The 42,228-nt window shown below is 37.2% G+C and carries 38 protein-coding genes and 1 pseudogene; 34 read left to right on the top strand and 5 right to left on the bottom strand.

Annotated elements, in window-relative coordinates; all coding sequences use genetic code 11:
• Positions 1 to 193 precede the first annotated feature (193 nt).
• The 16 genes from fabF (at position 194) to V6255_RS13920 (ending at position 17,872) form a co-directional block, all read left to right on the top strand.
• Complete coding sequence (gene fabF / locus V6255_RS13995; RefSeq protein WP_341628712.1) at positions 194 to 1,435, top strand: beta-ketoacyl-ACP synthase II; 1,242 nt, start codon at positions 194 to 196, stop codon at positions 1,433 to 1,435.
• Between the two features lie 150 nt (positions 1,436 to 1,585).
• Positions 1,586 to 2,404: an aminodeoxychorismate lyase gene (pabC, locus tag V6255_RS13990; RefSeq protein ID WP_341628711.1), complete on the top strand. Its 819-nt coding sequence runs from the start codon at positions 1,586 to 1,588 to the stop codon at positions 2,402 to 2,404.
• Positions 2,404 to 3,399, top strand: a complete 996-nt coding sequence (gene mltG, locus V6255_RS13985) for an endolytic transglycosylase MltG (RefSeq protein ID WP_341628710.1) — start codon at positions 2,404 to 2,406, stop codon at positions 3,397 to 3,399. The genes pabC and mltG overlap by 1 nt, the downstream gene beginning before the upstream one ends.
• A 1-nt stretch (position 3,400) precedes the next feature.
• Positions 3,401 to 4,054, top strand: a complete 654-nt coding sequence (gene tmk / locus V6255_RS13980; protein ID WP_341628709.1) for a dTMP kinase — start codon at positions 3,401 to 3,403, stop codon at positions 4,052 to 4,054.
• Complete coding sequence (holB, locus tag V6255_RS13975) at positions 4,055 to 5,113, top strand: DNA polymerase III subunit delta' (RefSeq protein WP_341628708.1); 1,059 nt, start codon at positions 4,055 to 4,057, stop codon at positions 5,111 to 5,113.
• The gene (locus V6255_RS13970) at positions 5,107 to 5,889 is read left to right on the top strand and encodes a YchF/TatD family DNA exonuclease (protein ID WP_341628707.1); all 783 of its coding nucleotides are present in this window, start codon (positions 5,107 to 5,109) and stop codon (positions 5,887 to 5,889) included. Before holB ends, V6255_RS13970 begins: the two co-directional genes overlap by 7 nt.
• A 131-nt stretch (positions 5,890 to 6,020) precedes the next feature.
• Positions 6,021 to 6,632: a fumarylacetoacetate hydrolase family protein gene (locus tag V6255_RS13965; protein ID WP_341628706.1), complete on the top strand. Its 612-nt coding sequence runs from the start codon at positions 6,021 to 6,023 to the stop codon at positions 6,630 to 6,632.
• A 166-nt stretch (positions 6,633 to 6,798) separates the two neighbouring features.
• Positions 6,799 to 7,779, top strand: a complete 981-nt coding sequence (pheS, locus tag V6255_RS13960) for a phenylalanine--tRNA ligase subunit alpha (RefSeq protein ID WP_025562467.1) — start codon at positions 6,799 to 6,801, stop codon at positions 7,777 to 7,779.
• A 12-nt stretch (positions 7,780 to 7,791) separates the two neighbouring features.
• On the top strand, positions 7,792 to 10,179 hold the full coding sequence (gene pheT / locus V6255_RS13955) for a phenylalanine--tRNA ligase subunit beta (RefSeq protein ID WP_341628705.1): 2,388 nt from the start codon (positions 7,792 to 7,794) through the stop codon (positions 10,177 to 10,179).
• A 3-nt stretch (positions 10,180 to 10,182) separates the two neighbouring features.
• Positions 10,183 to 10,488, top strand: a complete 306-nt coding sequence (locus tag V6255_RS13950) for an integration host factor subunit alpha (protein WP_025562469.1) — start codon at positions 10,183 to 10,185, stop codon at positions 10,486 to 10,488.
• A gap of 644 nt (positions 10,489 to 11,132) precedes the next feature.
• The gene (cobB, locus tag V6255_RS13945) at positions 11,133 to 11,855 is read left to right on the top strand and encodes a Sir2 family NAD+-dependent deacetylase (RefSeq protein ID WP_341628704.1); all 723 of its coding nucleotides are present in this window, start codon (positions 11,133 to 11,135) and stop codon (positions 11,853 to 11,855) included.
• A 171-nt stretch (positions 11,856 to 12,026) separates the two neighbouring features.
• Positions 12,027 to 12,863, top strand: coding sequence for a hypothetical protein (locus V6255_RS13940; RefSeq protein ID WP_341628703.1), 837 nt, complete (start codon positions 12,027 to 12,029; stop codon positions 12,861 to 12,863).
• 58 nt (positions 12,864 to 12,921) lie between these two features.
• On the top strand, positions 12,922 to 13,587 hold the full coding sequence (locus V6255_RS13935; protein ID WP_341628702.1) for a DUF2987 domain-containing protein: 666 nt from the start codon (positions 12,922 to 12,924) through the stop codon (positions 13,585 to 13,587).
• A 107-nt stretch (positions 13,588 to 13,694) separates the two neighbouring features.
• Positions 13,695 to 14,399: a phosphoglycolate phosphatase gene (locus V6255_RS13930; protein WP_341628701.1), complete on the top strand. Its 705-nt coding sequence runs from the start codon at positions 13,695 to 13,697 to the stop codon at positions 14,397 to 14,399.
• A gap of 36 nt (positions 14,400 to 14,435) precedes the next feature.
• Complete coding sequence (locus V6255_RS13925; RefSeq protein ID WP_341628700.1) at positions 14,436 to 15,881, top strand: FAD-dependent oxidoreductase; 1,446 nt, start codon at positions 14,436 to 14,438, stop codon at positions 15,879 to 15,881.
• Between the two features lie 263 nt (positions 15,882 to 16,144).
• Positions 16,145 to 17,872 carry an ABC transporter transmembrane domain-containing protein gene (locus V6255_RS13920; protein WP_425355932.1) on the top strand — a complete coding sequence of 576 codons (1,728 nt, stop codon included), beginning with the start codon at positions 16,145 to 16,147 and terminating at the stop codon, positions 17,870 to 17,872.
• A gap of 155 nt (positions 17,873 to 18,027) precedes the next feature.
• Here V6255_RS13920 and V6255_RS13915 read toward each other — a convergent pair whose 3' ends face one another.
• Positions 18,028 to 18,189 carry a hypothetical protein gene (locus V6255_RS13915; protein ID WP_341628698.1) on the bottom strand — a complete coding sequence of 54 codons (162 nt, stop codon included), beginning with the start codon at positions 18,187 to 18,189 and terminating at the stop codon, positions 18,028 to 18,030.
• Between the two features lie 398 nt (positions 18,190 to 18,587).
• On the opposite strand from V6255_RS13915, the gene V6255_RS13910 reads away from it, so the two are divergent.
• Positions 18,588 to 19,367, top strand: coding sequence for a DUF2971 domain-containing protein (locus V6255_RS13910; protein ID WP_341628697.1), 780 nt, complete (start codon positions 18,588 to 18,590; stop codon positions 19,365 to 19,367).
• A gap of 411 nt (positions 19,368 to 19,778) precedes the next feature.
• Here V6255_RS13910 and V6255_RS13905 read toward each other — a convergent pair whose 3' ends face one another.
• Complete coding sequence (locus V6255_RS13905) at positions 19,779 to 20,609, bottom strand: transglutaminase family protein (protein ID WP_341628696.1); 831 nt, start codon at positions 20,607 to 20,609, stop codon at positions 19,779 to 19,781.
• Between the two features lie 673 nt (positions 20,610 to 21,282).
• Here V6255_RS13905 and V6255_RS13900 point away from each other — a divergent pair.
• The 5 genes from V6255_RS13900 to V6255_RS13880 all read left to right on the top strand — a co-directional run bounded on the left by V6255_RS13900 (position 21,283) and on the right by V6255_RS13880 (position 26,785).
• On the top strand, positions 21,283 to 22,425 hold the full coding sequence (locus V6255_RS13900; RefSeq protein WP_341628695.1) for a cytochrome P450: 1,143 nt from the start codon (positions 21,283 to 21,285) through the stop codon (positions 22,423 to 22,425).
• 229 nt (positions 22,426 to 22,654) lie between these two features.
• On the top strand, positions 22,655 to 22,975 hold the full coding sequence (locus V6255_RS13895; protein WP_341628694.1) for a hypothetical protein: 321 nt from the start codon (positions 22,655 to 22,657) through the stop codon (positions 22,973 to 22,975).
• Positions 22,976 to 23,131: 156 nt separating this feature from the next.
• Entirely contained in the window at positions 23,132 to 23,509 is a 378-nt protein-coding gene (locus tag V6255_RS13890; RefSeq protein WP_025562485.1) for a DUF2237 family protein, read from the top strand.
• Positions 23,510 to 24,023: 514 nt separating this feature from the next.
• Entirely contained in the window at positions 24,024 to 25,394 is a 1,371-nt protein-coding gene (gene guaD, locus V6255_RS13885) for a guanine deaminase (RefSeq protein WP_341628693.1), read from the top strand.
• Between the two features lie 35 nt (positions 25,395 to 25,429).
• A complete protein-coding gene (locus V6255_RS13880; protein ID WP_341628692.1) occupies positions 25,430 to 26,785 on the top strand; it encodes a uracil-xanthine permease family protein in 1,356 nt (451 codons plus the stop codon).
• Positions 26,786 to 26,890: 105 nt separating this feature from the next.
• Here the strand turns inward: V6255_RS13880 and V6255_RS13875 are convergent, their stop codons facing one another.
• Together V6255_RS13875 and V6255_RS13870 are read right to left on the bottom strand one after the other, a co-directional pair.
• On the bottom strand, positions 26,891 to 27,520 hold the full coding sequence (locus V6255_RS13875) for an SGNH/GDSL hydrolase family protein (protein ID WP_341628691.1): 630 nt from the start codon (positions 27,518 to 27,520) through the stop codon (positions 26,891 to 26,893).
• 573 nt (positions 27,521 to 28,093) lie between these two features.
• Complete coding sequence (locus V6255_RS13870; RefSeq protein WP_341628690.1) at positions 28,094 to 30,028, bottom strand: sigma 54-interacting transcriptional regulator; 1,935 nt, start codon at positions 30,026 to 30,028, stop codon at positions 28,094 to 28,096.
• 460 nt (positions 30,029 to 30,488) lie between these two features.
• On the opposite strand from V6255_RS13870, the gene V6255_RS13865 reads away from it, so the two are divergent.
• From V6255_RS13865 to V6255_RS13820, 10 genes are all read left to right on the top strand, one after another.
• Positions 30,489 to 30,971, top strand: coding sequence for an MSMEG_0572/Sll0783 family nitrogen starvation response protein (locus V6255_RS13865; RefSeq protein ID WP_341628689.1), 483 nt, complete (start codon positions 30,489 to 30,491; stop codon positions 30,969 to 30,971).
• Positions 30,972 to 31,035: 64 nt separating this feature from the next.
• Positions 31,036 to 32,037 carry a Nit6803 family nitrilase gene (locus V6255_RS13860; protein WP_341628688.1) on the top strand — a complete coding sequence of 334 codons (1,002 nt, stop codon included), beginning with the start codon at positions 31,036 to 31,038 and terminating at the stop codon, positions 32,035 to 32,037.
• 2 nt (positions 32,038 to 32,039) lie between these two features.
• Positions 32,040 to 33,128 (top strand): MSMEG_0568 family radical SAM protein, encoded by a 1,089-nt coding sequence (locus tag V6255_RS13855; protein WP_341628687.1) that lies wholly within the window; start codon positions 32,040 to 32,042, stop codon positions 33,126 to 33,128.
• A gap of 10 nt (positions 33,129 to 33,138) precedes the next feature.
• Positions 33,139 to 33,678, top strand: a complete 540-nt coding sequence (locus V6255_RS13850; RefSeq protein ID WP_025565772.1) for an MSMEG_0567/Sll0786 family nitrogen starvation N-acetyltransferase — start codon at positions 33,139 to 33,141, stop codon at positions 33,676 to 33,678.
• Entirely contained in the window at positions 33,675 to 34,706 is a 1,032-nt protein-coding gene (locus tag V6255_RS13845) for a sll0787 family AIR synthase-like protein (protein ID WP_341628686.1), read from the top strand. The genes V6255_RS13850 and V6255_RS13845 overlap by 4 nt, the downstream gene beginning before the upstream one ends.
• Before the next feature lie 10 nt (positions 34,707 to 34,716).
• On the top strand, positions 34,717 to 35,004 hold the full coding sequence (locus V6255_RS13840) for an MSMEG_0570 family nitrogen starvation response protein (protein ID WP_341628685.1): 288 nt from the start codon (positions 34,717 to 34,719) through the stop codon (positions 35,002 to 35,004).
• Between the two features lie 14 nt (positions 35,005 to 35,018).
• A complete protein-coding gene (locus V6255_RS13835; RefSeq protein WP_341628684.1) occupies positions 35,019 to 36,284 on the top strand; it encodes an MSMEG_0569 family flavin-dependent oxidoreductase in 1,266 nt (421 codons plus the stop codon).
• 256 nt (positions 36,285 to 36,540) lie between these two features.
• Positions 36,541 to 37,023, top strand: a complete 483-nt coding sequence (locus V6255_RS13830) for a nuclear transport factor 2 family protein (RefSeq protein WP_341628683.1) — start codon at positions 36,541 to 36,543, stop codon at positions 37,021 to 37,023.
• Between the two features lie 647 nt (positions 37,024 to 37,670).
• Entirely contained in the window at positions 37,671 to 37,997 is a 327-nt protein-coding gene (locus V6255_RS13825) for a hypothetical protein (RefSeq protein WP_025565766.1), read from the top strand.
• Between the two features lie 602 nt (positions 37,998 to 38,599).
• Positions 38,600 to 38,953 carry a hypothetical protein gene (locus V6255_RS13820; RefSeq protein ID WP_341628682.1) on the top strand — a complete coding sequence of 118 codons (354 nt, stop codon included), beginning with the start codon at positions 38,600 to 38,602 and terminating at the stop codon, positions 38,951 to 38,953.
• 314 nt (positions 38,954 to 39,267) lie between these two features.
• Here the strand turns inward: V6255_RS13820 and V6255_RS13815 are convergent.
• Positions 39,268 to 40,260: pseudogene (locus V6255_RS13815) on the bottom strand (integron integrase).
• A 681-nt stretch (positions 40,261 to 40,941) separates the two neighbouring features.
• Between V6255_RS13815 and V6255_RS13805 the strand changes: the two are divergent.
• Together V6255_RS13805 and V6255_RS13800 are read left to right on the top strand one after the other, a co-directional pair.
• The gene (locus V6255_RS13805; protein ID WP_341628680.1) at positions 40,942 to 41,580 is read left to right on the top strand and encodes a hypothetical protein; all 639 of its coding nucleotides are present in this window, start codon (positions 40,942 to 40,944) and stop codon (positions 41,578 to 41,580) included.
• A 102-nt stretch (positions 41,581 to 41,682) separates the two neighbouring features.
• Positions 41,683 to 41,982 (top strand): hypothetical protein, encoded by a 300-nt coding sequence (locus V6255_RS13800; protein ID WP_341628679.1) that lies wholly within the window; start codon positions 41,683 to 41,685, stop codon positions 41,980 to 41,982.
• Positions 41,983 to 42,228 lie beyond the last annotated feature (246 nt).

The raw sequence follows: 42,228 nt of genomic DNA, 5'->3' as shown, positions 1-42,228 counted from the left end.
TTTCTAAAGATAAATTTTTCTAAAGATAAATTTTTCTAAAGATAAATTTTTCTAAAGATAAATTTTTCTAACAATAAAAGTGTTCTAAAAATAAATATTTTTCTAACCAACAATAATTAATTTGAAATAATATCTAAGTATTTTATAGAAAGTGTTTAGTTATTGTTTTTAAAGCTTCATTTAGGAGAGTCTAGTGTCAAAGCGTCGAGTTGTAGTAACCGGTTTAGGTATGATATCGCCAGTTGGCAATACGGTAGAGCAATCATGGCAGGCAGTACAAGCAGGCAAAAGTGGGATTTCAAATATCGAACATTTTGATACTGAAAAATTCTCTACTAAGTTTGCTGGCCTAATCAAAGACTTTAATGTCGAAGAATACATGCCAAAGAAAGAAGCGCGTAAAATGGATTTATTTATCCAATACGGCGTTGTAGCAGCTGAACAAGCATTTCAAGATTCAGGTCTAGAAGTGACTGATGAAAATGCAGAGCGTATCGGTGTTGCTATTGGTTCTGGTATTGGTGGTTTAGGCATTATCGAAGCGAACAAAGATAACTTTGCAAAAAGTGGTCCTCGCAAAATTAGCCCATTCTTTGTACCAGCAACAATTATTAATATGATTTCTGGTCATGTTTCTATCAATAAAGGCCTAAAAGGTCCTAATATTGCAGTAACAACAGCCTGTACAACAGGTACACATAGTATCGGTTTAGGTGCTCGTATGATCCAATACGGTGATGCTGATGTGATGTTGGTTGGTGGTGCTGAAAAAGCATCAACAGAAATGGGCATGGGTGGTTTTGGTGCTGCACGTGCTTTATCTACACGTAATGATTCTCCAGAAACAGCGAGTCGTCCATGGGACGAGTCACGTGATGGTTTTGTGTTAGGTGATGGCGCAGGCGTATTAGTGATTGAAGAATACGAACATGCAAAAGCACGTGGCGCAAAAATCTATGCTGAATTTGTTGGTTTTGGTATGAGCGGCGACGCTTACCATATGACGTCACCACCAGAAAGTGGTGCTGGTGCAGCATTATCAATGAAAAATGCGATTAGAGATGCAGGTATCGAAGCAACTGATATTCAATATATCAATGCGCACGGTACTTCTACTCCTGCGGGTGATATTGCTGAAACTCAAGCCGTTAAAGGTATTTGGGGTGATGCGGCACAGTCAGTGATGATGAGTTCAACTAAATCAATGACAGGTCACTTATTGGGTGCTGCTGGTGCAATTGAAGCAATCTTCAGTGTATTAGCGATTAAAGATCAAGTGGCTCCGCCAACGATTAACCTTAAAAACCCAAGTGAAGGTTGTGATTTAGATTATGTTACCGATGGTAAGGCGCGTCCTTCACACATTGAATATGCATTATCAAACTCATTTGGTTTTGGTGGAACAAACGGTACGTTAATCTTTAAACGTATCTAGTTTTTCTAATACTGTAGAAAATTAAAAACCTGATTTAATCCATCAGGTTTTTTTATATCTAAATTTTATAAACGTTAGCCATGTTATAAATAAAATAGGATCGGTATACTCAACTTCATCAATGAAATTATAAAAGTTAGTGATAAGTCGATGTTAATTAACGGACTAGAAAATAATAAAATTAATGCAGCCGATCGAGGGCTTGCTTATGGTGATGGTTTATTCTCCACCATCAAAATTGAGTGTGGTGACGTCATTGATTGGCCACTTCATCTCGATCGTCTACAACAGGGAGCTGTTCGCCTATTTTTTCCTGATATTGATTGGCAGCAACTTCAACAAGAAGTGTTTACAGCGGCTAGCTCTGTGCTAGAGCAACCTCATTATGTATTAAAATTAATGCTAACCAGAGGAAGTGGTGGGCGAGGTTACAGTGCAGAGGGCTGTAATGATGTTCAACGTATTATCAGCCTGTCTGCTTTTCCTGATGTCTATTTACAATGGCAACAGCAAGGAATCAACATTGTACAATGCGCCAGTCAACTCGGGCGTAATAAACAGCTTGCGGGTTTAAAATCATTAGCAAGATTAGAACAAGTGTTCATTAAACAAGAATTAGCGACCTTAAATGCGGTTGAAGGATTAGTGTGTGATGAGTTTGGAAATGTTATTGAAGCCTGTAGTGCTAATGTGTTTATTTACCTTAATGATCAATGGATAACACCTAAATTAGACTTTTGTGGTGTGGCGGGTGTGATGCGAGCACGTATCATGAAACATAGTGCCATTAACGTTGTCGAAAAAGAAATATCTTTAGAAGATGTAAATCAAGCCTCTTGTCTTTTTCTATCTAATGCTTTGATGGGCATTGTGCCTGTGAAACAATACCAAGAAAAAAGTTATAGCCAACAACAGTTACAACGAATAACTGAATTACAAGTAATACTTAAGCAAGGAAGTCAGCAATAATGATGAAGAAAATTGGGTTCGTTTTATTATTTCTCTGTGTAGTGGTCGCCGTAGCATTACTGTGGTCAAAACAACAAATAGACGCTTACTTAGGTTCCCCAAGAGCACAAGAAACACAATTATTTACCTTAGCTGACGGTAGTTATTTCTCTCATTTAGCACCACAGTTAATTGATCAAGATTTATTAGATAGCCAACGTTGGTGGAAGGTCGTCTCGAAATTAAGACCAGAGTTAACAAAAATAAAATCTGGTACTTATGAGCTCCCCAAAGGGGCTTCACTAGAACAAATTTTAGTGATCTTAACGAGTGGACATGAGTATCAGTTTAAACTGACGTTTGTCGAAGGCAGTACTTATAAAGATTGGCAAACTATCTTTACTAATGCCGAACATATTCAACCGTTACAACAAACAGAACAAGAATTATTAACTGCCCTAAAGAGCTCATCTACTAAATTAGAAGGGTTATTGTTCCCTGAAACTTATCATTACACTGCTGATATGAGTGCATTTAGCATTGTTAAAAAAGCTTATCTTCATCAACAACGCGTATTAGAAAAATTATGGGCGGAAAGAGACAAAAACTTACCTTATAAAAACCCTTATGAAGCGTTGATCATGGCCTCAATTATTGAAAAAGAAAGTGGTTTAGCCAATGACCGCGATAAGATTTCATCGGTATTTGTCAATCGTTTAAAAATAGGGATGCGTTTACAAACTGATCCAACAGTTATTTACGGCATGGGCGATCGTTATAACGGGCGTATTCGTAAAAAAGATTTGCAAGAAAAAACCGCTTATAACACTTATACCATTAATGGTTTACCGCCAACGCCGATTGCAATGCCAAGCGAAGAGGCGCTTTATGCCGCATTACATCCAGCAACAACTAAGTATTTGTACTTTGTGAGTAAAGGAGATGGCACTTCTTACTTCTCTAAAAATTTAAGAGAACATAACAATGCCGTTAATAAATATATCCGAGGAATGTAATATGCCTGTACAACAAAAACTAGCGGGTAAATTTATTGTTATTGAAGGGTTAGAAGGCGCAGGTAAAAGTACTGCGATTCAATATATTCAAGACTGGTTAATCAGTAAAGGTCTCTCTGAACAGAAAATTGAATTGACGCGTGAACCTGGCGGCACCGTATTAGCTGAAAAAATGCGTGATATCGTTAAAATGGATGTCGATGACGAGCAACTAGATGATAAAGCTGAGTTATTAATTATGTATGCGGCACGCGTTCAGTTAGTAGAGCATAAAATCAAACCTGCTTTAGCTGACAATAAAGTGGTTATTGGTGACCGTCATAACTGGTCTTCTTTAGCCTATCAAGGTGGTGGTCGCGGGATTGATTTAAATCTTATTCGCGATATTAAACAGGTCGCATTAGGTGATTTCAAAGCGGACTTTACGTTGTTTTTAGATATAGAACCTGAGCTAGGGTTAAGCAGAGCACGTGGTCGCGGAGAGTTAGATCGTATTGAACGTTTAGCCATTGATTTCTTTAATCGCTCTCGTGCCGTATTTCAGCAATTAGTTGCAGATGAACCGAGCGCAGTTTGTATTGATGCAAGCCAATCATTTACTGACGTTGAAACCGCCATTAAGCAACAACTTGATACTTGGTTAGCGAGTTTATAAATGCCTACAAACAATGAAATACCAGATACAGATAATGCTGAGGTGATTTTTGAGAATGTTACCACACCTTGGTTAACGCCTTTTTATGAGAAGTTACAAAACACTTATCATGAAGGACGTTTTGCCCATGGTTTATTGTTCACTGGTAGTGCGGGAATTGGAAAATATAAACTAGCAAAACAATTGGCTCAATTTTTATTATGCACCGATAAAAGAGATAATGATGCTTGTTTTGAGTGTCATTCTTGTCGTTTAATCAGTGCAAATAATCATCTTGATTTTCACTTGTTAGAAGCTGAAAAGAATAAATCAATTGGTATTGACCAAGTACGTTTATTAACTGAAAAGCTGAATGAACGTCCGCAGTTAGGTAACAATAAAGTCGTTTTGATTAAAGGAGTTGATCAGTTAACAGAAGCCGCGGCTAATGCGCTGTTAAAAACACTTGAAGAACCGCAAGGGGACAGTTATCTTATTTTATTGGCGCGTACTCATCACCAATTAATGCCAACCTTGTTAAGTCGTTTACAGCAAACACATATTCATAGCCCAGACGATCAAACATTAATTGATTGGTTATATGCATTAGGGTACCAAGTGAGTGATTATGGCGTATTACGCTGGTTTCAAAATAGTCCATTAGCGTTACTTAATCACTTAAAAGCACTTGAACAAGATGCGTCTCTGGATACACGTCGCCAGTGTGTTGAAGGTTTATTTAATTTATTATATCAACCTATTCATCTATTCTCGTTTTCGCAATTACTGATTAAAGATGTAGAACAAAATTTATTACTGGTATTTCATCTATTACACGATATCCATAAATTAAAATTAAATAATAATCAGCTTAATGAAGATGCTATTTATTATTTTGCATTGCCACAATTACAACTTTGGCAAACGCAGCTCTCTTGCAAAAGTTTGCGTGTATTAAGTACTGAAATATTAAAGACCCGTAGTTTATTAACCAGTCATTCATCGCTAAAAAAAGAACTGTTGATTAACGCATTATTGATAAAAATTAAAAACGAATTTAAGGAAAATAAAGCATGTTAGTAGATTCTCATTGTCACCTTGACCGCTTAGACTATAAAGAAAAACATAAGAATATCGCAGACGTTATCGACAAAGCCCAAGTACAAGGCATTACACACTTATTAAGTGTTTGCGTGACGTTAGATGATTATCCAGCGATGGCTGAAATGATTGCACCTTATAAACAAGTGTCTAGTACTTGCGGTGTCCATCCTTTATACAAGGATGCAGTAATGGACGAAGCTTTATTACTTGAATATGCAAGTTCAGATAAAGTGGTTGCGATAGGTGAAACGGGGTTAGATTTCTTTTATTCACCTGAAACAAAAGAATGGCAAATGGATGCATTCCGTAAACAAATCAGAGTGGCTAAACAGCTTAATAAACCGCTTATTATCCATACTCGTGGCGCGCGTCAAGATACCTTAGATATTCTTCGTGAAGAAGGCGCAGAACAAGTGGGTGGTGTATTACATTGTTTTACTGAATCCATTGAAATGGCCGAAGAAGCGATGAAAATGGGCTTTTATATTTCAGTGTCAGGCATTGTAACCTTTAAAAATGCCAAAGAACTGCAAGAAGTAATCAAAGCCGTACCGTTGGATCGTTTATTAGTTGAAACCGATTCACCTTACCTAGCACCTGTACCACATCGCGGCCAAGAAAATGAGCCAGCTTATACGCATGACGTTGCTAAATTTGTAGCAGATTTAAAAGGTGTTTCCTTTGAAGAGTTAGCTGAAGTGACGACTAATAACTATTTCACGCTGTTCAAAGGGGCGATTACCGTTAGCTAATATTATCGTAATGGCCATTTACACCTTGAATTGAACTGTTTTTCCAGCGCAAAATTTAGATAACATAGTTAATGTAATCGGTATAAAGCTATAAAAAAGTCTGATATAAAATATGAGAAAAGGAAACTAATATGCAAACCGTATTATTAAATGGACAACAAATTACACCTTCAAAAGTGGTGTGTATTGGTCGTAACTATGTTGAACATATTGCCGAATTGAATAACGAAGTCCCGACTGAACCTGTTATTTTTGTAAAGCCAAACTCCGCTATTTCAACAGAGATCAAAACACATGCCGTTGATGCAATTCATTATGAAGCTGAGTTGTCTTTTATCATAGAAAATAATCAATTTATTGGCGCAGGAATTGGCTTAGACCTAACCAAACGAGAAGTGCAAAGTGTATTAAAAAGCAAAAGCTTACCTTGGGAAAGGGCGAAGGCTTTTGACGCTTCAGCGGTATTCTCTGAGTTTGTCGCGATTGACAATAAAGTGGAATCATTAAGTTTAGTCTTATTAATTAATGATGACATTATTCAACAAGCGAATTATGAATTAATGATTTATAAACCGGCACAAATAGTCGCTGCGGTTAATGAGTTTATGTCTTTTGAAACACACGATATATTAATGACGGGCACTCCGAAAGGCGTTGGTAAAGTGAATAAAGGCGATCGATTTACAGGTCAACTTTATAATCAAGACACGCTATTAGTGACTCAAACGTGGACCGTATTATAACGCTATATTTCACCTGTCTTTAGTAAGCGCTGGCTTGAACATGAAATAATTGTTCAATTCCAGCGTTTTATCGCCTGCAAACCGTCCTCAGCACTAGCCATATCATTCTGAACTGCGTAAAATTACATCCATATTTTTTATCACTTGTCTAAAGTAGAGTAATCAAATGCAGCATCTAGATGAAATCGTTGCTAATGCGCAACAACAGATCGAAAACGCCGCGGATACCAATGAATTAGAAGAAATTCGTTTACAGTATCTTGGCAAAAAAGGTTTAATGACTGAACAAATGAAAGGCTTAGGCAAATTACCGCCTGCTGAAAAACCAGCTGCTGGACAAATGATCAATCAAGCTAAACAAGCAATTCAAGCTGTTTTAGTTGAACGTAAAAAAGGCATGGAAGAAGCAATTTTAAATGAAAAATTAGCGTCTGAAACTATTGATGTCACTTTACCAGGTCGCGGTTCAAAGCAAGGTAATATTCACCCAGTAACACGTACAACAGAGCGTATCGTTGAGTTCTTTAGTGAATTAGGTTTTGAAGTTAAAGACGGTCCTGAAGTTGAAGATGGTTACCATAACTTTGATGCGTTAAACATTCCGCCTCATCATCCAGCACGTGCTGATCACGATACTTTCTATTTTAATCCTGATTTAGTATTACGTACACAAACATCAGGTGTACAGATTCGTACCATGGAAAATCAAGAGCCACCGGTACGTATTATTTCCCCTGGCCGTGTTTACCGTAACGATTACGATCAAACACACACACCAATGTTCCATCAGGTTGAAGGCTTGATGATTGCTGAAAACGTTAGTTTTGCGCAACTTAAAGGTATTTTGAACGATTTCTTACATAACTTCTTTGAAGAAGATTTAGAAATCCGTTTCCGTCCATCTTACTTCCCATTCACGGAGCCTTCAGCTGAAGTTGATGTGAAAGGTAAGAACGGTTGGTTAGAAGTATTAGGTTGTGGAATGGTACACCCAAGCGTTTTAAAATCGATGGGTGTTGATCCAGAGAAATACTCAGGTTTTGCTTTTGGTATGGGTATCGAGCGTTTAACAATGCTGCGTTATGGCGTAAATGATTTACGTTCTTTCTTTGAAAACGATCTTCGTTTCCTCAAGCAATTCAAATAAGGGTTATTAATAATGAAATTCAGTGAAGCTTGGTTACGCGAATGGGTTAACCCAGAAATTAGTTCTGAAGCACTACAGCACCAAATTACAATGGCCGGTCTTGAAGTTGATGACGTAGAGCCTGTTGCTGGCGAGTTCAGTAAAGTACTTATTGGTGAAGTAGTCGAATGTGGTCCGCATCCTGATGCAGATAAATTACAAGTCACTAAAATCAATATCGGTGAAGATGAATTAATCGACATCGTTTGTGGCGCTAAAAATTGTCGTTTAGGGTTAAAAGTAGCTGTTGCCGTTGTCGGTGCTGTTTTACCAGGCGATTTTAAAATTAAAAAAGCAAAACTACGCGGTCAACCATCATTTGGTATGTTGTGTAGTGAATCAGAGTTAGGCATGGCTGACAGTGCAGAAGGGATTATCGAATTACCTTTAGATGCGCCAATCGGTCAATGTGTTCGTGAATACCTACAACTTAATGACGTGATCATTGATGTTGATTTAACAGCAAACCGTGCTGATTGTTTAGGTATTGCAGGTCTTGCTCGTGAAGTAGCCGTATTAAATGGCATTGAAGCATCACAAGTAACTTGGAACAATGTTGATGTAACGATTGATGATCAAGTCGCTATTAATTTACAAGCGCCTGAAGCATGTCCACGTTATCTTGGTCGTGTCATTAAAGGCATTAATCAAAATGCAACAACACCACTTTGGATGGTTGAAAAACTACGTCGTTGTGGTGTGCGCAGTGTTGATGCTGTTGTCGATATTACACAATACGTATTACTTGAGTTTGGTCATCCAATGCATGCATTTGATTTAACTAAACTAGAGGGTGGCATTGAAGTTCGCCTTGCAGAGCAAGATGAAAAATTAACGCTATTAGACGGTAAAGAAGTTAAATTAAACGCTGATACATTAGTGATTGCAGACCAATCTAAAGCATTGGCAATGGCAGGTATCTTTGGTGGTCAAGATTCTGGTGTACAAGAAGGTTCAACAGATATCTTCTTAGAGAGTGCTTTCTTTGCACCTCTTGCTATTGCTGGTCGTGCACGTAGTTACGGTTTACATACTGACGCTTCACATCGTTATGAACGTGGTGTAGATCCAGTATTACAAGCAACTGCAATGGAACGTGCTACGCAGCTGTTAGTTGAAATCTGTGGTGGTCAAGTTGGTCCAATTACAGAAGCTGTCAATGAAGCGACTCTACCAAAACAAGCGACTATCGAGTTACGCCGTAGCAAGTTAGATCGTTTAATCGGTATTTCAATTGATTCTGATCGTGTTCAGAAAATATTAACGCAACTAGGTTGTGTTGTTTCTGAAACAGCAGAAGGGTGGTCAGCAGTTGCGCCGACTTACCGTTTTGACATGGAAATTGAAGAAGACTTAGTTGAAGAAGTAGCACGTGTATTTGGTTATAACAATATTCCAAATATTGCTCCTCAAGCCGCATTAACAATGCCTGCTCATAACGAGTCTCGTTTAAAATTATCTAAAATTCGCGATGTATTAGTCAATCGTGAATATCAAGAAGCAATCACCTATAGCTTCGTTGACCCAGATAAACAACTTAAGTTACACCCTGAAGCAGATGCACTTATTTTGCCGCACCCGATTTCGAAAGATATGTCAGCAATGCGTGTTAGTTTGTGGTCTGGTTTATTGGAAAGTGTGTCTAAAAACCAAAAGCGCCAGCAAAATCGTGTTCGTTTATTTGAAACGGGTTTACGTTTCATTAAAGATGAGCAAGCTGAAAATGGTATTCGTCAACAAGCAATGTTATCGGGTGTTATTATTGGTAACGTGAATGACGAGCATTGGTCTATTGAAACACGTGCTGCTGACTTCTTTGACTTAAAAGCAGATCTAGAAGCGGTGTTAGATTTAACCGTTGATGATGCAAGTTTTGAATTCAGAGCTGAAAAGCACAGTGCTTTACACCCAGGTCAATCTGCGGGTATTTACCGTAACGGCGTTAATGTGGGTTATATTGGTAGTTTACATCCAAGTTTGAAAAAACCATTTGCATTAAATGGCCAAGCTATTGTATTTGAAATAGAAATTGATGCAGTATTAACACGTCAATTACCGCAAGCTGGTGACATCTCTAAGTTCCCTGCGAACAGCCGAGATCTTGCATTTGTGGTCGATGATCAAGTAAATGCAGGTAAGGTCTTAAAATTTATAGAAAAAATTGGCGGTTCTCAGTTAGTTAGCATAAACTTGTTTGACGTATACAAAGGACAAGGTGTTGAAGAAGGTAAGAAAAGTTTAGCAATAGGCTTGATCTTACAAGATGCAACACGTACTTTGGAAGAACAGGAGATTGCTGATAGCGTTAATTTAATAGTTGAAGCGGTTTCTACGGAATTTCATGCATCGTTGAGAGATTAATTTATGGCACTGACAAAAGCTGAGATAGCAGCACATTTATCGGAAGAAATCGGATTAAGCAAGCGAGAAGCAAAAGAGTTTGTAGAATCTTTCTTTGAAGAAATTAAATCTACACTTGAAGCTGGTTCACCAGTTAAAATTTCAGGTTTTGGTGGATTTGAACTTAAAGATAAAGGAGAACGGCCTGGTCGTAATCCTAAAACTGGCGAAGATATTCCTATTGAAGCCCGACGAGTTGTTACTTTTAAAGCTGGTCAGAAACTGAAAGAGTTAGTGGAAACTAGTCTTTCAGATAAGCCTAATAAATAATTAATACTAAGTTTGATAATTAGGTCATTATTCAATTTGGCATGATATCTCATGAAAAGTCGCTCTGCGGCTTTTTTTTTGCCTAAAATTTACTGTGCCTATTTATTGAAATTCAGAGCAGTGATTAAATACCTAACTAGTTGAATCAATATATTATGAACTTAGACACAAATTTTTTTTGATATAACACTACAATTAATAATGCTATTTTTTGATTGCTAAATAGATAGTCAAAAAGATAGTTAACTAGATAATCAAATAGCAGATTAAATAGGAAACTAAATAGCTAAAAAATAGCGTGTTAAGGTCAATTATTAAAATAATACCAATGGAATTAAATAAGTGATCAGAGATTGTGCAGGAAAAATTAACACTAATAAGGCGTGAGTTGTAGGAGATAGTTGTTCTCACTTCAAAACTCACAACGCAGTTAGGGGTGATTTTAACCAGCAAGAATGATCACCTTATTAATTCTTTTGGTATAAGTTACTGATACAAGGTATTGAGCTTAATTATTTAATTCGCTTAAAAATAGGATGTATTGAAACAGAGTGTTGAGTAAATCTCTGTCATTAAAACGTTGAGCTAAACCATTACCCTTTTGTTTTCACTGTGAGTTATTAGCGTATATTTTAAAAAAGTCGATGAGGTCTATTGTTGTGAGTAAGTATAAGAAAATTGTGATCTTAACAGGCGCGGGCATTTCAGCTGAGTCAGGCATTAGTACTTTTCGTGCAAAAGATGGTTTATGGGAAAAATATAAACTTGAAGATGTAGCCACGTTAGACGGATATAAACGCGATCCAGAGTTAGTGTTAGACTTTTATAACAAGCGACGTCAAAGTTTTTGTTTAGGGACCAGTAAACCCAATGCGGCACATTATGCTTTAGCGGAACTTGAAGAAAAGTTTGATGGTGAGTTTTTATTAGTGACACAAAATATTGATAACTTGCATGAACAGGCGGGTTCTAAAAACGTCATTCACATGCACGGTGAATTATTAAAAGTACGTTGCGCCAAAACTAATCAAGTTATTCCATGGACAACAGACCTTACCAGCAATGATTTTTGCACTTGTTGCCAATATCCATTGCCATTACGACCTCATATCGTTTGGTTTGGAGAAATGCCACTAGGGTTAGATATTATTTATCACCATCTCGCACAAGCTGACTTGTTCATCGCTATAGGTACTTCAGGAACCGTTTACCCTGCAGCAGGTTTTGTTGAAGAAGCAAAAAGTGTCGGTGCAGAGTCAATTGAAGTTAATCTTGAACCGAGTGAAATAAATAGTCATTTCGATATTCTATTACATGGTAAAGCCTCACAATTAGTGCCAGAGTTGGTTAAAACATTGTTAGATTGAAAAGATAAGAACAACTTATAGCATGCTATGCAGTTGATTTTTAAATAATACGTATAAGCACCTAATCTACTTGAAAAGCTAACAGAACTCCCTACAATGATTCGCTGCTGAACAGCTATTATTAAGCTGTTATTTAGCTTTTATTTATTTTAGTAGGGAAGTTAGCTTGTTATGAACTCAAAATATTTTGTATTAGGTGGTGATATTAAAAAGTCACTTGCCGAAGGGTATCGATTTGATTTAAAGAAATTGTTATTAGATGCGCTTAAAGTTACCCGTAAACATTTCTTACCACTCCTTACCGCTTGTATTTTCATCATGCTTGTTTCCTTTGCTTTATTAAGTATCTTTATTGATGGCAGTACTTCTTTGAGCGACCCTAAAGTCATTGGTGTTTTCTTTATTTTTGCATTATTAATTGCCCCTCCTTTAATGACCGGTTTGATCATGATGGGTGTTCATCATTCCGTTGGCTTAAAAACTAATTCATTTCACCTATTTAACTACTTCAAAATGTTGTTGAAATTATCGTTAGCCGCAATGATGGTTAATTTGATGACAAATGCGGCAAGTATGGCACTTGGGCAAGTATTTGGCAGTGCTGGGTTTGTGTTGTCTATTATTGTTTTATTGTATTTAAAAATGTCTTTTTGTTTGGTTTATCCTTTAATTGCAGAAAAGAAAGTGTCTCCTGTTGTTGCCTTAAAACTGTCCTTTAAATTAGTGCATAAAAATATCGGGCAATTTACACAATTACTTCTTCTTTTCTGTGCATTATTTATTGTTGGGATTTTAACCTCAGGTATTGGCTTACTATTTGTTATTCCATTTTGCATTAATGTCATTGGACTGGTTTATCGTGATATTTGTGGTGTTAGCATTGCAGTTACTGATGCATCAGACTCAAGCGAGCATAATCAAGATAAAAATAATGACCACAAAAGTGATACTGATAACTCAGATGATGATCATCATTCAGGTCCTAAAAGCGGTGGTTTTGAAGCCTAGTTTCAGTCATTTAGTCTTTTATTCATTAATAGTAAGTAAAAAAGTAAGGAATTAAGGCATGCGTTTATTACTTGTCGTTTCGCTAATGTTGTTTTCTTCATTTAGCCAAGCATCTACTATCAAGTTAAATTATTCAGTTTTCTTTAGTTACATGAAAACCATGTATAAATTAGATTACCCTTATGTGACGACGGCTTTTTACTTAATAGATAAGGGTGATCAAAGCTTATGTCATATTAATAACGCAGAGATCGTCGTTGAAGATGTTAATGAACCCATTCTTTTCCAGCCAGAAGGGCGCCTATTGCCATTTTATTCAGATCAACATCGTCAAGATGGCGCAGTATTGGTGGTCGATCTCGACGATGGTAAAACGCTTTCTAGCTGTAACTTACAAATAACAGTGATGGCAAAAGAACGTGAGCTTGCCAATTTAAATGAACAAAAGTTAGTCGCTATTGCTGAACAACTTGAAGGCGTATTAAAGAAAAATGCAGGCATGATTGGTAAATACTTTTTACCTGAGTTTGCAGGCGTTCGATTAACACCCACTTCGCCATTAACAGAATCACAGTTAAAGGCGCTAGGTAATCAAGTTAGTATGGCAAATAACGGCGACCTTTTACTGAAAAAAGATGCTTTCAACATAATAAATAAAATAAATGAACTTAATCTTTTACTTAAACGTATAACCCCATGGATGGTAAATAATAACCCTAGTTAAATTAAAGGTTTAATAGAGGTTATTAACGTCATACATTTTGATAGTATGACTATATTGAAAGTAAAAAGTTATCATAAGTTAAAAGCACAAGCACTTAGGAGTTACTCTTGAAATTTACAGGCAAAAAAGCGGTTTTATTTGATTTAGACGGTACTTTAATTGATAGCGCACCAGACCTAGCATTAGCCATTAACCACATGTTAACGAGTATTGGCCGTGAAGAAATTTCACCGACTATCATCCGTTCTTGGGTAGGTAATGGCGCGAGTATTTTAGTGCAAAGAGGGTTATCAGGTCAGACTGACATTGACGAGAATTTAGATCCTGAATTACTAGAAAAATCACTGGCTATCTTCCTTGATTTTTATGCTAAAAATTTATGTGTTGATACGGTTACTTATCCTCACGTTCGTGCATCACTTAAAATATTAAAAGCGAAAGGTTACCAATTAGCGATTGTGACCAATAAACCTTATGACTTTATCCAGCCTATTCTTGATGGATTAGCGTTAAATGGATTGTTTGAGCTGTTAGTTGGTGGCGATACGTTAGAAAAACGCAAACCAGATCCACTACCATTACATTATGCTTGTGAAAAGTTAGGTGTCACGGTTGAACAATGTGTGATGGTTGGTGATTCTAAAAATGATGTACTTGCTGCGAATGCTGCGAATATGCAGAGTATCGGTTTAAGTTATGGATATAACTACGGCGAAGACATCAACGAACATAATCCAGATGTTAGTTTTGATGATTTTGCTGACATTATTGCTACGCTTTCTGATATCAATGAGTATGAATTAAGCGAGTAATTACAGTCTTTTAACATAGATATAAATGGTTTTATAATGACTACGAATGAAATGTCAGATAAAAAAATTGCTATTATCGGCGGTGGTATAGCAGGTGCTTCCATTGCATTGTGTTTAAGTGAAATAGGCTTACAAGTCGACTTGTTTGAAAAGGGGACTAGTTTAGTTAATGGTCCACCTATTTGTCATTTGCATGCTGGTGGGAATCTGTATCGTGAAATTCCTGATAAGCAATGTATTACATTATTAAAAGAGTCTATTGAAGCGCTACGCTTATACCCAGACTCAGTGGATTATCGCCCGACAGTGATTGCCATTCCTCAACAGGATGCCGGACAACCATTAGATTTATTGCCGCGTTTAACGTTATTGCAAAATGAATATCAAAAGCTCATAGAGCATGACGTAAACAACCAAGTACTAGGTGAGCCAGGTGACTATTACCGTTTATTTGAGCTAGAAGAGTTACAAGCGCTGGCTTTATTAGATGAGAAAAAAGTGCCTGAAACAGCTGAGCAATGGATGATTCCATTTGCTAAGCATGTTGATTTATCATTACTTAAATTTCCTGTGGTATTAGTTCAAGAATTTGGTTGGAATGTATTTCGCTTAGGGGCAACAGCAGCTCTTTCATTAGAAAAAAATGAGTTATGCCAAATACATTTAAATAATAAAGTGACTAAAATAGACCAAGATAAGCAACAAAAATGGTCTATCACTAGTGAAGAAAATGGCGTAACGAGTACACATGAGTTTGATTACTTGATCAATGCCGCTGGTTTTAAAACCGGTGAAATTGATGACCTAGCTGGTTTCTACCGTCAACGATTAGTTGAATTTAAAGCCGCTTATGTGACGCAATGGCAAGGTACAGAAGGATTGTGGCCTGAAGTTATCTTTCATGGCGTTCGTGGTACACCAGAAGGCATGGCGCAGTTTACGCCTTATGCTGATAACCTAGTGCAATTGCATGGCATGACAGATGAAATAACTTTGTTTGAAAATGGCTTAGTAGCCAATGCTGAAAACAGTTCCCAACCGAAGTTAGCACCTGAATTGTTACGTAAAATTGATGTTGGTTGGTTGAATCAAGAAATAACCACGCGAGGTCAACGTGCCATTGCACATTTGTCTCGTTATATTCCGGCCTTCAAAGAAGCGACGGTGACGGGTAAACCATTATTTGGTGCTCAGCAAATTCCTGGTGAAGATGCTAATTTACGTGCGGCGGGTGTTTCTTTTGAAAACAATAACTACGCGCGTTGTGAAATAGTAAAAGCCTCTTCAGTATTAACTTGTGCTGATGCCTTGATGGAGAAGTTATTTGAAATTGGTTTTGTTGATAAAAGTGCGATTGGTGCTCGTTTATTTCCAATTACACACTCTATTAGCGACCAAGCAATTACTGAACGCTCTGAGCTTTACACACAACAACGTGGCTACCCGATCGCATTAGCTTATCGTAATATTAAGCAGTCATAACAAATTAAACCTTAAATGATGTAATCAAAAGTAAATCCTATGGCTCAACAGGTCATAGGATTTTTTTGTTTCTCTATTCCTATCCTTGAATTATCCCTCTCTCGACACCATTATTAACACTCAACGCCTAATTCTTAGTTAATGATACGATCACCTCCTAACATATTGAGTATATTGTGAATAATACTTCTGCTGATGACGCCTATTTAGAAAACAAGTCTAATCCAAAAGACAAGCTTAAAGCCTTCAATAGTTTATTACCTATATTCTCCTTTATAAAACCTTATAAATTAATGCTTTCCTTAGCTCTGCTGGCTTTATTAGTGACGGCTGCTATTAACTTGTCTTTGGGGCAAGCAGTTAAATCGGTTATCGACAATGGGTTTATTGCAGGCTCAGCGGAACAGTTACAAGCGACTATTTTAGGCTTGGTTTTTCTCGTCGGTTTATTGGCGGTAGGCACGTTTAGTCGCTTTTATTTAATGTCGTGGTTAGGTGAACGAGTGAGCGCCGATATTAGAAAAGCAGTATTTAATCGCATCGTCACTTTGCATCCAAGTTATTTTGAAGAAAACAGAAGTGGCGAACTCATGTCACGCTTAACCACTGACACTGCACTATTACAATCTATTATCGGTTCTTCATTTTCAATGTCGTTACGCAGTTTGTTTCTATTGATTGGTGGGTTGGTCATGTTATTTGTCACCAACTTAAAATTGTCTTTAGTGGTTATTGTCGCCGTGCCTTTTATTTTAATACCGATGCTGATTTACGGTCGAAAAGTCAGAGCATTAGCTGAAACATCACAGGGAGCTATTGCCGATATTGGAACCTATGCTGGGGAAATTATTCAGAACATTAAAGTCGTACAAAGCTATACACATGAAGCCAGAGAGCAAGTCGCTTTTGGTGAAGAAGTTGAGAAAGCTTTTGTGGTGGCAAAACGCAGAGTCAAACAACGTTCGTTTTTGATTGCTATTGTCATCTTCCTCACCTTTGCGGCCATTAGTAGTATGTTGTGGATTGGTGGAATGGATGTTCTCTCAGGTAAAATGACCGGTGGTGAATTAGGTGCCTTTGTTTTTTACGCCATTATAGTGGCGACGTCGGTGGCCACCATCGCAGAAGTTTATGGTGAACTTCAACGAGCAGCCGGTTCAGCAACGCGCTTACTCGACTTACTAAAAGTAGAAAGCGATATAAAACAACCTAATCAACCGAGTGTGATGAAAGCACAATCATCATCAGCAATTACTTTTGAACAGGTCAACTTTTCTTACCCGTCTCGACCAGATATTCCTGCACTACAGGGTATTAATTTAATGATCCCAACGGGAAAAACCGTCGCGTTAGTGGGGCCTTCTGGCGCAGGGAAAACAACACTCTTTGAATTGTTACAACGATTTTATGATCCGCAGCAAGGTCACATAAAGTTTAATGACATTGATATTATCCAACTGGCATTAACTGATTTACGGGATGCCATGGGCATGGTGCCACAACAGCCGATCTTATTTAGCTCAGACGTTTGGCACAACATACGTTACGGCAACCCACAGGCGACCGATGCACAAGTCATAGAAGCCGCAAAACGTGCTCATGCCGATGAATTTATTAATGAGTTACCACGAGGTTACGCGAGTTTCTTAGGTGAGCAGGGCGTGCGTTTATCAGGCGGACAAAAACAACGCATTGCCATTGCAAGAGCGATTTTAAAAGACCCAAATGTTTTATTATTAGATGAAGCCACCAGCGCGTTAGATGCTCAAAGTGAACACCATGTGCAATCTGCATTGAATGAGTTAATGCAAGATAGAACCACCTTGATTATTGCGCATCGCTTATCCACCGTGATCGATGCAGACTTAATTGTGGTCATGGACAAAGGTAGGATCGTTGACACAGGTGATCATCATTCGTTATTAACCAGCTCACCATTATATAAAAAGTTATGCGACCTACAGTTTGATAAAAGTAATTCGAATAAATAACGGAGTTGACGAAAACTTTAACGAAAGCGTTAAATGAGAAAGTGAGGCGAGCTTATTTATAAGGACTATTTATAAAGACTATTTATAAGCACTATTTATAAGCACTATTTACAGGCGCTACTCGCAATCATCACTAAGGTTATCTGCTTTGCTCTCTACTTTTTATTATCAATAGAAGTGTCAGATGCTTGCTCTCCGCGAAGTGCTTTTTGCGCTCGTTCATCAAGTGGGATACAGCAACGTTTATTTTCAGGGGTTAAGCCCATTTCATCTAACCAATCGCAGTAGGTTTTCCACGCTTTTTTTATTATGTTCATAAAACCTCGATTTCTCTTAATAAGCTAATTATTAGTTGTACATATAGTACAGCGTAATTGCATTCAAAAAACGAATAAATGGTGATTATATGCTGTGGAACATATTAGGTTCGTTTGTTGTGGCAGAATTATGTTGACCGCTAGTTTGTAAGTTCTAACTGGTAATGGGGCACATAGCGAGGTAGAGGTTTTTCTTCAGTAATCTATTGCTACTAACTCGTTTCTGCTTAATAAAGGCAAGATGTGACCCTATTGGTATTTCTGTAATCAATTAGTTAATAAAAACAAAAGAATCTATTTAATATCAAGTAAATGTAAGCTACTGTTATTTTTTTAAATAAACTAGCTTAAAATGAGAAATTATATGGCTACGTTATGCAACTCAGAGCAGGGGCTACATGGAAAGCTTTTACAAATATTGTCCTGTTAGTTCCCATGAGAATTTGGAACAAGAGTATTCATTGACTAACTTGTTTGAGCATCAGGCATCTTTCTCGCGCAGAAAGAACTTTAATGACCTGTTTGACTCTGAGGTTCATATTCTCCACCCTTCAAGAGATCGAGTTCGTAGAACTTACCAAAAGCTATCTGGTGAATCAAAGCGCACTTTTAAAAAGTTGTATATGGGTGAAAGTTCAAAGTACAATTTTGATCTCTTAGTTAAGAGCATAGAAGATGTTCTAGACTGTTATCTATTTTATTGCGTTACTGAAAATCCTGTTAACAACTTGATGTGGTCTCATTATGCGAATTCGCATAATGGTTTTTGTATTGAGTGGGATGCTGGTGCAATGTCTCCTGACAAGGTCACGTATCAAGAAAAATTGCCAACGCTTGATCTATTGGAGTTCATTGAGTCAACAATCGGATTACGCACCAAAGATGAAATAGCATCACAAGCTTGGGTTGCATTGAAGGTAAAACTCCAAGAATGGAAATATGAATCAGAGTATCGAATTAACTTAAGTAAACGAGCTCACGAATTGATCGTTAAAGATTTAGGTAAATTTGCTTTGGTTAAATTTCAACCTGAGTGGATAAAATCAATCATTTTTGGCTGCCGTATGCCTCAGAAAACCAGAGATTATATTCGCGGGAATATGCCTGAAAATACTGCTTATCAAGAAGTGGTTATATCCCCAAACGGTAATTGCTTGGTATTAAAAAGAATGGTATAAAAACGTATCAAGTCTGTCACAAACTACTTAAAAATAATGGGGCGCCATAAATTTTGACGACTGATATTTTCAGTTTTTATCTTTTAGTAATGTATTTTTATCTGTTAAAAGGTAATTGTGATGACACTGTCTCGCCAATCACAAGTGTTGCTTCAGATACACCTTATTACCACTGTATTTCACGTTGTGTTTGTCGTGCTTATTTGAACTAATTAAAGCTCGATATCCATAAAAATAGAAGATCTGGACATATATGGTCAAGTTTATTTACTTATTTGGTGGTTTAAATTATTAGCCGTCCAAATCTATTAAATTAAGTGATTAACTAATGTCGTTACCATTTTGATAAATAACGAAATAGTATTAAGTTAAACGTTTATAGATTTTTGATTTTGCCATAAACCTAATAGCCTAAGCCGTTGAAACGGGAGAACCGTTATTATAGGGGAAATCGGAATCTGCAGATGTAGCTTCTACTTTAATAAACTGCATTTTCGCCTGACCGACAATATTAGCAAATGACGTGGTTGCGGCATCAAGTCCAATGCCTATCCTGACTAGTCCACTTAAAGGGGCCATTTGAGTGGCGTCAAAAAGATACCAGCGATCTCCTAAATAGGCTTCGAAAAATCCATGGAAATCAGGTGGCTCTAAACCAACGGCATAACCCGAAACATAACGGGCAGGAATACCTAAAGCTCGACATAGAGCGATACTCACATGTGCAAAATCACGACACACACCTGCTCGTTGAATAAGTACATCACAAGCGCTTGAAGATGCATCGGTACTACCCGCAACATAATCAATATGTTTATTTACCCAGTTGCAAATTTCGACGACTCGGGAGTAGCCACTTGGTAATTGTCCAAATTCTTTCCAAGCAAGGCGCCCGAGACGGTCAGACTCACAATATCGGCTTGGGTTTAAAAAAGGGAGGACAGAGGTTGGTAAGCTTTTATGCTCAACTTCATTTATATACTTATCCTGTTCAATATCAGGAGATAATTGTACCGTGGCGCTATATTGGATACTTAATTCACAGGGTTCTACTTTTAGGCGAAGACCACGAGAACCAAAGTCGTTAAGTTGAAACCATTCACTGTCAATCGTTGGTGATATAGTCAGGTTTTCTTCTATTGTTTGTTGATGCACCGTATTAGCCGCTGCAATATTAAAAACAAAACTTGATGTAGCATCGACCGTATAAATAAGCTCTGATAAGATTTTTACATAATACATAATAAATAACCTTTAATGGCTGATAATAACGAAATGAAGAAAAAGACTGGTAAAACTTCCTTTATAATTAAATTTTGCCTTATTGGTTCTCCTATATTCTACAAAATAATGAGCACCCAATGCTTCACTCTATCAAATTAAATGCATTGTCGATATCAATGAATTAAGCACACAGAACTCTATAAATGTTGACTCGCTAAGTATTGATAAGTAGCGGACAACCATCTATTTGAATGGTTAAACTATCTTTTAAAAATGCTTATTCCTGCATTTAGGAGGTGATTTTTATGGTTCAATCTCGCGAATTACAAGTGTCATTATCTGATACACCTTATCGAATAAGTACTGGATAAACTCTAAAGACAAAAGACGAAATGCGACCCCATTGGTATTGTTCTCGCTCTATTCTTCCCAAAAGTACGCAAAAATACAACGTTGATTATGATCAATAAAAGACCGATTAGTTATGTATAACAAAGAATACAAAGCCCTTTTTCTATTCAAAAGTGTTTTAATTACTAGCCTGTTTATCAGCTAAATCAATAGGTTTACTCTTCGCCATTTTCTGAAAAGTGACGAGATAAATAGGATGTGTATTCATGACTATATGAATAATGACGTCATATTTACCTATCTCGATTCCCTTAAGTTATATTTTCTCATAGGAAGTGTTATGACTGAAAAATTGCCAATCGGCTTATCTTTCGCAGACAAAGATGTTCGAGCTTTTACCGATGAATTAAGAACCAAACATGCCATTGTCAAAAATACGAGCGGTGAATGGATCTTATTAAAACACCACAATGTCATGGCCGCAGCGTTGGATCATGAACGCTTTTCAAGTCATGTTTCTCGTTACTTACAAATTCCGAATGGTTTAGATGGTGAAGAACATACTCAATACCGAGAAGTGCTCGATCGTTATCTAACACGTGAAGCACTGACGCCCTTTATTCCTGTATTTAAACGTGTCGCTAGCGAGTTGATTGCACAAGTACCCAAAGGCAAAGTGATTGATGCCGTTAATGATATTGGTGCTGTATTCGCGGTTCGTGCTCAATGCCAATGGTTAGGTTGGCCTGCAGAATTAGAGCCACGTTTATTAGCGTGGATGAAAGAAAACCATGCGGCAACACGTTCAGGTAAACATGAATGGACAGCTAAAGTCGCTGAAGAGTTTGATGATATTGTACGTGAAATTATCCAATCTCGTCGTATTGAACAAAATGGAACTGCTGACGACATTACTGCCCAACTTTGTCGAGAAACAGTGAATGGAGAGTTATTAACGGATCAAAAAATTGTTTCTATATTACGTAATTGGACTGGCGGGGATCTTGGCTCTATCGCTTTATGTGTTGGTGTTATTATGACACATATCGCCGAACACCCTGAGTTGATTGCCACAATAAAAACATCTTCAAATGAACAGGTAGAAGCAATTGTTAATGAAATATTACGCATTGATAACCCTTTTGTTTCTAACCGAAGAGTTACAAAATGCCCTGTACATATTTGTGGGCAGGATATTCCAGCGGGTGCAAAAATACAATTGAATTGGACGTCAGCAAATCGTGACCAAGCGGTGTTTGATAACAATCAATTTGATCCCATTAAAAACGCGGATAAAAACCTAGTTTACGGAATAGGTAAACATGCTTGCCCTGGGCAATTATTAGCTTCTTTGGAGTTAAGGATCGCATTACAAACTCTGCTTTCATCAGTCAACAGCATTAGCTTTGTCGATGGGCAACCACCTGAACGAGAAGTCGCACCTGTCGGTGGATACCATCGAGTCCCTGTGATCTTAAGTTAATGGTTCTGTTCATATCGTGGGGTTGAATATCTTTCGCACAGCATAATGTTCTCGACAATAGAGTCATTCTACCGCCTCGTTATTTGTCATGCATGTACGTGTATTTATCCACTTTTGGGCGTAGCGTTCTATTCCCATATTGAAAGCAAATGTAGGCGCTATAAAAGCGTTCTATATTTATTCGATCTATATTTATTCGTTCCATACTTATTAATGTTGAGAGGTAAACATGAGATTTAGTCATAAAGATAAAAAGGATAGTCGCGTTGCTAAGCAATCAACCTACGCCTTCGATTATCCGTCAAAGTTAGATCAAGCTCCTAAAGAGCAAGGTGCTTTTGTTTTGTTAAATGAAAGTAGTGATGTAATGTATGTCGGGGTTGCATCGGCTAACTGTTTTGAGAAAACGCTGGCCGCCTTGATTGACACAATCGCCACTGATAAGGTGGTGGCATATCGTTGGTTTGTTACTGAGTGCGAAAATTCAGCGAAGTCACTGGCTCAGGATTGGATTAGTAAATATCAGCCTAATAATCAAAATATACGGTAGTGTAATAGCTAAAGCATATAAGCAATTTAAACGGTAACTGAAATGTAAATAAAGCAGTGGCTTTGCTTTCTATTTCTACACATTCAAACCCACGATGTTTGTCCGCTTAAGCGGGCGTAAGCTTTCTCACTGGTGATAAAATAAAGGTATTGTACGATGGAAATGGATGAATCGATAAATGTGTATGGTGAAGCGTTAGAAATGTGTTGTGATGATCCAATCACAGGATTTTACCGCGATGGAAAATGCAATACGAATAAAGATGATGTTGGTTCGCATACCGTCTGTATCAACGTAACAAAAGAGTTCTTAGAATATTCAAGGTTTAGAGGTAATGACTTATCGACTCCTATCCCTGAATATGGCTTTAAAGGTTTAAAGCCGGGCAACAGCTGGTGCTTATGTGCTGCGCGGTGGTTAGAAGCAGAAAAGGCTAATATGGCACCCAGAATTCATCTAACGAGAACCCACATTAAAGCGTTAGAAATTGTGCCAATGGAATTACTGAAAAAATACGCAATGGATCTAAATTAGAGTATTAAAAATAAGCTGAAAGTATTGGGATAAAAGTAGTAGACAGACATAAACTTTGAAGACTGATATTTTTAGTTCTACCTTTTAGTCATGTAGTTTTACATACTAAAAGGTAATTGTTATGACACCGCCTCGCCAATTTCAATATTCGTTATCAGATTCCCCTTATTACTATTGTATTTCTCGCGGTGTTCTCCGAACTTATTTTCACTGTGTAAAAATATGAATGTTTCCTTCATTTTTCCGATAAATAGCCTCAAGCTTCATTTTAAAAATAAATAAGTTATGATGTTTGTCATTAAATTCAGCGCTTTTTTATGCTGAATATTTTTATACTCAGGTTTTTTTATAGATAGAGCTAAGCGGTAATGTTATCTGCCTTTTGTCTTTCACGTGTATATAAGAATACACCATGCCATAGCTCAGTCATCGACCTTTGTTTAAAAGCGACACTGTCATGGTGCTAATTATCAGTAAATAAGATCTTAGACTTACAATATAATGAGAAATATTAATGGCTAACTATACACAGGTTTTTAAAGGAACAGCTTTTACAAGTAAGAGCTCAAAAGACATTCTTATTTTAAAAGAGTATCTTTTTTGTATTAATGAAGATGGCATGATTGACAAAGTACTTTCACCGAACGACGATGACTATCAAGAGATGCTCACAGCACATGAGGGAAAAGCTCATTTTCATCAACTAGCACCTGGACAATATTTTTTACCCGGCTTTGTTGATACTCATGTTCACGCCCCGCAATGGGCTCAGTCTGGAACTGCTTTAGATATTCCGCTTTATGATTGGCTAAATACCTACACCTTTCCCATTGAATCTAAATTTTCCGACTTAACATTCGCAAAAGAAGTCTATGACGATCTAGTGAGTACATTACTCGCAAATGGCACAACAACTTCCCTTTATTTTGCTACTGTCCACAAAGAAGCTAGCTTATTACTTGCTGAAATCTGTGCAGAAAAAGGGCAGCGAGGATTAGTTGGAAAAGTTGTTATGGATGATCCTGAACAAAATCCACCATTTTACCGAGATGCCGATACTAAAACCGCCTTGGCAGAAACCGAAGAGTTTATTTTAGCTGTTAAAGCATTAGCAAAATCAACAAAACAAGGTGTTTATCCCGTTGTCACTCCGCGCTTTATTCCAAGTTGTACCGACGCGGCTTTGAAAGGGTTAGGTGAATTAGTGGCGAAATACGATACACATGTTCAGTCACATTGCAGCGAAAGTGATTGGGAGCATCATCATGTACAGGACAGGTTTCAAAAAAATGATGCGTTTGCGTTAAATGATTTTGGTTTATTAGGTGATAAATCTGTAATGGCACATTGCAATTTTTTAAACGATGACGATGCTCACTTGTTTGCTAAAACAGGCACAGCAATAGCTCATTGTCCTATTTCAAATGCTTATTTTGCCAACAGTGTTATTCCTATTTCACATCTACATGCAAAAGGTATCGATGTGGGATTAGGCTCGGATCTTTCTGGAGGATTTTCTCCTAGTCTTTTCGACAATGCTAGACAAGCGGTCATGTCATCGAGAATGTTAGAAGACGGCGTTAATCCTGCACTGTCTGCCGAACAGCGTGGATTGCCATCGTCACGTATTACCATTAATGAAGCTTTCTACTTTGCGACTGCTGGTGGCGGTGAAAGCTTAAGTTTGCCTATTGGTCGCCTAGAAGAAAATTATGCATGGGATATACAGATTATCGATTCAAGAGTCTCGTCTGCAAAGTTACCTATTTTTAATCCTGATGAAGATTTAAACGATGTGTTTCAAAAAATCATGTATCTAGCTCGACCTGAAAATATTCGAGAAGTATGGGTTCAAGGTGAAAAAGTTCACTCACGTAAGTTATAGCTTCCAAAATATATAATAAAAAAGGGTAAGATTAGATGAACAGTCGAACAGAAGTTCACGATAAACACGTCACTAAGACTCACAGGTTAACTGTTTCACCTGATGATAAAGTGTCATTGGGCCAGTCGGCTTTACTCGGCTTACAGCATGTTATGGCGATGGATGTTTATGTTGTTCCTTTTCTTATTGCTATGTTAATTAGCTTACAACCAGAACAGTCTTCAGCATTAATTCAATCCACTTTTATCGCCGCTGGGATCGCTACTATTATCCAAACTTATTTCTGTATGAAGTTGCCAATAGCGCAGGGGCCATCTTATGTTCCTATTGGAGCGATCATAGGGATATACGCAGCAAGTGGTGGCGGTGAATTAGGCTGGAGTGCTGTATTAGGTGCAAGTTTAGTGGGGGCCTTGTTAGTTATTCTTTTAGGTTTAACAGGTGTTTTCAATAAAATAGTCAACATGTTTATCCCTCCTATTGTTGGAGGAACTATTATTTTTATTGTTGGCCTGACATTAATGCCAATTGGATTAAGTAATAACATATTTAGTAATATTGGCGGCACACTTAATCAAAATGTTTTATTAGGTTTAATCACTGCTACCGTTCTGATAATTTGCGTTATGTTGGGATCTGCTTTTCATAATAATGGTCGTGTATTTCGCATCAGTTCCGTCATTATTGCGTTAGCTGTTGGGTGTTTTTCTGCTGAATTGATGGGGATTTTAGACTTGTCCGCAGTATCAAGTGCAGGGTGGTTCGGTTTCCCACAAATCCCTTTTACTGATTTTAGCTTTTCATTTAATATTTCTGCAATTATAACAATGGTCATTATTTATATTGTTTTGTTGGCTGAAACAACAGGGACATGGTTTGCAGTAAGCAATGCGATTGACCAACCTCTAACAAATAAGCAAATAAACCGTGGTGTTATTGGTGAAGGAATTGGTTGCTTCACTGCATCATTATTAGGTTCAACACCTGTTACGGGATATTCCACAAATGCAGGCATTATTGCCATCACAGGTATAGCAAGTCGTCGCGTGTTTATCGCTGCTGGTATTTGGTTTGTGTTATTCGGTTTTTCAGGAAAATTAGCCGCTCTTATTTCTTCCATACCCGGTGCTGTGATTGGTGGGATTTTTGTCATCGTTTGCGGTATTATTGCAATCAGTGGATTGAAGGTCATGAAGAATGAAACAATCGGTGAAAAAGAAATGTATGTTATTGCTATTCCAATGATATTAACGCTAGCATTAACGCTTATGCCTAAAGAACTATTATATTCTTTACCTTCTACAATACAGTATTTATTTAGCTCACCAATTGCTACAGCGGCAATCGCAGCAATTATTTTGAATAAAATATTACCTAACAGTATGTCATAAGTAATAAATTGCATGGAGTGAGGTTGAACATATAGAGCCATTCCTCGCTTTTTCGTTTCAACTAGTAGTAGTCAAGATCGCCCAGCCACTACTAGTCTAGGCTCATTAGTTTAATGGCAATATCGTAGGAATCAATTGGCTCAACTTATTGGCAAGTTTTATATGCTCTTCAGGAAGCCAATGTATTCCCTCTTTTTTACAAGGTTCTATAAACTTAGCTGCATCTAAAAAGTGACAACCTAATTCTTTCGAGCGTAACTCATAATAGTGAGCAAACTGTTCGGATTTAGCTTGAGCACCATCCCAGCCTTCTTTACCATTATCTAGTTCTAATACATGTGCTGGAGAAATTAAAAGCACTTCAGGCGCTTGGTTCATAAAGCCTGGATTGAAATTTTTAGCCAGCTCAACTAACTTTGCGGCGCCCTTGGATATATCGCTCGCGGTTACATTAAATCTGGATTTTAAATCGTTGGTACCCAACATAATGATCACCAAATCAGGGTGATGGCTTCCTAAACAGGGGAATAGGTAATCGAGACCTTTTTTACCCGCTTCAAATGGGTCTTCAAATACTGTGGTACGGCTATTCAATCCCTCTTCAATAATACGATATTCGTTAGGTAATTGAGATTGCAGCAACATAGTCCATCGTTCAGATTCGTTATAACGTCGTTCTAGAGAAGGAGAGTATCCCCAAGTGTTGGAGTCACCAAAGCATAGAATGGTTTTCATTGTTCAATATCCTTTAATAAAACTAATTAATTTATTTTAGAATATCCAATAACTTACAATAAAACAATCAAGATAAAATTAGGCAGATTAAAGTCTGAAGTGCATAACGACTAAGCAGCTATAGCTGCCATATGTTCAACCATTAATTTTGCGCAGGAAAAATGACTTAGTGTAAGGCGTAAATTGAGCCTTTCGAAGATTAACTTCGTTAATCGTCTATCGGAGAATTAACCAAAAGAGGTTAGTTCTTTAATGGCTGTTCTCTTTATGAAACTTACAACGAAGAATAAGTTATTTTAACAAGTAAAATAGATTAGTTAATGAGTGTGATTAGTATAGTTACTTATACCAAAAGAATTAAAATTTAACGAGGTTGGGAAGGTGATAGCATGTGAGTTGCTCATATTTGTCTACTTTATTCTATTTTCTGCTTGGAGATGTTTTCAGGTTGATAAAATGTCTTATGAAGTGCCTGACGGTTATGGATATCGTGTATGAATTTCACTTTCACGATATCAGTTTTATCGTGAAAAAATGGATAGCGGTGCTAGATAATTACATCCAACACACAGGCTAAAAGTGAGATGATTTTTTATGCGTATCTCTTGATAAACCAAGACGTTTAATGCGTGAAGCTAACGTTGTTGGTTTCATGCCTAATAGTTTAGCTGCTCCAGTATCACCAAAAACTTTCCAATGGCACTGTTCTAATGCCGCTAGCATGTTGTTTTCAACGATTTCCTGAATTTGCATATCTGAAATTATCGATCTATTTTGTTGGGTATAATCTTCAAATATGTCAGGGGTAGCATTATTACCATTAGGTAAATTTAACTCTGCTACACCGTTAACGGCTGTTATTACTGCTCTTTCTATAACATTTTGTAACTCTCTAATATTACCTGGCCATAAATATTCTTCGATTTGTTTTAAAGATGATTTCTTTAATTTAACTAATGTTGCTCCATATTTTTGAGATTCACGTTGTAAAAAGTGCATTGCTAATAATGCAATATCACCTGCTCGTTCACGAAGAGCTGGCGAGTGAATAGGAAAAACATTCAATCGGAAAAATAAATCTTCTCTGAAGTTATTTTTAAGTGACTCTTGTTTTAAATCACGATTAGTAGCTGCAATTATTCTTACGTCAACCATACGAGTACAGTCTTCGCCTACTCGTTCAAATTGTCCTTCTTGTATTACTCTTAGTAATTTACTTTGTAAGTTAAGTGGTATTTCACCCACTTCATCTAAAAATATAGTACCGCCATTAGCTAATTCAAAACGGCCTATTCGGTCACGAACTGCGCCAGTATAAGCTCCTTTTATATGACCAAAAAACTCACTCTCAAATAATTCGTGTGGAATAGCTGCACAATTAACACGTATTAAAGATTTTTCTTTACGGTTACTGGCTTCATGTATTGCCATTGCGATTAATTCTTTACCGGTGCCAGACTCACCAGTAACCAACACATTCGCATCGGTTTTTGCAACAAGATCAATTTGCTGCATTACATGCTTAATAGATGAGCTTTCACCTACAATGCCATAAAAATTCTTTTCGATTAAAAACTCTTGCTGCAAATAAGCATTTTCATCTTCTAATCGTGCTTTTAATTCATTTAATTCGTCTAGGGTGTCTTTTAAATATTGTTCTGTTTTTAAGCGTTCGCTAATATCTCGAAAAACAACCACTGCGCCAATAATTTTACCGTCTGAAATAATAGGCGTGCTGGTAAATTCAACAGGAAAAGGGGGGCCATCATGCTTCCAAAATAACTCTTGTTTTCCTTCATAGATAACGCCATCTCGAACGGCTGCATAGATAGGGCAGTCTTCAACATGATAATGGCTGCCATCATCATGTGTATGATGGTGAATATAATGAACATTTTGACCTAGTACTTCTTCACTTGTACGGCCCAATAATTTTTTAGCTGCGGGGTTCATAAAGGTACACAAGCCTTCGGTATCAACACAATAAAGTCCGTCACCTACTGATGACAACATTAATGCGTTATCTAGCTTATGTTGATGGTACATATTTTCTAAATGTTTAAGTTCTAATAAGCTACTACTAGAAATACGGTTTATTTCTTTGTTTTCATACTTTAGCTTTTCAAGCTTACTGTCTTTCAGGCTTAAAATAATTAACTCACGCTGATTAATAACCGTTCTAGCAGCTTGTAACTCTACTGAAATATAGCCGTCTTTAGAATTTTTACACTGTATCTTCGAACTTGATGCACGACCATAAATTAATACCTCTTCAGTAAAAACAATCAACTCACCTAGGTCTTTATCATGTATTTTTGAAATGGGCATCATCAGAAGTTTTTGCCGTGGATAACCTAATAAAGCTGATGCAGCTACATTACAATCAATGTATTTATTTTCGATAGGATCTAAAAGCATCAATGCTTCAGGGCAATGTTCAAAAGCCGCATTTCGCATCCAATAAGCCAACTTGCTCCAGTTGTCGTTCGAATCTAATTGATGTTCCATAAAGATAACCTTACCGAAGAAATAGTTTTAATATTTTTAACATTAATGAGCAGGTCATCATGCTTAAATGCATCTAATGTTACTCATTATCGTAATTATTTCAACTTTCCATTCAGTTTCATAAAAATACCACCAACCAAACCCCCTTATATAAAAGGCTTTTATGCTTCGCTTATATTTAATCGATTTTTTACACGGTACTTAAAATTACAATACTCACATCATTATATTCAAACATCACTTTATATTACTCAAATTCGTGATTAAGCACTAATTTACGTAACAACTACGATATTGAGTAATTTCTGCTTTTGGTGAAATGAATGAAAAATATTGTTAGTTGTTGATATATAAAGGTAATTTTTTTATTTTTATTTTGGCACAGTTTTCGCTATAGCTGAGTCAGTGAACTAACAATTTTGTAGTCACGTGATACACAATAACTTTAGAGGATTTAAACATGCCAAAAGTCGATAAAGAGCAGCATAAAACGGGTGATTTTCTCGTAGATTACGAAGAAAAGGTCTTTGAAGATGTACAAGCTGAACCAGGTGCAAAAGCGTTAATTACATTTCATACCGTTGCATTTGAAGGCTCAATTGGTTTAGTGAATTTATTACAAGCTAAGCGTTTACAACGCAAAGGGTTTGAAACAAAAATTTTGTTATACGGACCAGGTGTACTTTTAGGCGTGCAACGTGGATTTCCAACATTAGGTTCAGAAGCTTTCCCTGGTAATTTGGCATACAACACTCAAATTCAACAATTCATGGATGAAGGTGGTGAGGTTTACGCATGTCGCTTTGCGCTTCAAGCATTATATGGCCAAACAGAAAAAGCATTAATGGAAGGTATACGCCCAATTAATCCTTTAGACGTAATGGACTTACAACTATTAATGGCAAAAGAAAATGCATTTGTTGTTCATACCTGGACAAGTTAAGCAGTATCTCTACTTAGCTAAGCTCTGATTAATATTAATAAAATAAGATAATAAGGCACAAACGATGACAAAAATAATTGCCGCTGCGGTTCAATGTAGTCCAGTACTTTACTCATGTGCAGGTACTGTCAATAAGATATGCGATTGGATTCACAAGCTTGGTAAAGATGGCGTTGAGTTTGTTGTTTTTGCAGAAACATTAGTGCCTTATTATCCTTATTTTTCATTTGTTCAACCTCCCTACCAAATGGGAAAACAACATCTTTTATTAATGCAAGAAAGTGTTGAAGTACCTTCAATTTATACACACCAAATTGCAGAGGCCGCCAAAGCCGCGAACATGGTTGTCTCGGTTGGTATTAATGAACGCGATAACCAAACACTTTATAACGCACAATTATTATTTGATGCTGACGGCACGCTTGTTCAGCATCGACGAAAAATTACGCCAACCTATCATGAACGCATGATTTGGGGACAAGGCGATGGCTCAGGTTTAGCCGCTGTCGATACCAAAGTAGGCCGTGTTGGATCACTGGCCTGTTGGGAGCATTACAACCCATTGGCACGTTACGCTTTAATGGCTGATCACGAACAAATTCATGTCAGCATGTTTCCCGGTTCATTAGTAGGGGAAATATTTGCTGAGCAAATCGAAGTCACCATTCGCCATCACGCACTAGAAAGTGGGTGTTTTGTAGTAAATGCCACTAGCTGGTTAAGCCCAGAACAACAGCAGCAAATAATAGATGATACGGGTTGCCCTATCGAAGCCATTAGCGGCGGAAGTTTCACCGCAATTGTGTCGCCAGAAGGTCGTTTACTAGGCGAAACTTTACGAAGTGATTCAGGTGAAGGTGCTTGTGTTGCTGAATTAGATTTAAGCTTAATCAGTAAACGTAAACGCATGATGGATTCTGTTGGGCATTACAGTCGTCCAGAACTATTAAGTTTACTGATTGATAAAACACCCACTGCACATATGCACGACATGAGTAAATTGTCAGGTATCCAACAAGAGAAAAAACCGACTGACTCACCAATCATTACTGCTGAGGAATTGTAATTATGGGGCTGAATAAGCAACAACTTACCGACCTTCAAACGCTTGGTATACGTTGGTTTGATATGGATGAATATGACCTAAATCGCAAAGGTGGTGCAGGACCAACCGATCACAAGGCATTTAATTTTGCAGAGCAAACTACCATGGTGCCGATTTTTAATGATCAAGTTAAAAAATCAAATTATTCAGCAACCTATAGTGAAAACAAAGACCACGTTTTAATTTATGAAAATGACACGTTAGTGGATAAAGCCACCATACCTGCGCAACCTAATTTTTATAAATTGAAAACAAAAGAGGGCATACCTTACTCAAAAATAGCCACCTTACACAGCAAAAATGTATTAGCGACAACCGTTTTTCAAAAGTGTGTACGTTACGGCAACAGAGAAACCTCGTGTCAGTTTTGTGCCATTGAAGAATCATTAAAAAGTGGCGCAACTATCGCGCATAAAAAGCCTGAACAATTAGTTGAAGTAGTCAAAGCCGCGATTGAACTCGACGGTATTACGCAAATGATAATGACCACCGGTACTCCTAATTTAAAAGATCGTGGCGCAAAAATGTTACTGGAAAGTGCGACAGCCGTTAAAGCTGCGGTTGATATTCCTTTACAGGTGCAATGTGAGCCACCTGAAGATGATTTTTGGTTTCAAGCGCTAAAAGACGTAGGCGTTGACGCCATTGGTATGCACCTAGAAGCCGTTAGCCAACGAGTACGTGAAGCCATTATGCCCGGCAAAGCGAGTGTGCCAATGTCACGTTACATATCCGCTTATAAAGCGGCTGTGAAAGTGTTTGGTCGAGGCAATGTAAGCACTTATATACTGGCAGGGCTTGGCGATACAGAAGAAGAAATCATTTCAGTAAGCACCCTGTTAATCGACTTAGGCGTTTATCCGTTTGTTGTGCCATTTACGCCTGCTGCAGGCACGCCGTTAGAAAATCATCCCATGCCTGATCCTGAAATGCTGAAACGTATTTTTTCTACCTTAGGCCCAATTTTGAAAGACAAAATGATGACCTCTGATTCATTAAAAGCTGGCTGTGCTAAATGTGGTGCATGCTCATCAATGAAAAGTTACGAATAGGAGTAATACCATGGCTAAAGCTAAATTTGCGGTAATTAACGATGTATTTCCAAGTTTTCGTTCGCAACATATTCAAGTAAAGGTCGCGACTTCTCCATGGGAAAAGCAGGAATATTTTCAATTACGTAATAAAACATTTACCCAAGAACAAACAATATTGACGGGAAAAGAGAAAGATACAAAAGACTTTGAAGCTATTCCTATTATTGCGTTAGCGTCTAATTGGTCAATTGGTGAAGAAATCGCAGGCGCGGTGCGTATTTATAAAATCTCTGACGCCGACAACACATGGTATGGCGGTCGACTTTGCGTTGCGCGTACTTATCGCGGTTATCAAAATATTGGCAAAGCGCTTATTAACGAAGCGGTATCTCGTGCTAAAGATCTTGGTTGTCAAACGTTTCTAGCAACGGTGCAGCCTCAAAATGAAAAGTATTTTAAATCCGTACACTGGAAAACACTCGGTTCAATAGAGGTAGCGGGCAAACCTCATGTGCACATGGAAGCTAACTTAGACATGTATCCCTTTATGACGAGGGATCTGCAATGAATCATTGTCAGACTATTTATAAAGCAAATATTGAACCTGAAGGTGAGCTTGAGTCACTATGCCGTAGCTTAAAAGCATTGCCTGAAATAGAAGCTAAAAGAGCAATAAAAATAGCGGCCTCACATGCTTATAAAGAAAGTAAACATGCTGAAAATATTGAACAACTTTATGCATTACCCGGCGATGATTGCGCGGCATTTAAAGCAGGAAGCGGCTATCAGCTATTAGCAATGGAAGGCATGCTGCCTGATTTTGTAAAAAAAGACCCAAGAGCTGCTGGATGGTCATCGGTAATGGCGAATGTAAGTGATATTGCCGCCATGGGGGGAAGACCAACCGCCATTGCCAATGCTTTTTGGCATAACGACATAGCGCAAAGTGAAACGTTAATTTTTCATATAAAGCGTGCGTGTACTACGTTCGGTGTTCAGTTCTCAGGCGGTCACAGCAGTATTAATGCATCAATGCATCCTAATTTAGCGGTCGCCATCACTGGTTATGCTGAAAAACTCTTATCGTGTTACCACATACAACCCGAAGACAAGCTTTTTATATTGTCAGACCTTACTGGAAGCTGGCATGGCAACTTACCTTATTGGGGCTGTGTACAAGGTAAAACAGACGAACAAATTCAAGAGCAGTGGGGCATTCCAGCAGACCTTGCTGAAAAAGACCTCGCTATTGCCGCGAAAGATATTAGTAACGGCGGCATTATGGGGACGCTAATCATGATGATAGAGCTAACCAAATGCGGCGTAAACATAAATATAGACACCATTCCCGCGCCAGAAAATCCACACGACATACGATGGCTTAGAGCCTTTCAAAGCTTTGGTTTTTTACTCGCCGTTCGCCCAGAAAAAGCAGCAGAATTAAATAAATACTTTGCTAACAGCCACCTTAGTTGTGTTGAAGTCGGTACGTTTAATCACAGCGGAAAAATACATATTCAAACCCAACATTCATCATCTGAATTTTGGGATATAAATCACGAACAGCTTACCTGTATGGGTAAAGCGCCTCTTTAAGGATCAACATATGCCAGCAGTAAACTTTACCGTAAATTGGCCTGACGGAGAAATAGTTAACTATTACTCCCCATCTACGGTTATTCACAATTACTTATCAGTAGATATTGAGTATGACCTTAGCAAATTTAAGCTCACTGTTGATCAAGCATTAGATGCTGCATCCGAGCGCGTTAAAAGTACGTATGGTTTTTATTGCTCTGCCGCAAGCGACGAAAAATCAAAAATCGAACGTAAATATAACCAACTCATTAATACACACAAAAACGGTAAAGTTTGCGTTACCGTTTTTAATTAAAAAATAGGCTAACAATGACACATTCAACCACAAACTCACTTTCGTCTAACTCAACGCATTATTCTGTTATTGTTGTCGGCTCAGGGCAGGCAGGTATGTCAATGAGTTACCATTTAAAACAAGACAACATCTCTCACTTAGTTATTGAAAAAAATGGTGAAATTGCATATAACTGGAAAAATGAACGTTGGGATGAATTTTGTTTAGTTACTCCCAATTGGCAGTGCCAACTACCAGGTCATCATTATCAAGGCGACGATCCAGATGGCTTTATGGTTAAAGACGAAATAATTAATTACTTACAATCTTATTTTGATTCATTTAAGCCACCAGTCGTGTTCAACAGCGTTGTTGATTCAATAACAAAAGTAGACGATATATTTCATGTAACAACAAACTGTAATGACATTAAAAAGCATTACACCGCTGATAAAGTCGTACTTGCCTGTGGTAGCTACCACCAAGCCTTTATTTTACCGTCAGCACAAAATATGCCTGAAAAAATAAAACATATTCATTCGCGTGATTATAAAAATGCAGAATCACTACCCGCTGGCGACATTATGGTAGTAGGTACAGGCCAAAGTGGCGCACAAATAGCTGAAGATATTCACCTACAAGGACGAAACGTTCACCTTTGTGTCGGTAATGCCCCGCGCGTAAACAGACGTTACCGCGGTAAAGACGTCGTGCAATGGCTTGAAGACATGGGCTACTACGACACCACCATTGATAAACATCCCGATGGTGAGAATGCACCACATTCAACAAACCATTATGTCACCGGTCGAGATGGTGGCCGCGATTTAAACCTACGCATATTTGCTGAACAAGGCATGAAACTTTATGGCCAATTAGGTGAAGTAAACAACGGTGTCGCAAACTTTTTAGACGACTTATCAAAACATTTAACGGACGCAGACAACTCAGCAAAACGTATTACCGACAAAATTGAAGAATACATTCAACACAACAACATTGAAGCGCCTGCAGACGATAATATTCATTCAAACTACCTGCCTGACACGCCATCAGCGCTTGATATGAACACAAGTGAAATAAGCACCGTTATTTGGGCGACAGGTTTTAGAATGAATTTCGATTGGGTTAAATTACCCGCTTTTAATGAACGAGGACTACCACTAGAAAAACGCGGTGTTAGCCCAGTAGAAGGATTGTACTTTTTAGGTTTAAATTGGATGAATACATGGGGTTCAGGGCGTTTTTTCCATGTAGGGAAAGACGCACACTTTATAAAAAATGAAATATTGAAAAGCTAAATGCCCTGAAATAATAGGGCGGTTTCAATTTTGAATTGCATAACGGCTAAGCATCTAAGAACTTAAGAACTTAAGAACTTAAGAACCTAAGCACCTAGAGCCACCATGTGTTTATATATTAACTTGCACACTTTTATTGCAGGAAGTGTGTATTTTTACATTCTTGCTGCAAAAATAGATTTGTCCGAATAATTAAATGCTTGGTATTCATCAGGGGATATCAGTCAATTTACAATGACTATCGAAGGAAGACTATATGAATACTACACTTGAAGAAACGAGATACCCGATACCTAACTTTACTGAAGAGGAAGCGATTGAGAAGGTACGTAAAGCTGAAAATGCATGGAATACCAAGGATCCAGAAGTGGTTGCAACAGCTTATACACTAAATAGTAAGTGGCGTAATCGACATGAATTTATAACGGGAAGGCAAGAAATTATTACTCTTTTAACCCAAAAATGGGAAAAAGAGCAACACTATAAATTAATTAAAGAATTATGGGCTGTAAAAAATAACAGAATTGCCGTTCGATTTGCATATGAATGGCAAGATAAATCAGGGCAATGGTTTAGATCGTATGGCAACGAGAATTGGCAATTTAATGAGAAAGGACTAATGGAAGAACGTTATGCCAGCATTAACGACCTTAAAATAGACGAGTCTAAACGAAAACTATTATGGAAAGATGGAATACGCCCTTTAGATTACCCAAGCTTATCGGATTTAGGCTTGTAAAGCCTATAAATTTCCATTTACTAGACGACTCTTAGTGACATAAATTAAGAGTCGATGTGATTCGTTAAGAACGATGCGCAACAATTAACTTAATTAATTGAGAGTGGTCAGAACAGCTGGTAGATTTTCAAAAATCTGTGTCATTTCAGTAGAATTAAGTAAGAATTGGTCATCTTATTTATCACATTTAAAGTTTCAACACTGTTAAATTAACAAGGCTAGTCCTCAACGATCTTTCTACTTATTAACACAGTATTATTGCGAATAAGTTAGTGTTGCGGAGTGAAAATATATCAGCTAACAACAAAGCCAATTAATAAATATAAAGCTTTGGCTAGTGAACAATTTAAATTATTTTCACCTTTTGAATATTGCAAAGCGTCCTCCCAAACAAGGCTTTGCTTTTTGAAACCGTTATCAAGTTGTTGTGGTTCGGGTATTTGGGGCATAAATACATAGCTTCTAAGTCGGAAAGGGGCACAAAGCGACATAGGGTTTATGTGTTATTTTGAAATATCTAATGTCAGCTGCTCCGACATAGCAGACATTAGAATTAATAATTTTTTGGTCTATTTACAGCGTTTCAGAAGATACAGGTTAACTCATCCTAATAGACAACTGAGCACTTTATGTCTAAGGAGGATGTTATGAATCTCGTCATTAATGAAATGGTTAGCTCTAGTGATAAGTTCCTAAAGGGTGACTATTCACTAATTAAAGGTAACCAAAGCGAAATCAAGTTCAAAATTAATGAGCTATTTCCTCACTTACATAATGGATTAAGCAGCGTAAAAGCAATAAAAGATCAAGTTGAAAAAGATCTCATTATATTAAATGCTACTATTGATAAAATTGAGAATGAAATTAGAACTGTATTTGAATCAGAAAAAACTATCGTAATAAAAGACTCCCATATCAGTTCGGATAAGGAAATGTTATCAAAAATCAGAGGCACGCTTGATAAGCTAAAGTAAGTGTATTGTATTAAGACCAATGTGGTATATGTAGCAGGTGAATAAACTGGGCACATAGCTAGAGTTTTTGTCATGAAAAAAAGTAAGTCAAATACCAAACCAAATATCGTACAGAAAATCTAACTTAAAACACAATGTGGCATAGATAATTTACGAAACACATTAGAGAAAATTCGGATATTTTTTAGCCGGGCATACCACCACAGATAGCTTGTGAATGATCAGATGCAATAACTGAAAATGGGGCAAAGCCGAGTTAGCTTTAACATGCGAAGTGAATATTAAAGCGTCTTTACTGAATTTTTTTTCATCATCATGGAAAGAAAAATAACGCTCGCTTTTGTCCGAAAGCAAAGCATAATTATGAACACAAATTTTTAGTTTTGTAAGCCGCTATGGTGCCGTTAGCGAGTTAGTTTTCTTAGTCTTGCCCCTTTGTTTCTGAATCAAAATTTACTCCCCCCATACGTGGTGGAGATGGTGTACATTCAACCTTTTTGCTGAATTTATGCAAAAGGCTTGTCTGTCACTCTTTTTTTTTGCCATCTGTGATGCTAACCTTTAGCCATAATTTAAAACAAGAGATAAGTGAAATACGAGCGATGGAAAATGTCAGTTTTATTAATATCGAAGACGATGGTATCGACTTGATTTTATCATTTGCAGTTTATGATTCAGATCCTGGTGACATAGAAAGTCTCATCCTTATGAGGACACCAAGTTATGAGAGTTTTCTAGAAGATTATGAGCGTGGTGTATCTGTTTCATTCAAAAACATTGAAGATAGCTTTCGTCTAAAAAGCGTGGCGCTAGGAGATGATATTGTTGAAATCTCTGATGAAGAAAATAAATATGTTCTTGATATGAGGCGTGTAGAAAAAGAAGAGATTAATGAGTTAGAAGGAATATTGAAGAAAATGAATTTTGATAATAACTTCTTCATCGGCCGTGTATAGAAAATCTGCTTTCTAAGTCGGAAAGGGGCACAAAGCGACATAGGGTTTATGTGTTATTTTGAAATATCTAATGTCAGCTGCTCCGACATAGCAGACATTAGAATTAATAATTTTTTGGTCTATTTACAGCGTTTCAGAAGATACAGATCTTCCTTATCCTGAGAGACAACTAAGCCACACAGGTGACCTTATTAATTTTTAGTTCTATCTTGGAAAGGGGCATAGCGAGTTAGTTATATTATTAAGTTTCTTATTTCTAAGGTTCTAATGCCTTTAAATAATATTGTTAACATAGCAATTACTCTCCACTTACTTTATTTTCTATCAATCATTAAATCTGATAGCGGACTTCTTACACAATTTGCACCCGCATGTAATACATGAGTGTAGATTTGTGTGGTACGGATATCTGTATGGCCTAATTGCTCTTGTACAGTTTGAATGTCTGCTCCCCTTTGTAATAAATGAGTTGCAAATGAATGGCGTAATGTATGAGGGGTAACTTGCTTACTAAAGTTCAATTTTTGTGCCGTCTTTTTTATTGTTTTTTGAATATTTGTTTCATGTATATGGTGACGTCTTAGGTTTTTAGTTCCTGGTTCAATCGATAGCAGGGACGAAGGAAATAGGTAATGCCACTTGAATTCTTTAGCCGCATTCGGGTATTTACCTGCTAATGCATAAGGTAAATAAACTCCTTTATAATCAGCCCGTTGTATATCTTCCTGATAATACAAATGAACTTTAGCTATTTGATCTTGTAAAACACCCTTAAGTTCAGGAGCAAGTGTTACTCTGCGATGTTTACCTCCTTTAGCATGCCAAATATTAATTGAGAGGTAATCAAAGTCAATATCTTGTATTCGTAATTTAACAGCCTCCATTAGCCTCAACCCACTCCCGTATAATAAATAACAAGGGAGTGAGATTGATACCGGAATCTCTGCTAGCAAAACCGAAACTTCTTCGGGTGTCAGCACAATCGGTAGTTTGGGTTGTGTATTCGTTTTTTAAACTTAAGCGTCAAAGTTAATGGTTTATCTAAAAAATCTCGATATAAATAAACTAATGCATTTAGGGCTAAGGCTTGACATTATCTTAGAATAAAAAGGTGGTGCGACTTTTTTTGTATTCGCGAGGTAAGAAAGGAAAGACTCTACTTCTTTATCATGGCAATCAAATGGGTGTTTTTTATTATTAAAGTAAATATAAGACTTTATCCAATATACATAAGCTTTAATTGTTTTTTCTGCATAAAACTTCATGCGCATATTTTCAGTAACTGCTGACAAAAATGGAGATTTCATATTTGCTCCTTACTTAATTCATATGTTCTTATATACAGTATAGGCGTTGTTCCGTATTTTTGTTGTTAATACGGACTTTTTCTATCTATCCACATGATTAAGGTTTTATTTTTGTTTTTAACACATTGTTTAATTAATATAATTTGTTACTCTTGTATCAAATTTAAATAAAATATACTGTTCTATCTATCCACGGAAAATGCGGATAAGTTCCGTATAATAAGCTGTTAGTTTCCGCTTTTGTAATTTTTGGTTATGTTGAGTGGTAATAAAAAGTAAGTTTTGTGGTTCTCTGCTTTGATCTTGTTTTGCTTAAATATTGCAAATCTGCAAGCAGAGTAACAGTTTGAAAAGGGGCTGTTTTACAATTTACCTTGTGCTAAATGCGCTTGGTTAATTCACCCCTAAATTGAAGTGAAATATATGAAATGTGCTGTTTAATGTTGGGCAATTTCATTGTGTTTTTAAACTGAAAATTCAATGAAATTGGTTTCAAGTTGAAAACCAAAATGTAAATTTTGTGTGCGGTTTCGGATAAAACCTTAACAGCACGCTGTAAACTAACAAGTTGCTCAACCGGACGCATAACGGCTGGTCATTGTTTTTGCAAAAGAAAAAAACGCAAAAACAACGCCCAACCTAGCGCCAGTTAGCAAGGCGTTAACTTTTAGATGGGAAAATATGTCAGATTTCAATAAATTACCATTTAGCACAAGACCTGATTTATCACCGTATTTGGTTCATTTGACAAAACGAACCGAAAACTCAGGTTCTAAACGAAACGCATTTAGTAATTTAATCGATATATTGATGGCAGGGGAGCTCATTGGTAGCGATCACACTGGTTATATAAAAGGTCCAAATACAGCTACATGTCTAATGGATATACCAATTTCAGCCCTAAAGCATGTACTAAATGAAGAAAATACTAATCCCGATAGACCTAGATATGAGCCTTATGGAATCGTACTTAAAAAGCCCGTTGCATATCAAAGTGGATGTAGGCCTGTAATGTACCTTTCTGATGATGAATTAATTGATTTAGCTATACCTGTAAATGAAATCTGGAGAGTTGTCAGGCTAGAGGTTAATGACGAGGGTTCAAAATGGATCAGTTGGATGCATGAAAGAGAATGGAGAGCCAGAGGGAATCTGACTCTTCCTTCTGAAGTAGTCGCTGTTTTGGTAAAAGATCTTGAGGACGTAAAGGAGTTTAACAAAATTCTTGATGAACGCTTTATGGAGTTTAAGAGTATACCTTTGAGCGTATTGCCATTAGAAGTTATTTGTGATGGTTTACCTTATCTAGCAAAAAGTTAACAAGTTGCTTAAACGGACACAAACAGCTGGCTGTGCTCGTACCTCGCTATTATAGCCAGCCATTTTAGCCGCTTAGCAAAGCGTTATTCAGCAAGGTAAATAGTGGATATATACTTAATTATTGCGTTTTTCACATCATCGATACTTGGGGGTGTTTGGATCATCACACTCGTGCAACTATTTATATTATCCGATGCACAAGACTTAAAAAAAATGAGTGGCTATAAAAATCAAGTTTATACTTTTTTCTCTGCTTTTTTTAATATTTTTGGTGTGAGAAGTTCACTTTCTACCTTTAAACCTATTAAAGCACAAATACATAAGATGAGATGGGTTTTGGTTATGTTTCTTCTAAGCTTTGGAGTAGCAATAATCGGCGTCATCAATATGCTTACTGCATAACAAGTCAGTAAACTAAGACAAATTTTAGCTACGTATTTTGTGTTGACGCTGCGCGTCAGTATTACACAAAATACTTCACAACAAATTCGCTTGTTACAGAGGCGTTAGCTTTTAATCATTTATCGAGAGTGAAATGGAAAATAATTTAGTAGATTGGTACATTAAAAACCAACCAATATATAAAAGACTATCTAGGGCGTGTTGATCTTTGGTGCTCAATAATTACTCTGCATGCATAGGGAGCCA

The organism is Psychromonas arctica (assembly GCF_038155225.1).
GTDB lineage: Bacteria > Pseudomonadota > Gammaproteobacteria > Enterobacterales > Psychromonadaceae > Psychromonas > Psychromonas arctica_B.
The sequence above is the reverse complement of the archived record's forward strand: the minus strand, read 5'-3'. Positions and strand labels throughout refer to the sequence as shown.

What these genes read in the sequence shown, in the direction of transcription:
- V6255_RS13970 (WP_341628707.1), top strand. Translation starts at nt 5,107, where the DNA reads ATGTTAGTAGATTCTCATTGTCACCTTGACCGCTTAGACTATAAAGAA.
- V6255_RS13870 (WP_341628690.1), bottom strand. Translation starts at nt 30,028, where the DNA reads ATGGAACATCAATTAGATTCGAACGACAACTGGAGCAAGTTGGCTTAT.
- pheT (WP_341628705.1), top strand. Translation starts at nt 7,792, where the DNA reads ATGAAATTCAGTGAAGCTTGGTTACGCGAATGGGTTAACCCAGAAATT.
- V6255_RS13880 (WP_341628692.1), top strand. Translation starts at nt 25,430, where the DNA reads ATGAACAGTCGAACAGAAGTTCACGATAAACACGTCACTAAGACTCAC.
- V6255_RS13950 (WP_025562469.1), top strand. Translation starts at nt 10,183, where the DNA reads ATGGCACTGACAAAAGCTGAGATAGCAGCACATTTATCGGAAGAAATC.
- pabC (WP_341628711.1), top strand. Translation starts at nt 1,586, where the DNA reads ATGTTAATTAACGGACTAGAAAATAATAAAATTAATGCAGCCGATCGA.
- V6255_RS13905 (WP_341628696.1), bottom strand. Translation starts at nt 20,609, where the DNA reads ATGTATTATGTAAAAATCTTATCAGAGCTTATTTATACGGTCGATGCT.
- cobB (WP_341628704.1), top strand. Translation starts at nt 11,133, where the DNA reads ATGAGGTCTATTGTTGTGAGTAAGTATAAGAAAATTGTGATCTTAACA.
- V6255_RS13875 (WP_341628691.1), bottom strand. Translation starts at nt 27,520, where the DNA reads ATGAAAACCATTCTATGCTTTGGTGACTCCAACACTTGGGGATACTCT.
- guaD (WP_341628693.1), top strand. Translation starts at nt 24,024, where the DNA reads ATGGCTAACTATACACAGGTTTTTAAAGGAACAGCTTTTACAAGTAAG.
- V6255_RS13855 (WP_341628687.1), top strand. Translation starts at nt 32,040, where the DNA reads ATGGGGCTGAATAAGCAACAACTTACCGACCTTCAAACGCTTGGTATA.
- V6255_RS13840 (WP_341628685.1), top strand. Translation starts at nt 34,717, where the DNA reads ATGCCAGCAGTAAACTTTACCGTAAATTGGCCTGACGGAGAAATAGTT.
- V6255_RS13865 (WP_341628689.1), top strand. Translation starts at nt 30,489, where the DNA reads ATGCCAAAAGTCGATAAAGAGCAGCATAAAACGGGTGATTTTCTCGTA.
- V6255_RS13895 (WP_341628694.1), top strand. Translation starts at nt 22,655, where the DNA reads ATGAGATTTAGTCATAAAGATAAAAAGGATAGTCGCGTTGCTAAGCAA.
- V6255_RS13940 (WP_341628703.1), top strand. Translation starts at nt 12,027, where the DNA reads ATGAACTCAAAATATTTTGTATTAGGTGGTGATATTAAAAAGTCACTT.
- V6255_RS13825 (WP_025565766.1), top strand. Translation starts at nt 37,671, where the DNA reads ATGAATCTCGTCATTAATGAAATGGTTAGCTCTAGTGATAAGTTCCTA.
- holB (WP_341628708.1), top strand. Translation starts at nt 4,055, where the DNA reads ATGCCTACAAACAATGAAATACCAGATACAGATAATGCTGAGGTGATT.
- V6255_RS13820 (WP_341628682.1), top strand. Translation starts at nt 38,600, where the DNA reads ATGGAAAATGTCAGTTTTATTAATATCGAAGACGATGGTATCGACTTG.
- V6255_RS13925 (WP_341628700.1), top strand. Translation starts at nt 14,436, where the DNA reads ATGACTACGAATGAAATGTCAGATAAAAAAATTGCTATTATCGGCGGT.
- pheS (WP_025562467.1), top strand. Translation starts at nt 6,799, where the DNA reads ATGCAGCATCTAGATGAAATCGTTGCTAATGCGCAACAACAGATCGAA.
- V6255_RS13830 (WP_341628683.1), top strand. Translation starts at nt 36,541, where the DNA reads ATGAATACTACACTTGAAGAAACGAGATACCCGATACCTAACTTTACT.
- V6255_RS13965 (WP_341628706.1), top strand. Translation starts at nt 6,021, where the DNA reads ATGCAAACCGTATTATTAAATGGACAACAAATTACACCTTCAAAAGTG.
- V6255_RS13860 (WP_341628688.1), top strand. Translation starts at nt 31,036, where the DNA reads ATGACAAAAATAATTGCCGCTGCGGTTCAATGTAGTCCAGTACTTTAC.
- V6255_RS13845 (WP_341628686.1), top strand. Translation starts at nt 33,675, where the DNA reads ATGAATCATTGTCAGACTATTTATAAAGCAAATATTGAACCTGAAGGT.
- V6255_RS13910 (WP_341628697.1), top strand. Translation starts at nt 18,588, where the DNA reads ATGGAAAGCTTTTACAAATATTGTCCTGTTAGTTCCCATGAGAATTTG.
- V6255_RS13890 (WP_025562485.1), top strand. Translation starts at nt 23,132, where the DNA reads ATGGAAATGGATGAATCGATAAATGTGTATGGTGAAGCGTTAGAAATG.
- mltG (WP_341628710.1), top strand. Translation starts at nt 2,404, where the DNA reads ATGATGAAGAAAATTGGGTTCGTTTTATTATTTCTCTGTGTAGTGGTC.
- V6255_RS13915 (WP_341628698.1), bottom strand. Translation starts at nt 18,189, where the DNA reads ATGAACATAATAAAAAAAGCGTGGAAAACCTACTGCGATTGGTTAGAT.
- V6255_RS13835 (WP_341628684.1), top strand. Translation starts at nt 35,019, where the DNA reads ATGACACATTCAACCACAAACTCACTTTCGTCTAACTCAACGCATTAT.
- V6255_RS13935 (WP_341628702.1), top strand. Translation starts at nt 12,922, where the DNA reads ATGCGTTTATTACTTGTCGTTTCGCTAATGTTGTTTTCTTCATTTAGC.
- V6255_RS13850 (WP_025565772.1), top strand. Translation starts at nt 33,139, where the DNA reads ATGGCTAAAGCTAAATTTGCGGTAATTAACGATGTATTTCCAAGTTTT.
- V6255_RS13900 (WP_341628695.1), top strand. Translation starts at nt 21,283, where the DNA reads ATGACTGAAAAATTGCCAATCGGCTTATCTTTCGCAGACAAAGATGTT.
- V6255_RS13805 (WP_341628680.1), top strand. Translation starts at nt 40,942, where the DNA reads ATGTCAGATTTCAATAAATTACCATTTAGCACAAGACCTGATTTATCA.
- tmk (WP_341628709.1), top strand. Translation starts at nt 3,401, where the DNA reads ATGCCTGTACAACAAAAACTAGCGGGTAAATTTATTGTTATTGAAGGG.